The organism is Deinococcus hopiensis KR-140 (genome assembly GCF_900176165.1).
GTDB lineage: Bacteria > Deinococcota > Deinococci > Deinococcales > Deinococcaceae > Deinococcus > Deinococcus hopiensis.
The window spans coordinates 111,431-167,545 of record NZ_FWWU01000005.1; the positions used below are offsets into that span (position 1 = coordinate 111,431).

At 63.2% G+C, this 56,115-nt stretch carries 53 protein-coding genes, 2 tRNA genes, 5 pseudogenes and 1 riboswitch (2 of these 61 only partly in view); of the genes and pseudogenes, 28 read left to right on the top strand and 32 right to left on the bottom strand.

Going from position 1 to position 56,115, the window contains the following annotated elements; genetic code table 11:
- The 3 genes from B9A95_RS05435 to B9A95_RS05440 all read left to right on the top strand — a co-directional run.
- Positions 1 to 282: the 3' portion of a hypothetical protein gene (locus B9A95_RS05435; RefSeq protein ID WP_245808149.1), read on the top strand. 9 nt of this gene lie to the left of the window's left edge; only the last 282 of its 291 coding nucleotides appear in the window; its start codon lies beyond the left edge, outside the window; the stop codon is at positions 280 to 282.
- 288 nt (positions 283 to 570) lie between these two features.
- The gene (locus tag B9A95_RS33255; RefSeq protein ID WP_170928436.1) at positions 571 to 708 is read left to right on the top strand and encodes a hypothetical protein; all 138 of its coding nucleotides are present in this window, start codon (positions 571 to 573) and stop codon (positions 706 to 708) included.
- 31 nt (positions 709 to 739) lie between these two features.
- Positions 740 to 1,093 carry a hypothetical protein gene (locus tag B9A95_RS05440; RefSeq protein WP_084045936.1) on the top strand — a complete coding sequence of 118 codons (354 nt, stop codon included), beginning with the start codon at positions 740 to 742 and terminating at the stop codon, positions 1,091 to 1,093.
- A 60-nt stretch (positions 1,094 to 1,153) separates the two neighbouring features.
- Here the strand turns inward: B9A95_RS05440 and B9A95_RS05445 are convergent, their stop codons facing one another.
- The gene (locus B9A95_RS05445) at positions 1,154 to 1,879 is read right to left on the bottom strand and encodes an MBL fold metallo-hydrolase (protein WP_170928437.1); all 726 of its coding nucleotides are present in this window, start codon (positions 1,877 to 1,879) and stop codon (positions 1,154 to 1,156) included.
- A 108-nt stretch (positions 1,880 to 1,987) separates the two neighbouring features.
- On the opposite strand from B9A95_RS05445, the gene B9A95_RS35070 reads away from it, so the two are divergent.
- From B9A95_RS35070 to B9A95_RS35075, 4 genes and pseudogenes are all read left to right on the top strand, one after another.
- Positions 1,988 to 2,179 carry a hypothetical protein gene (locus B9A95_RS35070; protein ID WP_245808150.1) on the top strand — a complete coding sequence of 64 codons (192 nt, stop codon included), beginning with the start codon at positions 1,988 to 1,990 and terminating at the stop codon, positions 2,177 to 2,179.
- 25 nt (positions 2,180 to 2,204) lie between these two features.
- Positions 2,205 to 2,399, top strand: a complete 195-nt coding sequence (locus tag B9A95_RS36085) for a hypothetical protein (protein ID WP_281255817.1) — start codon at positions 2,205 to 2,207, stop codon at positions 2,397 to 2,399.
- Positions 2,400 to 2,407: 8 nt separating this feature from the next.
- Positions 2,408 to 2,494, top strand: a pseudogene (locus B9A95_RS36090) (hypothetical protein); the annotation flags it as partial.
- 37 nt (positions 2,495 to 2,531) lie between these two features.
- Positions 2,532 to 2,852: a transposase family protein gene (locus tag B9A95_RS35075; RefSeq protein ID WP_281255818.1), complete on the top strand. Its 321-nt coding sequence runs from the start codon at positions 2,532 to 2,534 to the stop codon at positions 2,850 to 2,852.
- Positions 2,853 to 3,114: 262 nt separating this feature from the next.
- Here the strand turns inward: B9A95_RS35075 and B9A95_RS31630 are convergent, their stop codons facing one another.
- The 4 genes from B9A95_RS31630 to B9A95_RS05475 form a co-directional block, all read right to left on the bottom strand.
- Entirely contained in the window at positions 3,115 to 3,771 is a 657-nt protein-coding gene (locus tag B9A95_RS31630; protein WP_139806491.1) for a hypothetical protein, read from the bottom strand.
- A gap of 250 nt (positions 3,772 to 4,021) precedes the next feature.
- Positions 4,022 to 5,206, bottom strand: a complete 1,185-nt coding sequence (locus B9A95_RS05465; RefSeq protein ID WP_084045939.1) for a sugar ABC transporter substrate-binding protein — start codon at positions 5,204 to 5,206, stop codon at positions 4,022 to 4,024.
- Positions 5,207 to 5,286: 80 nt separating this feature from the next.
- A complete protein-coding gene (locus tag B9A95_RS05470; RefSeq protein ID WP_084045940.1) occupies positions 5,287 to 6,471 on the bottom strand; it encodes a sugar ABC transporter substrate-binding protein in 1,185 nt (394 codons plus the stop codon).
- Positions 6,472 to 6,527: 56 nt separating this feature from the next.
- Positions 6,528 to 7,655: a glycoside hydrolase family 53 protein gene (locus B9A95_RS05475; protein ID WP_084045941.1), complete on the bottom strand. Its 1,128-nt coding sequence runs from the start codon at positions 7,653 to 7,655 to the stop codon at positions 6,528 to 6,530.
- A gap of 1,058 nt (positions 7,656 to 8,713) precedes the next feature.
- Between B9A95_RS05475 and B9A95_RS33265 the strand changes: the two genes are divergently transcribed.
- Entirely contained in the window at positions 8,714 to 8,875 is a 162-nt protein-coding gene (locus B9A95_RS33265) for a hypothetical protein (protein WP_170928438.1), read from the top strand.
- A 364-nt stretch (positions 8,876 to 9,239) separates the two neighbouring features.
- On the opposite strand, the gene B9A95_RS05480 is transcribed toward B9A95_RS33265, so the two are convergent.
- From B9A95_RS05480 to B9A95_RS05495, 5 genes are all read right to left on the bottom strand, one after another.
- Positions 9,240 to 9,638: a copper resistance CopC family protein gene (locus tag B9A95_RS05480; RefSeq protein ID WP_084045942.1), complete on the bottom strand. Its 399-nt coding sequence runs from the start codon at positions 9,636 to 9,638 to the stop codon at positions 9,240 to 9,242.
- Positions 9,639 to 9,691: 53 nt separating this feature from the next.
- Positions 9,692 to 10,144, bottom strand: coding sequence for a DUF1775 domain-containing protein (locus B9A95_RS05485; RefSeq protein WP_084045943.1), 453 nt, complete (start codon positions 10,142 to 10,144; stop codon positions 9,692 to 9,694).
- Positions 10,145 to 10,223: 79 nt separating this feature from the next.
- Positions 10,224 to 10,400: a hypothetical protein gene (locus B9A95_RS33270; protein ID WP_170928439.1), complete on the bottom strand. Its 177-nt coding sequence runs from the start codon at positions 10,398 to 10,400 to the stop codon at positions 10,224 to 10,226.
- Positions 10,397 to 10,585, bottom strand: a complete 189-nt coding sequence (locus B9A95_RS05490) for a hypothetical protein (protein WP_084045944.1) — start codon at positions 10,583 to 10,585, stop codon at positions 10,397 to 10,399. Before B9A95_RS05490 ends, B9A95_RS33270 begins: the two co-directional genes overlap by 4 nt.
- Before the next feature lie 14 nt (positions 10,586 to 10,599).
- The gene (locus B9A95_RS05495) at positions 10,600 to 11,079 is read right to left on the bottom strand and encodes a hypothetical protein (RefSeq protein WP_084045945.1); all 480 of its coding nucleotides are present in this window, start codon (positions 11,077 to 11,079) and stop codon (positions 10,600 to 10,602) included.
- Between the two features lie 158 nt (positions 11,080 to 11,237).
- On the opposite strand from B9A95_RS05495, the gene B9A95_RS36095 reads away from it, so the two are divergent.
- The 4 genes from B9A95_RS36095 (at position 11,238) to B9A95_RS05510 (ending at position 17,553) form a co-directional block, all read left to right on the top strand.
- Positions 11,238 to 11,504, top strand: a complete 267-nt coding sequence (locus B9A95_RS36095) for a TSUP family transporter (RefSeq protein WP_281255819.1) — start codon at positions 11,238 to 11,240, stop codon at positions 11,502 to 11,504.
- Positions 11,492 to 11,944 (top strand): sulfite exporter TauE/SafE family protein, encoded by a 453-nt coding sequence (locus B9A95_RS36100; RefSeq protein ID WP_281255820.1) that lies wholly within the window; start codon positions 11,492 to 11,494, stop codon positions 11,942 to 11,944. Before B9A95_RS36095 ends, B9A95_RS36100 begins: the two co-directional genes overlap by 13 nt.
- 464 nt (positions 11,945 to 12,408) lie before the next feature.
- A complete protein-coding gene (locus tag B9A95_RS05505; RefSeq protein ID WP_170928440.1) occupies positions 12,409 to 14,340 on the top strand; it encodes an Ig-like domain-containing protein in 1,932 nt (643 codons plus the stop codon).
- A 51-nt stretch (positions 14,341 to 14,391) separates the two neighbouring features.
- On the top strand, positions 14,392 to 17,553 hold the full coding sequence (locus tag B9A95_RS05510) for an ATP-binding protein (RefSeq protein ID WP_084045947.1): 3,162 nt from the start codon (positions 14,392 to 14,394) through the stop codon (positions 17,551 to 17,553).
- Between the two features lie 917 nt (positions 17,554 to 18,470).
- Here B9A95_RS05510 and B9A95_RS05515 read toward each other — a convergent pair.
- On the bottom strand, positions 18,471 to 19,568 hold the full coding sequence (locus tag B9A95_RS05515; RefSeq protein ID WP_084045948.1) for a LacI family DNA-binding transcriptional regulator: 1,098 nt from the start codon (positions 19,566 to 19,568) through the stop codon (positions 18,471 to 18,473).
- Positions 19,569 to 19,637: 69 nt separating this feature from the next.
- Positions 19,638 to 21,073 (bottom strand): annotated as a pseudogene (gene iscB / locus B9A95_RS05520) (RNA-guided endonuclease IscB).
- 592 nt (positions 21,074 to 21,665) lie between these two features.
- Here iscB and B9A95_RS05525 point away from each other — a divergent pair.
- The 6 genes from B9A95_RS05525 to galK all read left to right on the top strand — a co-directional run bounded on the left by B9A95_RS05525 (position 21,666) and on the right by galK (position 29,094).
- A complete protein-coding gene (locus B9A95_RS05525) occupies positions 21,666 to 22,943 on the top strand; it encodes an ABC transporter substrate-binding protein (protein WP_084045949.1) in 1,278 nt (425 codons plus the stop codon).
- A gap of 62 nt (positions 22,944 to 23,005) precedes the next feature.
- Complete coding sequence (locus B9A95_RS05530) at positions 23,006 to 23,902, top strand: carbohydrate ABC transporter permease (protein WP_084045950.1); 897 nt, start codon at positions 23,006 to 23,008, stop codon at positions 23,900 to 23,902.
- A complete protein-coding gene (locus B9A95_RS05535) occupies positions 23,899 to 24,780 on the top strand; it encodes a carbohydrate ABC transporter permease (RefSeq protein WP_245808151.1) in 882 nt (293 codons plus the stop codon). Before B9A95_RS05530 ends, B9A95_RS05535 begins: the two co-directional genes overlap by 4 nt.
- 92 nt (positions 24,781 to 24,872) lie before the next feature.
- Positions 24,873 to 26,846: a beta-galactosidase gene (locus B9A95_RS05540; RefSeq protein WP_084045951.1), complete on the top strand. Its 1,974-nt coding sequence runs from the start codon at positions 24,873 to 24,875 to the stop codon at positions 26,844 to 26,846.
- Between the two features lie 38 nt (positions 26,847 to 26,884).
- Positions 26,885 to 27,982, top strand: a complete 1,098-nt coding sequence (gene galT / locus B9A95_RS05545; RefSeq protein WP_084045952.1) for a galactose-1-phosphate uridylyltransferase — start codon at positions 26,885 to 26,887, stop codon at positions 27,980 to 27,982.
- A complete protein-coding gene (gene galK / locus B9A95_RS05550) occupies positions 27,979 to 29,094 on the top strand; it encodes a galactokinase (protein ID WP_084045953.1) in 1,116 nt (371 codons plus the stop codon). Before galT ends, galK begins: the two co-directional genes overlap by 4 nt.
- A gap of 140 nt (positions 29,095 to 29,234) precedes the next feature.
- On the opposite strand, the gene B9A95_RS05555 is transcribed toward galK, so the two are convergent.
- The 7 genes from B9A95_RS05555 to B9A95_RS31635 all read right to left on the bottom strand — a co-directional run bounded on the left by B9A95_RS05555 (position 29,235) and on the right by B9A95_RS31635 (position 34,497).
- Positions 29,235 to 29,738 (bottom strand): transposase, encoded by a 504-nt coding sequence (locus B9A95_RS05555; RefSeq protein WP_342744569.1) that lies wholly within the window; start codon positions 29,736 to 29,738, stop codon positions 29,235 to 29,237.
- 337 nt (positions 29,739 to 30,075) lie between these two features.
- Complete coding sequence (locus tag B9A95_RS36105) at positions 30,076 to 30,201, bottom strand: hypothetical protein (RefSeq protein ID WP_281255821.1); 126 nt, start codon at positions 30,199 to 30,201, stop codon at positions 30,076 to 30,078.
- A gap of 407 nt (positions 30,202 to 30,608) precedes the next feature.
- A complete protein-coding gene (ribH, locus tag B9A95_RS05565) occupies positions 30,609 to 31,070 on the bottom strand; it encodes a 6,7-dimethyl-8-ribityllumazine synthase (protein ID WP_084045955.1) in 462 nt (153 codons plus the stop codon).
- A gap of 47 nt (positions 31,071 to 31,117) precedes the next feature.
- Positions 31,118 to 32,305, bottom strand: a complete 1,188-nt coding sequence (locus tag B9A95_RS05570) for a bifunctional 3,4-dihydroxy-2-butanone-4-phosphate synthase/GTP cyclohydrolase II (RefSeq protein WP_084045956.1) — start codon at positions 32,303 to 32,305, stop codon at positions 31,118 to 31,120.
- Entirely contained in the window at positions 32,302 to 32,973 is a 672-nt protein-coding gene (locus B9A95_RS05575) for a riboflavin synthase (protein WP_084045957.1), read from the bottom strand. Before B9A95_RS05575 ends, B9A95_RS05570 begins: the two co-directional genes overlap by 4 nt.
- A gap of 10 nt (positions 32,974 to 32,983) precedes the next feature.
- Complete coding sequence (gene ribD, locus B9A95_RS05580) at positions 32,984 to 34,093, bottom strand: bifunctional diaminohydroxyphosphoribosylaminopyrimidine deaminase/5-amino-6-(5-phosphoribosylamino)uracil reductase RibD (RefSeq protein WP_084045958.1); 1,110 nt, start codon at positions 34,091 to 34,093, stop codon at positions 32,984 to 32,986.
- A 32-nt stretch (positions 34,094 to 34,125) separates the two neighbouring features.
- Positions 34,126 to 34,294: riboswitch (FMN riboswitch) on the bottom strand.
- A gap of 17 nt (positions 34,295 to 34,311) precedes the next feature.
- The gene (locus tag B9A95_RS31635) at positions 34,312 to 34,497 is read right to left on the bottom strand and encodes a hypothetical protein (RefSeq protein WP_170928441.1); all 186 of its coding nucleotides are present in this window, start codon (positions 34,495 to 34,497) and stop codon (positions 34,312 to 34,314) included.
- 297 nt (positions 34,498 to 34,794) lie between these two features.
- On the opposite strand from B9A95_RS31635, the gene B9A95_RS05590 reads away from it, so the two are divergent.
- Together B9A95_RS05590 and B9A95_RS05595 are read left to right on the top strand one after the other, a co-directional pair.
- Positions 34,795 to 36,330 carry a sensor domain-containing diguanylate cyclase gene (locus tag B9A95_RS05590; protein ID WP_084046182.1) on the top strand — a complete coding sequence of 512 codons (1,536 nt, stop codon included), beginning with the start codon at positions 34,795 to 34,797 and terminating at the stop codon, positions 36,328 to 36,330.
- A 420-nt stretch (positions 36,331 to 36,750) separates the two neighbouring features.
- Entirely contained in the window at positions 36,751 to 37,473 is a 723-nt protein-coding gene (locus B9A95_RS05595; RefSeq protein WP_139806494.1) for a hypothetical protein, read from the top strand.
- A gap of 518 nt (positions 37,474 to 37,991) precedes the next feature.
- Here the strand turns inward: B9A95_RS05595 and B9A95_RS05600 are convergent.
- The gene (locus B9A95_RS05600; RefSeq protein WP_084045961.1) at positions 37,992 to 39,251 is read right to left on the bottom strand and encodes a hypothetical protein; all 1,260 of its coding nucleotides are present in this window, start codon (positions 39,249 to 39,251) and stop codon (positions 37,992 to 37,994) included.
- Entirely contained in the window at positions 39,248 to 39,871 is a 624-nt protein-coding gene (locus B9A95_RS05605; RefSeq protein ID WP_084045962.1) for an RNA ligase family protein, read from the bottom strand. The genes B9A95_RS05600 and B9A95_RS05605 overlap by 4 nt, the downstream gene beginning before the upstream one ends.
- Before the next feature lie 616 nt (positions 39,872 to 40,487).
- Between B9A95_RS05605 and B9A95_RS05610 the strand changes: the two genes are divergently transcribed.
- Positions 40,488 to 41,813: a DUF7666 domain-containing protein gene (locus tag B9A95_RS05610; RefSeq protein WP_139806495.1), complete on the top strand. Its 1,326-nt coding sequence runs from the start codon at positions 40,488 to 40,490 to the stop codon at positions 41,811 to 41,813.
- Between the two features lie 951 nt (positions 41,814 to 42,764).
- Here B9A95_RS05610 and B9A95_RS05615 read toward each other — a convergent pair.
- Entirely contained in the window at positions 42,765 to 43,895 is a 1,131-nt protein-coding gene (locus B9A95_RS05615; RefSeq protein ID WP_084045964.1) for a winged helix DNA-binding domain-containing protein, read from the bottom strand.
- A 386-nt stretch (positions 43,896 to 44,281) separates the two neighbouring features.
- The gene (locus B9A95_RS05620) at positions 44,282 to 44,695 is read right to left on the bottom strand and encodes a winged helix-turn-helix transcriptional regulator (RefSeq protein WP_245808152.1); all 414 of its coding nucleotides are present in this window, start codon (positions 44,693 to 44,695) and stop codon (positions 44,282 to 44,284) included.
- 89 nt (positions 44,696 to 44,784) lie between these two features.
- Here B9A95_RS05620 and B9A95_RS05625 point away from each other — a divergent pair, with 89 nt between their 5' ends.
- The gene (locus B9A95_RS05625; protein WP_084045966.1) at positions 44,785 to 45,549 is read left to right on the top strand and encodes an SDR family oxidoreductase; all 765 of its coding nucleotides are present in this window, start codon (positions 44,785 to 44,787) and stop codon (positions 45,547 to 45,549) included.
- 2 nt (positions 45,550 to 45,551) lie between these two features.
- Here B9A95_RS05625 and B9A95_RS36780 read toward each other — a convergent pair.
- A pseudogene (locus tag B9A95_RS36780) lies at positions 45,552 to 45,675 on the bottom strand (IS4 family transposase); the annotation flags it as partial.
- 748 nt (positions 45,676 to 46,423) lie between these two features.
- Positions 46,424 to 46,873 (bottom strand): MarR family winged helix-turn-helix transcriptional regulator, encoded by a 450-nt coding sequence (locus B9A95_RS05635; protein ID WP_084045968.1) that lies wholly within the window; start codon positions 46,871 to 46,873, stop codon positions 46,424 to 46,426.
- 60 nt (positions 46,874 to 46,933) lie between these two features.
- On the opposite strand from B9A95_RS05635, the gene B9A95_RS05640 reads away from it, so the two are divergent.
- Positions 46,934 to 48,094, top strand: coding sequence for an FAD-dependent oxidoreductase (locus tag B9A95_RS05640; RefSeq protein ID WP_084045969.1), 1,161 nt, complete (start codon positions 46,934 to 46,936; stop codon positions 48,092 to 48,094).
- A gap of 225 nt (positions 48,095 to 48,319) precedes the next feature.
- Here B9A95_RS05640 and B9A95_RS05645 read toward each other — a convergent pair whose 3' ends face one another.
- From B9A95_RS05645 to B9A95_RS05660, 4 genes are all read right to left on the bottom strand, one after another.
- Positions 48,320 to 49,312, bottom strand: coding sequence for a leucine-rich repeat domain-containing protein (locus tag B9A95_RS05645; protein ID WP_170928442.1), 993 nt, complete (start codon positions 49,310 to 49,312; stop codon positions 48,320 to 48,322).
- Positions 49,313 to 49,434: 122 nt separating this feature from the next.
- Entirely contained in the window at positions 49,435 to 50,703 is a 1,269-nt protein-coding gene (locus B9A95_RS05650; protein ID WP_084045971.1) for an SDR family NAD(P)-dependent oxidoreductase, read from the bottom strand.
- A 56-nt stretch (positions 50,704 to 50,759) separates the two neighbouring features.
- Positions 50,760 to 50,832, bottom strand: a tRNA-Asp gene (locus B9A95_RS05655).
- An 83-nt stretch (positions 50,833 to 50,915) separates the two neighbouring features.
- Positions 50,916 to 50,987: transfer RNA gene (locus B9A95_RS05660), tRNA-Asp, on the bottom strand.
- Positions 50,988 to 51,088: 101 nt separating this feature from the next.
- On the opposite strand from B9A95_RS05660, the gene B9A95_RS33280 reads away from it, so the two are divergent.
- The 4 genes and pseudogenes from B9A95_RS33280 to B9A95_RS05675 all read left to right on the top strand — a co-directional run.
- Positions 51,089 to 51,241, top strand: a complete 153-nt coding sequence (locus tag B9A95_RS33280; RefSeq protein ID WP_170928443.1) for a hypothetical protein — start codon at positions 51,089 to 51,091, stop codon at positions 51,239 to 51,241.
- Positions 51,242 to 51,303: 62 nt separating this feature from the next.
- Positions 51,304 to 51,429 (top strand): hypothetical protein, encoded by a 126-nt coding sequence (locus B9A95_RS36785; protein WP_170928444.1) that lies wholly within the window; start codon positions 51,304 to 51,306, stop codon positions 51,427 to 51,429.
- A 59-nt stretch (positions 51,430 to 51,488) separates the two neighbouring features.
- Positions 51,489 to 51,758, top strand: a pseudogene (locus B9A95_RS05670) (zinc-binding dehydrogenase); the annotation flags it as partial.
- A gap of 284 nt (positions 51,759 to 52,042) precedes the next feature.
- Positions 52,043 to 52,243: pseudogene (locus B9A95_RS05675) on the top strand (DUF1398 family protein); the annotation flags it as partial.
- 627 nt (positions 52,244 to 52,870) lie between these two features.
- On the opposite strand, the gene B9A95_RS05680 reads toward B9A95_RS05675, so the two are convergent.
- A complete protein-coding gene (locus tag B9A95_RS05680; protein WP_084045975.1) occupies positions 52,871 to 53,431 on the bottom strand; it encodes a GAF domain-containing protein in 561 nt (186 codons plus the stop codon).
- Between the two features lie 1,128 nt (positions 53,432 to 54,559).
- Here B9A95_RS05680 and B9A95_RS05690 point away from each other — a divergent pair.
- Positions 54,560 to 55,078, top strand: coding sequence for a hypothetical protein (locus tag B9A95_RS05690; protein WP_139806496.1), 519 nt, complete (start codon positions 54,560 to 54,562; stop codon positions 55,076 to 55,078).
- A 269-nt stretch (positions 55,079 to 55,347) separates the two neighbouring features.
- Here the strand turns inward: B9A95_RS05690 and B9A95_RS05695 are convergent, their stop codons facing one another.
- Positions 55,348 to 55,914, bottom strand: a complete 567-nt coding sequence (locus B9A95_RS05695) for a type 1 glutamine amidotransferase domain-containing protein (RefSeq protein ID WP_084045978.1) — start codon at positions 55,912 to 55,914, stop codon at positions 55,348 to 55,350.
- Positions 55,915 to 56,081: 167 nt separating this feature from the next.
- Positions 56,082 to 56,115 carry the 3' portion of a hypothetical protein gene (locus tag B9A95_RS05700; protein WP_084045979.1) on the bottom strand. The gene runs 233 nt beyond the window's last position, so the window shows 34 of its 267 coding nt (coding positions 234-267); the start codon falls outside the window, past its right edge; the stop codon is at positions 56,082 to 56,084.

Genomic DNA, 56,115 nt, shown 5'->3' on the forward strand with positions numbered 1-56,115 from the left:
AAGAAGACCACGCCTGATCCCGAAGTGCTCGCTCCTCAACAGTTCAGCCTGATGGATGCGCTTGACAGCATGGCGCAAGACATGGCGGTGGAAGTTCCCGAAGCCATGCTCGCCGCCATGGAGTTCGAAAAGCACCTGCTCGATCTGGCGCACACGATCGCCAGAGAAGCCATTCGTGTAGGCGAGCCTGAGACCGAAGCCGAACGTGTGGCGGCCGCTGAGCGGCAGGTCCGCTTCCTCGGCAAACTCTTTCGCGAGCTCCATCAGGTCACGCAGAGCTGACGCTGGCTGCGCGCTGCCATCCTGTCGATCAGTGATGTTCGCGGGGCGGAACTTGACCCCCAGGAGGAGCCCAAGGGCATCCACGGTCAGATGGTGCTTTCATCCGTTGACCTTCTTGCTTCCGTCATGACCGCGGGCCCCCGCTTGGGAAAGGGACCTCCCTGAACTCCAGGGATTCCTGCGGTTGTTCCTCCTGGGGCGCATGGCGCTGAATCTCCCCATATATGTCGTATGGCTGCTCCAGCACCGGCCAGGAGCGGTCCTCCGCCGGTTTCCCCACGATGGGGCGTGCGGCTTGAGGTCCTGATCGCCGGAGTGGCCGCCCACGCGACGGCCTTCGAGGGAGACGGCCAGGCCCATCTGGTGGTCAGCGCTTTGCAGCCCCTTCCCAGCATCCTCGAACTGCCACCCCGAGCCCTTGCTTGACGCCCACTTCGGGGCCGTCACCCAACAGCGCATGACTGTCTCCAGCCATGACGCGGCCCAGGGCGACCGGGAAACCATGCGCCGACTCTTTCACGGGATCACCGATCCAGACCGGGCGCGACTCTTACAGCGTGAGTTCGACACCCTCAGCGAGCGGTACGGCCATCAGGGCCAGCAGGTCTACCTCAACGCCACCACTCCCGGTCAGAACTACGCAGGTCCTTTGCAGCGCAAAGACCGCCAGCACTTCATCGTGCATTCCACGGGAGCCTGGGTGGTGGGGCACCCGCGAGACTTGCCCGAAGGCAGCAGCGCCGGCGACATGGTGAGAGTCACCGTCACGCCCGCACCCACCTTGGCGCAGGAACGACAGATGCAGCGTTAGTGCGGCATGGACGACTGACCTGCTGCCCTCCTCCAATCGTTCACCTTAATCAGAAGAGCATCAACCAGATAGAGGTATACCGGCTGCTGCCAGTCTCTGCAGCTTCTCAGGAACGTCGTGCGTCAATACGCCTCCATGCTGAGCAATCAACACCCAGGGAGCCAAGGAGGCGAGGTGGCGAATCGATTCAAGAGCCATCCGGTTGTCAAGACTGAAGCGCGGGAAAATCAACTGCTCTCCATCTGCCATCACTGCGTCCCCACCGATGAGCGTCTTCGCTTCAGGGAAAAACAGGCTGACGTGTCCCGGTGTGTGGCCTGGCGTCGCGATGACTTGAGCATTCCGGGCAAAAGGCAAGCATGCGTCAGCGATGAGTTCATTTTCGATCTTCACTGGAGGTATACCTTCTCTCAACTGCTGCGCTACGTCAGGAGGCAGCTGGATCAGAAAATCTTCTGTTAGAGGCTTGTAAAAGGCCTTTTCCCCTGAAATATAGAGGGCTTCTACTGCAGAAGACCACAACTGCGCCCCTGTCTTTTCCTGCAGGACTCGGGCAGAGCCAGCATGATCCATATCTCCATGCGTTATCACAATATTGTTAATATCTTTCGGGCGGATATTTAAATCTTTAAGAGCATCAAGTATTTGTTGTTCGCTTCCAGGCAAGCCGGTGTCCACCAGGGTAATGCCATGCTGTTCATCCTGAATGAGAGTCAAGTAGTCTGTTCGAGCAAAACTACCGAGCTGCCGATGAATAGGAAGGGGGCGGATGAAATCTGGAAGCATTCTACTCATTATAGTGGACCTTTTCACAAAGTGCTTAATAGACCTCTTGCGAAAGTGATTGGCGAAGCTAGCAGGGTGGAGCGAGACCGTCTGACACGCACGCTAAAGATGAACCGCAAGCAGTTTCGTCGACGCACCGGGGTCTACCCGGAGACCTTTGCCGAGATGGAAGAGGTGCTGAGGCGACGCGAAGGACGGAAGAAGAAGTCTGGGCGCCCAGCCGCACTCGGCGTGGCGGAACAACTGCTCAGTCACGCTGGAATTCTGGCGCGAGTACCGGACCTTCGCGCACCTGGGTGACGACTGGGGCGTGCATGAGCATGGCGTGCACCGCACGGTGGAACGCGTGGAAGCGGCTCCGATCGCAAGTGCCCGGTTCCAGATGCGCAAAAAACACGTGTTTCAGGAAACGCAACTCGTGTACAGCACCGTCGCGGCCGATGCAGCTGAAGTGCCCTGTGAACGGCCCAAAAAAAGCAGCGCGCTTGGTACAGCGGGAAGAAAAAGCGACACACCCTGAAATTTCAGCTGCTCATCTGCACCGTGACGCAGCGCATCCTCAGCACCGCCACGAGCGCTGGAGCAGTTCATGACCTGAAGCTGTTCCGTTTGTCCGGCGTCCGTTTTCCTCACCAAACGGCGTTGATTGGAGATGCTGGGTACCAGGGCTTGTGGAGAAGCCATCAGCACGCCATCACCACCCATAAGGCGACGCGAGCGCCCACCTCTGTCCGCGGAGCAGCGCCAGGAGAACCGTGTGCTGGCCTATACCCAACAGGGGACCCTACATGTGATCCGGCACATCAAGATCTTCCGCGTGTTGAAGGGCGTGTACCGACATCGGCGGCGTCGGTTTGCACTCCGAGTTCAGCTCATCGCGGCCCTGTGCAACCTCACACATGCCTGCCGATCATGGCTTTTGCAAGAGGTCCAATATAAAAACCCAGCGCAGTTGTTAAAAACGAGAAAATAGGCATAGTAATATTCTTGCGTAAGACGCTTTTGAACCCAGCAAGGTCTTCTGCAGACGTGAGTGCCGCCACTCCACCCTCGGGTATGTGACGCCCCAGAACACCCGAATGCCAAACCACTGTTCTCTCAAGCAGACACGATCAACGCAAGCAACTACTCACCACGAGAACCGCCCTCATGGTGAGTAGTTACGGCAGAGTTTCTGAGGTGAGGGTTTTAATTTGTCCACATGGGCATGCCTGACTTGTCAAGAAAAGCCCACATTAAGCATCGAATTTGCTCTCGGCCGCTTCTAGGTAAATCACGGCGTTGCTCAGTAAAGTAGCCACCTCCTCGTTCGTAGTAGTAAAGAAAGCTTCCTCAAGCCAGCCAACCAACTCGGTGCGATCCCATTCAGGTGGTACCGTGTTATTGTATTGAGCAGCAAAAGCCAGTATCAGTGCCCGGTTTGGGTGGTTACGCCAAATATACAGCAATTCATCGCGCTGCACACCAAAAGGCCCTAATGTGCCCAAGGATAATATCATAAGGCCGTACATGGGCTCCTTATATAAAATATCATCCCAGTATGATTTAGCAAAATCCTTTAATGCTGTTTTTTGCGATTGGCTAAGCGGAAATCTCTTATCTTGGCCGTACTTGATTCTCTCGGCAATTGAAGACAAATCTATCTCCTCTATAGTAAATGTCTCAAGCAATCTTGGAAGGAAAAATCGAAAATCATCCCAAACTCCCACATTATATACAGCGTCAAAAAGATAAGAACAGAGTATAGGCGATCGAAGCTCACGCAGGGGATAAGTGAGGAGCTGTTTTAATTCACCTTCAGATAGCCCATAGGACTCACAGATAATTCTCTTGGGTCTGTTTACTGTAAAAAACGCCACATAGAGTTGTTCTATAGCATCATGTAATTTCAAACAATACCTCGGGCAGGCGTCTTCAGAGACGCCTCTACTCTACTTCCCTGCCCAGGTCCAGGCCCCCTGCTGAGTGGTTACCAACGCAAACCCCCGCAACCGACAGGTCCACATCTGCAACCCCTCTCGCATACGCCTGAAGCACTCTCCCTGGTTCGTTTCCGGAGTTTGTAGGCCCTGTCGAGATGACATTCTGGGGACAGCTCCCGGTTGGTGATCACAACCAACCGGACTTGAGGGCCACCAGCTTTTATTTGATGTTGCCCTTGATTTCCTTCACGGCAGCGGCGAGGATCGCGGCGTAGTTAGGGCCGGGCTTCTGTACGCTCTGCGCTACTGCGCTGCCCCACGGTCCCCACACCGCCCCCATCTGGGGGACGTTCGGCATGGGTGTACCGGCTGAGATGGCCTTGCCAAAGCCAGTCACCACGGGATCGGCCTTCAGGCGGGTGCGGGCAGCGAGGCTCACTGGAATGCGGCCACCCGCCTGATTGAAGGCGAGTTGCGCCGGGCTGGTGACCAGCCGCTTGGCAAATTGCGCCGCCAGGGCCTTGTTCTTGCCGTAGGCGTTCAAGATCACGCCCTGCACGCCGACGAAGGGCGACCACTTGCCTGTGGCTCCCGGCGGGGTCGGAACGGTCGTGATGCCGTAGTTGATGCCGGCCTTCTTGATGTCGCCGATGTCCCAGGGTCCAGTCACGATCATGGCGAGGCGGCCGTCCACGAACGCACTCTTGGCCACGTCGGCAGACACGCCCTCGGGCACGAGGTTGTACTTGTAACGCAGGTCGTTGAGGAGAGCCACGGCCTTGAGGGATCCGGCGTTACCGATGCCCACATCCTGCACATTCAGGGTGCCACTGTAGTTCTTGAAGATGTAGCCGCCGTAGGCGCTGAAAAAGCCGTAGTTGGCGTAGGCGTTCGTGAGGTCGAGGAGAAAGCCGAATTTGCCGTTACCGGTGTTCTTCTGGGCCACGCTGATGAATTCATTCCAGGTGGTCGGGGCTTTGGGCACCATGGCCTTGTTGTAGATCAGCGCCACCGACTCGGCGAACATGGGCAAGCCGAACAGGCGGCCACCGTAGGTCATGGCGTTCACGGCCGTCCGGTCAAGGTCGGTCTTGCTGACGACGTAGCGGTCCATCGGCTCGATGACGCCCGCTGACGCAAGCTGACCGAAGCGGTCCTGAGGCAGGGTCACGACCATGTCGGGCCCCTGGCCCTTGGGAGCAGACTGGATGAGCTTGTCTGGAATTTGATCGAGCGGCATGCTGACGATGCTGACCTTATGACCGGTTGCCTGAGTAAAAGCAGTGGCTTGCGCCTGGAGCCAGGCCACCTCTCCAGCGTCCGTGAAGTGGTTCCAGACGGTGAGGGTCGCGGCGCTGGCCTGGCCTGCGAACACCAGGGACGTGAGCATCAGAATCTTTTTCATGCGTTCTCCTTAAAAATGTCTTCCTGCAGAGCGTGGGTACAGTTCATCCGGGTGGAGTCCACCCACGAGCAGACCGCCGATTACTTGATGCTTTTCCGGATCTCGGTCACGGCCCCGCCCAGGGTGGCGGCGTAGTCGGGAGTCACCGCCGCCGTACTTTGGGTCACCGCATTGGTCCAGGGACCCCAGACTGCGCCCATCTCGGGCACATTGGGCATGGGCGTGCCCGCCGAGATCGCCTTGCCGAAGCCAGTGACGACCGGGTCCGTCTTTAGTTCCGTGCGCGCCTTGGAGCTGACGGGGATGCGCCCCCCCGCACGGTTAAAGGAAACCTGCGCCGTGCTGGTCACCAGGGCCTGCGCCAGTCGACCAGCAGCAGCCTTGTCTTTGCTATAGGCGTTCATCACGATGCCCTGTACGCCGACGAGGGGCGACCACTTGCCGCTGGCTCTGGGAGGCGCGGGGAGGGTCGTGATGCCGTAGTCGATGCCCGCCTTCTTGATGTCACCCATGTCCCAGGGACCCGTGACCAGCATGGCCAGGCGGCCATCCAGAAAAGCGCTCTTGGCCGCGTCGGGCGTGATGCCCTCGGGCACGAGGCCGTGCTTGAAACGCAGGTCATTGAGCAGAGACACCGCTTGCCTGGAGCCCGCGTTGGCGAGGCCTATGTTCTTCACGTCGAGCGTGCCACTGCTCTCCTTGAAGATGTAGCCGCCGTAGGCACTGAAAAAGCCGTAGTTGGCGTAAGCGTTCGAGAGGTCTGTCAGGAAGCCGAAGCGGCCATCGCGGGTATTTTGCCCTGCCACCCGCAGAAATTCGTTCCAGCTGGTGGGCGCCCTGGGCACCAGTTTCTTGTTGTAGACGAGCGCCACCGACTCGGCGAACATGGGCAGCGCCAGCAACTTGCCCCGGTAGGTCATGGCCTGCGTCACCGAGCGGTCGAGGTCGGACGGGCTCCAAACGTAACGCTCCATCGGCGCAATCACTCCGGCAGCGGCGAGCTGCCCCAGCCGGTCTTGCGGCAGAGACACGATCAGGTCCGGTCCCTGGCCCTTCGCGGCCGACTGAATGAGCCGGTCGGGAATCTGGTCGAGCGGTAGCCCGACGATATTGACCTGATGGCCCGCCGCTCTGGTGTAGGAGGCAGTTTGTGCGCGCAGCCAGGCGACTTCGTCGGCGTTGGTGAAATGGCTCCATACCGTCAGGGTGGTGGCGCTGGCGCTGCTCGCCAGGGCCAGAGACATCAGGACCAGCATTCTCTTCATGGCACGCTCCTTGAGTGGAAATGGCCCTTCCACGGACTTGACTGCGTGCGCAAGCGTCAATTCAAACCGTCAATACCGATCGTCGCTCGGCCACCATCGTCGAAGAGGCTCCGCCGCGAAGCGTCATCGTCAGACCAGGCCGGAGCGATCAGCCACCGGCTGCTTTGGGACCAGTACGCGCCCCAGTAGAAAATGCCGCTCCCACCAGCGTTTCGCACCACGGGGGTCAGCGCTTTGAGAAAGTCGTGCTGTCCCTGGGGTGTTTGGGGATAGGGCAGATTGGCGTAGCCCATCTGGTTGTGGTCCCAGTAGTACGCCGTTTCTGCAAGGTAGACCTTGGCCCAGCTGAAATTGCTCCGGAGTTGCCGGATGGTTTCGCTCAGGTTGTTGAAGTCACCGTGCCACATGGGATAGTAGGAAAGTCCGATCACGTCCACCCATCCGCCCGCGTTGATAAACGACCTGTACCAAGCGACGGTTTCGGCTGCATTTCCATTCTTGGCGATGTGGACCATGATGGGCGGCATGGTGCTGGTCCCGCCACTGGCGTCCCGCACCGCCGCGGCACCGGCGTTCGTGAGCTTGACGAAGTTGGCCATGTTCCCGATCCGTCCGAGATCCCAGAGCATGCCACCGTTGATCTCGTTTCCGATCTGCACCATGTCCGGAGCGGTGTTCTGCGCCCGCAGTTGGGTCATCACGTCTTTGGTGTAGGTGTAGACCGACTGACTGAGTTGCGTCACGTCCTGTCCCTTCCAGCGTTGCGGTGTCCACTGGTTGCCAGGGTCGGCCCACCAGTGCGAGTAGTGCAGGTCCAGCAGTACTTTGAATCCCCGCGACCTGGCGTCCCGGGCCACGGCCTTCACATAGTTGAGGTCCTGGTACAGGGCGTATTCGCCGTTGGGATCCACCATCAGCCGAACGCGGACCCAGTTGTAGTTGTGGTCCTTGGCAATCTGAAGAGCGGGTTTGGCGACGCCAGTGGTGTCTTTGAAGACGACGCCTTTACTCTCCGCAGCCTGCGCTTCAGAAACGTCGATGCCGCGAATCCACTCTGGGTGCGTAATGGCCGCCGCCTGCAGCCTCGGTTCCGGCACGCTTCGGGCCTGCTCTGAGGTGTTGCAAGAGGACAGTACAGCGGTCAGCGTGGTCAACGCCAGGCACAGCGTGGCTCTACGTTTCATATTCTTCCTCCCAGCGACGAATGTGCAGCGGCGAAGACCGCAGATGCTGCGAAAATGACCAAACCCATGAGCGGGAGCAGACCAGGTAAAAACACGGTATTTACAACACATTGACGTTGATCGAAGGGGAAAGGCAGCCCTCCTTAAGTGGCTGGGCGTGCAGGACAGCGCGTAGTGGCCTCATCCGCCTGCTTGCGTGAGGGTTGTCGTGACAGGTTGTTCACGGGGGTATTGTGATGTGCCCTTACGGTATGTTTTGTTAGGGCGAACAATTGTAATATTTACACTTTCAGGGAGAGCCTATTGCCCCTTTGGAAGGCTTGCGCAGAAAAAACCCCTTATTAAGGCATCCAGACCGCGCCTATAGGCCGTCCGCTCAACAGTATGAAGCCCACTTTCAAGTGGACTAGAGCTGTAGATTGTTCACGCTTTCAGTTGCGGATTCCTTCGCGCTTCACAGCTTTATTGATCGCGGCATAAATCGGTATGAATTCCAGAGGGACGTTCTGCGTGCTGGCCATTTTCCCCGTGACCCGGGGTGCGGAGGACCGGTGCGAACTTACGCCGGAATCAATAGTGGTACTCCGTTGACTGGCGGGAACCTGATGGATGGCGCCCGTGTTTCTGGGATCAGCGCGGTACGGAGAGAGTGGGAATCTCCCGTGTTCTTCGCCAGCACTTTCAGACTCAACGGAGTACCAATAGGTGTGAAACATCCCCGAGAACATGTCAATCGGGAAAGAGGCGTTTCCAGCAGCCCAGTGGACGGACCCTGCGGGCTGATCCTGACCTACGGCAGAAGGTCGAGAGAAGGCACGCATATCAGCAGGGGGAGGGATGAAGATGGGATTTTTGCGTGCCCCCATGGGAGGAGAAAAGCGTTTTGGAGAGACATGTCGAGCACGTCTGTCATCCCTGGCAGAACGTGACGTATCCCTGCGCACATGCTCCAGGATGCGCAGCTTTTGCCCTGGGAAAGTGCAGGACCTGGCCTCTAAGCGAAAGCCACGGGCACTCTGCCCATCGTCGGGGAGGGCGGGGCCGGGCCCATCACCGGCTTGTATTCCCTCCAAGAGGCGGACAGCCACCTTGATGGAGACCTCGCGCTCCCCAGTCCCTTTCTCCCCCATGAGGACGCCCCGCCCGGCTGGTTTGAAACCATGACGGACGACGCGAACTACGACCGCGCTCACGACGGCGTGCTGCCTATCACGGAATGAGGTGACCCGGCGGAGGTGGTCTTGATCGTGACTGGGCCTTACTCGGGACGGATCGTCTACGCCGACTGGCAACTCGACGATCCACCCTTCTCCGTATCCCAGCTTTCTGGCGTGGTACGAGGGTTAGCTGCGGGAAGCCCTTGCGGGCTACCAGATGCGCGGTGTCGGGTTTGGATTGCCGCTTAACCGGGGGCGGTCCCTGGCCGTCGCGGTGGACGTCGGTGAGGTGCGGGCGCGTGGCCGTTCTGGACAACTGGCCGAGATGAACTGGCGAGGGAGGCAGGGCCGTCAGAGGGCGAGGGCACTGCCGAGGGTGCTGAGGCCCAGCAGCCCCACCAGAAGGTGGAATATGGACTGTGCCCCGTCATTTGACGTGGAAGACGCTCTGGCCGGTGACGGGATGACCGTCCTCGGAGAGCATCTTCCAGGCGATCACGTAGGTCCCGGCCTTCAGGCCCGGCTTGAGGGGGAGCGTGAGTCGTGCGGCCATGCCCTGAGCTTTCAGCGCGGTATTGACCAGTTCTGAGGCATCTGCTTTGAGGGCGAGGGCCACGTGGGCCGCGTCCTCCAGCGTCTTTCCAGCCGGGACCGCCATGACCCGGAAGGTGGAAAAGCGCAGCTCAATAGGTTCACTGAAGCTAATCAGTACGTTCCTGGGCGCCGTCACGGGTGTTTTCGGACCAGGAGTGATGGAGGTCACAGCGGTGTGTGCGGAAGAAAGGCTGAGGGTGCTGAAGAGAACGAGGGAAAACAGTTTACGCATGCAAAAACCTCATGGGAGGCCCGAGTCGGGCCTCCCCAGGCGAGAGGGCGTCGTTACTTGACGGCGGTCTTGCTCGCAGGCGTCTGCTCAGGATTTGTATCGTCCCAGGCCACGACCGAGCCGTCACTGTAGGTCTGGTAGACCTTCCAACTGAGGGTGCCTGCCTGCTCTGGATTGCGCGCCTGGAAGAAGAAGCGGGCGTATTCCTGCGGGGCGATGCGGCCTTTCCAGGTCACTTCCGTGATCAGTCCAGCTTCGTTCGTCCTGATCGTCCGGATGAAGCCGGGCAGGACCTGAAAGCGGGTGACGGTCACGCCTGCTGGGATGACCAGGCGGACCTGGGTGGTGGAGACCCCTTTTTCCGTGGGCACGTTGAGACGGTAGGTCTCGGACGCTCCAGCCTGACTCTCCGCCAGGCCTGTTTCTGTGCGGACGGTGGCGTGGGCGGCAGCAACGGAAAGCAGCAGGGCAGCCGCCAGGGACAGGACAGGTTTCAGGACATTCATGGTGGGTCTCCAGGTAGGGGAAAGAGCGGGAGATTGCGCAGAGGAGCGAAGCGCCCCTCCCGCGACATTGAGGTCTGGGCTACTGGCCCGCAGGCATGGTCACGCTCGCCGCCCCAGTGACGCTGAATGCTCCCGCCAGGTTCGGGGAGAGCTGATCCGCGGCCACCCCGCCGTGGACCTGCACATCCTTCGCGTCACCGAGGTCAAGCTTGCCGCCTCCCACGCCCGCCGCCATTTCCGCGGCGCCGAACTTCACAGGAAGGTGGACTTCCCGGATTGAACGTTGAAGGCCGTCTCAGGTGGAACGAGGTTCCCCAGGCTGACGGTCACGCGCCGGGAATCGCCCCCAATGTGCAGGGCCAAGTCGAGCGTCTGGTTCCCGAGGCTGGCCTTGTCCTCGTCGCGGCTGAAGATGGAGCCAGGATTCCAGGTGCAGCACATGCCTTCTGGGAAGGTCAGCCCTGGGGTGGAGCGCGCGGGTCCGCGTGCCGGACCTGCGCGAGGTGGAGCGGGGCCAGCTTCAGGGCCAACCAGGGGGACCGCAGAGAGCCGGGAAGAGCCAAAGAAACCCCGGCCGCTTCCAGGGCGAAGGCCGAGGTAAAGCAGAAGGGGCAATGGGCAGCGTGCTGTTGATCGTGCCCGGCGGGTGGGGCGTTCGGAGCCGCGTTGGTGAGCTCTGGAGCCGCAGGAGCGGGATGATGCACCCGCCCCGACATGTCCATGCCTGCCACCGCGGGCAGCGTGGAGGCGGGAAGCTCCGCCCTCACCTGCTGGGTCTTTGCGGTCACGCTCTTCAGGGATGCCCCCAGGAAGGCGGAAGGTGGGAAGAGTCCAGGGGCTTCAGGGGCGCGGGTGAGGTAGGCCAGAGAGGCGAGGAGACACAAGAAGGCCAGCAGCCACCGCTGCCCGGCTCCCAAGGTCTGATGCCTCTGCACGCGCCAACAATAGAGCAGAGAAAAGGGGCGTGTCCTGACGAGCTCCGTCCCCGCTTTTCGCCACCTGTAGACAGAAGGGGCCAACTGCTGCGTGCGCCCTCTCCACTGGCCATGAGTGTCCCTGCTCGATCTGCCTGATCTCCTTCGGCACGAGCGTGATGAGCGTCGTCACCGGAGCCACTTCCCTCATCACTGTCCCCGCCCTGCTGGCCTTCGGCGTACCGGCCCCGACCGCCCTCGGGACCAACGCGCTCGCCCTCACCACCATGAGCGTTGGCGCGTCGGTGCCCTTCTGGCATGGAAACGTACTGGATCGCCCACGGCTTCCCTTGCTCCTGGTGTTGACCGTCTTCGGCGCCCTGGCGGGAGCATTGCTGGTGTTTCCTGGCTCCCCCTCATTATCGCGGCAGCCATGCTGGTGGTGACGCTGCGCCCTCAACGTCCGCGAGATGTGGTGAACGTGCCGCCACGCCGTCGGCAGCTTGTCGCAGGCTACGCCTTGACCCCGTTCCTCGCGGTCTACGGAGGGTTTTTCAGCGGAGGGTACGTTACGCTTCTCACTGCCGCCTTTCTGACCGCCTTCCGAATGCCTTTTCCGCGGGCAGTGGCGACCACCAAAGTGATCAACGTCGCTTCTTCACTGGTGGCGACCCTGATCTTTGCGCGCAAGGGTGCGGTGGACTGGCAGTTGGGACTGGTGCTGAGTGGAGTCATGCATGTGGGCGTAACGCTGAGGGCAAAGTGGACCATGCGTTTGGACGAGCGGTGGGTCCATCGGCTGTTCGCGACCACAGTGCTGCTGGCCTTCAAAACGTTGGCGCTTGGCGTGCCGTGGAGCCGCTTGCTGAATGGCCAGGTCTTGTAAAGCGGGGAGAGGTCCCCTCTGGCGCGAGGAAGGTCAATCCTTTGAGAGCGCAGACCAGCCAGAGCAAGGCGGGAGCGCTCCTCAGGAGGGCCAGGCTGGAAGACCAGGGAAGCCGCTCTTACGGGCCGGGACTTTCTGAGGAGCGCCCAGTCGTCCCCTGTTGTTCCGTCCGCTGAAGGAGGAAAATTCCTGGAGACATCTACAAAAGGCATGACTTGACGCACCCCTGGCCTAGACGCCGTAGCCGTAACTGCCCAGCCATGGCAGATCAACCCCTCTGGCCTATCCAGGTTTCTGCAGGAACTGTGGACCGACGGGTACCCGTGGTCTGCTGAACCTGAGGAACGAAGACTTCAGCCGTCTCTGAACCGTCTCACGGGCGTCTCAGAACAAGAAGACGCCCGTGAGACGCCTTCGTGGGCACACTTTCCTCGTCATTCCAATCGATGACACAGGAGGAAGGTATGAGCGTGAAGAATCGGTCCCTGGGTCTCCTTGCCCTGCTGTTCGGCCTCGCCGCTTGCGGCGGCTCGCCCATGCCCGCGCCCGGCCCTGGTCCGGGACCGGGGCCGGGGCCCTCGCCGACCGTCTCGCGCATCGTTCTCGCGCAAGACGACGTGTTGCTCGAGAACGTCGGTGTGAGCGAGCGCCTTTCGGCGCGCCTGCTCGACGCGCAAGGCCGTGAGGTGACGGGCGCCGTGACATGGCAAGTCGAGAAGGGGGCCGTGGCGAGCGTCGCGGCGGACGGTACGGTCACCGGCCGCTCGGTCGGCAGCACGATCGTGAGGGCGACCGCGAATGGCCTGACCTCCGCGCCGATCGTCGTGGCCGTCGCGGACCTGAAAGACAGCGTCACGCGGGTGCCGAACGAGCGCGTCGTGTCGCCGCCCGTGTTCGCTTCCGGAGCGGCGCCGTTCCAGCTCGGCTCGCGCTACACGGTCGTGATGCGCGACGTCTCGCCGACGGCCGGCCGGCTGTGGTTCAGCAAGGCCGCCGACGGCACTCCCATTCAGGGTCAGGTCGTGTCGAGCCGTCCCGTCGCGAACGGTGTGGAAGTGACGCTCGAGGTGGTGCCGCTCGGCGACGTCTTCGACAAGCTCGTGGTGAACGAGAGCTTCGAACTTTCGAGCGAGGACGTTACCATTCCCGAAGCGACGGCCGCCCACTTTGGCGTGCAGCGACAGTCGAATGGAGACCTGGTGCTCACGCCGAACAAGGCGCCGAGCGGCGACAAGGTCGGGGCGCTCGCGTTCAACGCCGGACCGTTTCGCTGCACCGGTTCGGACATTGAGGGCAAGATCTTGCTCGGATCGCCCTCGTTCCGGTTCAACTTCGGCCGTCCGAAGGTCGAGGTGGAAGTCGTGATCGACTCGAACTTCATCGACGGACAGAACACGAGCAAAGCGCGCTTTTTGTTCACCGCCAATCCCAGCCTGCGCATGAGCAGCGGCAACCATACCCTCGTCGCCGACCTCAACAACGTGGAAGTCAAGTGCAAGCTGCGCGAAGGCTTCGAGCAGGCCGTTCCAACCGGGATTCCTTTGGTGAACCTCGAAGCCAACCTCATTCCGGGCATCGAACTCGGCGGTTCGTACGGGGCGGGTCGCCGCTCGTTCGAGGCGCGCCTCTACGCCTCCGCGAACGTCCGTTTCGGCTTCGACTGCCGGGCGTCCACGGGGTCGTGCCAGAACCTCTCCACGGGTGTCAATGGCACAGTCCAGGGCAACGTCATCCTGGGCGAGACGGGCACGCTCGGTGAGAACATCCGCGACCTCAAGATCGGCGTGTTCGGTGACGTCAAGATCACCGGCACCGCTCCCCTCGTCGGTGACATCGACCTCGGCTCGATGCGTGAGGGCTACCTCATGGAGTACGACCTCGCCCCGCTCGCCAACCAAATTGCCGACAATAACCCGGCAGGATACACGTTGCGCCACTATCAGGTCATCGATCCGTTCACCTCCATGCGCAACCTTGTGTCCTTCCTGCTGGGGTCGGGGGTGACGCTCCCGTTGCCGACAATTGACCGAGAAATTCGCGCGATCGAATCGCCAGTCATCACCTCAGCCACGCGAACGGGCAACACCGTGCGCGTCTCACTCGATCCGGACCGCAACAGCTTTTTCAGCACCGTGATTCCGAATCTTGAGCTCTTGCCCGCGTTTCCGCTGCTGTACAACGTCAAGGAAGTGCGCCTCTTGAGCGTGCGCGAGCTCAACATCGGGGGCCGAACGACCCAATCGGTGACCCAGCTCGCCAGCATGAACGTGCCCCTTGGCGCGACGGGCGTCAACGTCAATGTGCCTGCCGACGCGCCGACGCTCGGTCGCCTCTACGTCACGGTCGTCCCGGTCGTGATGGACACCCTGCCCCTCGGCGGACGCTTCGTTCCGTAGCGTTTCGGAGGCCCCTCACGAAATAGGGGGTTTTTTCTCATATTCTGAGGCGTGGCCCTGCTGCGCCTCCTTGACGTGCCGCACCTCGAAACGGGGTCGGGGCGCGCCGAGTTGCCGCCGCACAAGCCCGTGTGGCTGCTGATTCGGCTTGCGTACGAGCAGACCTGGATGACGAGACAGGAACTCGCCACCTTATTTTGGCCTGATGACGACGAGGCGGGCGCGCGGCATAACTTGCGCCTCCTCATCGCCCGCGCCAAAAAGCTGCCGTGGGCGGGGGCGCTCGAAGTCGAGGGGACCCGACTGCGGTTCTCGGTGGACACCGACGTGCGGCGTTTTCGCGCGGCGCACGCGGGCGAGTGCTGGGAAGAAGCCATCGCCTTGTACCGCCGCGACTTTCTGAGCGGCGTGACGTGGCGAGACGCGCCCGAAGTCGAGGGGTGGGCCGCGTTCGAGCGCGCCGCCCTCGCTGACGCGTGGCGACACGCGGTGCGCGTGCACGCCGCCGCGCTGTCGGCGAGCGGCGATCCAGTGCGGGCCGCCTCGCTCCTGCTCGAGCTGTGGCGCGCCGATCCGCTCGCCGAGGACGTGTTGCAAGCTTATCTGCGCGCCGCCCTCGCGTGCGGAGCGCGCGACGCGGCCCTTCGCGCGGGCGCGACATTTCGCGAATTGCTCGCGCGCGAGCTGAACCTCGCCCCGATGCGCGAGACGCTCGAACTCGAACAGCTGCTGCGGGACGCGGGGCCAGTGCCGGTCGCGGCGCCCCCACACGTGGAGCGCCCGGCGCTTCGGGGCGACCTCATCGGCCGCGAGGACGAACGCTTCACGCTTCAGCGTGCCTCGCTCGCCCTCATCGGCGGAGAGCCGGGCGTCGGCAAAACCCGGCTTTTGCAAGAACTCGTTCCCGACACGCGGCTCGGTGCCTCACCCTCGGCGGTGTGGTGGCGGTGCTCGGAAGGCCTCGGTGGCATTCCCTATCATCCGGTCCTGACCGCCCTGCGAGACCGCCCGGAAGCGCTGCAACCCGGCGGCGAACTCGGACCGTACCGCGACGACCTCGCCCACCTGCTGCCGGATCTCCTGGGCCGTCCGCCCGCCGCCGATCCCGTGACGCTGCGTCCCCGCCTGCTCGAGGCCCTGTCGCGGGCGACCGAGGTAGGCACCCACACCCTGGTGATCGACGATGCCCAGTGGGCCGATTCCGCGACGCTTGAACTCGCGACGGTCCTGGCGTGCCGCGGGCGCCTGCGCGTGTTTGTCGCGTACCGCGCGTCGGAGGTGAGCGCCGACCTCGCGCCGACGTTGCGGGCCCTACGCGAACAGGGCGCGCTGGACTTGCGCCTCGGTCCCTTGTCGCGCGAGGAAGTGCGCGGACTCGTCGGCGCGCTCATCGGGACGCCGGACGGGCCGCCGTTGTTCAGCGCGTGGTTGCACCGCAAGTCAGGCGGCAACGCCTTGTTCGCGCTCGAAACCTTGCGCGCGCTCTTCGAGGCGGGCACCCTGCGCGCCGACGCCGACGGTTGGCACACCTCCCTCGACGACGTTACGAGCGATTACTCCGAACTCGACGTGCCGCCGCGCATCGCTGCCCTCGTCGAGCGCCGCCTCTCTCGCCTCTCGGAAGCCGCCCGGCGCGCGCTTGACACGCTGAGCGTGGCGCAAGACGACTTCACGCCGCGCCTCGCCTCGCGCGTGTGTGGTCTGTCCGAGTGGGGAATCGTGGCCGCGCTCGAAGAGGCGCGGCGCGCGCACCTGCTGACCGAGACGAGGTTTTCGCACGATCTCGTGCGCCAGAGCGTGTACGAGGCCCTCTCGCCCGAGCGGCGCGCGTTGCTGCACAAGTCCCTCGCGCAAGGCGGCGAGCGGCTCGCACCCGCCGTGCTCGCTCGGCACCTTCTCGCGGCAGGCGAGCCGGAAGCCGCGTTGCCTCACCTGCTGGAGGCTGCCGACGCGGCGACCGCGCGGGCGGACCTCACTGGTGCGGCCCGCTGGCTGCGCGAGGCGAGGCGCCACGCCGCGCCCGGCAGCCTCGCCGCCTTGCGCGTGAGCGTGATGCTCGGCGACCTCTTGTTATGGCAAGGCAGCGCCGAGGGCCGCGCCGAACTCAACGCGGCCCTCGGCGAACTTCGCGCTCACCCTGACCCGGCGGCGAGAGAGCTCACCGCCCACGCCCTCGCCGCCCTGTCCGAAATCGAGTTGTACGGCGGCGACTTCGAGCGCGCCAGTGCCTACGCCGACGCTGCCCTGCGCCTCGGCGCCGGGTCGGGCGTGGTGAGCACGCCGATCGTGCGGCGCGCGCTCGAGAGCGCCGTGACCGTCGCAATGCGCCGCGGCGACGTCGAGGCGGCGCGCCGTCACCTCGATGAGGGCGCGCGCCTGGTGTCGAACGATCCTGACCTGGACGCGACCGCCGCCGAACTCGCGTTTTACGTGGGCGATCTGCGGCGCTCGCGCGCGATGTTCGAGGAGCTGCTCACACGCGTGCCCGGTCACGCGCGCGTGCGCACGCTTGAAAATGATCTCGGCTTTGTGTGTCTCAACCTCGGCGATTTGGTGGCTGCCGAGCGCTGGCTTCGGCGCTCGCTCGAAACTTACGCGGGCGTGCCGCATCCCGAGGCCTTGTCGCGGTCGAACCTCGGGCTCGTCTTCTTGATGATGGGCCGCCTTGATGAGGCTTGGGCGGAACTGCAACTCGCCGAGAACCTCGCACGAGGCGGCGAGTTCGGCACGTTTCTCGCCGACGTGCGCCACCGACAAGCGGGGGTTCGTCTCGCGCGCAGGGAATTCGAGGCGGCGCGCGCATTGTGCCGCGAAGCCGCCTCGCTCATGCGCGGCGTCGGCGATCCCGTGCGACTCACGTGGATCCTCGCGGGATCGTGTGGCGTCGAGATTTTCGCGGGTGATAACGCGGCGGCCCGGCGATTCGCGGCCGAGGCGCGCGCCGCCTTCGAGGCTCGGCCCCACCCGGTCGGCGAGGCCCTCGTGCGTCTCGCCGAACTCGAACTCGCTGCCGCGGCCGGTCAAGACGTTGAGCGTCCGGCCCGCGAACTGCTGGAGTTCGCGGGCCGGACGGGCCTCGAAGAGTACGTCATCCGGGCTTTGCTGCGACTCGGCCGCCTCGACGAGGCTCACGAGCGCGCCGACCGCCTGGGCTTTTGGCCGCTCGCCCGGCTCAGCAAGGAACTTTCGACATGCTCGCCCGCCATGCCTTGAAGACGCTGCCCCGCTCAACGTCACACGGAGTTGAAGGGAACGTCGCTGTCCGTGCTGTAGGAGACGCTCATCATCCTGGGCCTGCCTGACCTCCGGACCGGAAGCATTCAGGGCGGGGTTCACGCCGGGTGATACGAAAGAATAATGATTCTCACTCATATTTTTATGAGAGTCATATCTATTTAATTCCTCCCAGGCGTGATCTATATCCTCACCGTACATCTAGCCATATACAGGAATCACTTTGGTTCCGTATGAGGCGTAATGGAGGCGGCTGGCGTCCTCTGGGTGGACGCCAGCAGGTCAGCGTGAGGCGGGTCCGAATCACGCCCAGGCGTGGGACCTCGAAGAGCTGGAGGAGACTGTGAGGGAAGCGGTGACACTGGCCTTCGACCTCTATGGGGATGACGGACAGGGGGTGTACATCCAGGAGGTGTACCGACGTGGTGGTGCGGAAGACCTGGCCGTGTGGTCCGGTCTCCCACGAGCGAAAATCACTGGGTGCCTCGGAGGACGGTCTCTCAAGACCGGAGCGCGTGGAACGCCCACTTCACGCCAACCCTGCTCCTCTGAGGCGCGAGCATCGCGATCTCGTGTTGGGAAAGACGCTCGCTGATCGGCACCTCCATTCGCCGGTTCCAGTTCGCGGGGCGAGAGGGTCTGGAGGTCCTGCAGGGCCGGGGCGCGCGCCTTCCCCGCCTTCGTTCGCCCGACGGTCACAGCGATCAACGCCACCAGCAAGAGGACGAGCAAGGCCACCCACAACTCGGTGTTGGTGGCCTACCCCACAGGCCACCCACTTGAGTTCACTCCACCGTGGAGTAAAGGGGCCGCCCAAGAGCAGGAGCGGGAAGGCCCGCTCCACGACAACTGGAGTCGGTCCGGGTGATTCCTCACCCGCCTCTGGTCTCCACGCCCTACGTTTTGGGGGAAGGCGAGGTCCTCAACTGCTCGCTGAGCTGGCGAACGGCGTTCATCAGGTCCTGGAACTGGACCATCTGGCTGTACGGCGGCGCCGTGCTACTGCGCTCGATCAGCTCGGGCGTCGTCATGGTCGGCTGGGGAGGAGCTTTGCCTTCCAGCAGCTGCACGAGGTGGTGAAAGGCGCGCTGCCCGAGGTTGGGGAAGTCCTGCCGGATGGTGGTCAGCGGTGGAATCAGCATCGCGCTCTCGGCGGTGTCGTCGAAACCGACCACGGACACGTCGCGCGGCACGTTCAGGCCCCGCTCCCATAGGGCGCGCAGGACCCCCACGGCCATCTGGTCGTTGGCGATCAGGAGGCCGGTAAATTCCGTGCCCGACCCCAACAGGGTGGTGGCTGCCTCATAGCCACTGCGGGCGCTCCAGTCGCCATGGGCGGTGGCGACGGGCTTCAGACCCCGCGCCGCGAGGGCGTCGAGCCAGCCCTGACTGCGCGAGTGCTCGGCCTCAGCCGGCTGCGGCTCGCAGACCAGGGCGATGCGCGTGTGCCCCAGGTTCAGGAGGTGCTCCGCACCCAGCTGCGCCCCCGCGTACTGGTCAAGCAGGGCGGCGTGAACCTCCACGCCTGCCGGAGCGTCCAGAAAGACGCAGGGCACATCGCCGCAGCCCTCCAGCAGGCTCAGCATGTCACGGCTGTTGAGGGAGGCGTTGACCAGGACGCCGTCCACGTGCCGCTCCCTCAGCGCCCGGACCGCGCCCTCCACGGCGGGCAGGCCGTAATCATGAACGATGGAGACGATCAGGCTGTAGCCGTGCTCGCGCGCCGCCCGCTCGATACCTGAGGCGAGCTGCGACGGCGCGTGCAGCGAGATGTCGTTGGTGGCAAAGCCGATGGTGTGCGTGCGGTGACGGGCCAGCCCCTGCGCCAAACGGTTCGGCACGTAGCCGAGCTCCCGAATGGCCGCCTCCACCTTCTCGCGGGTCTTGAGGGAAATATGCGCGTAGTTGTTGACCACCCGCGACACGGTGATGTGCGACACGCCCGCCAGGCGGGCCACGTCTTCCAGGGTGGCAGGTTTGCGCGTACTGCTCATAGAGACCTCCAGGAGACCACGTGCTTCAGCGGGGGGAGGAATGGAGACGGCGCCGCAGGCGGGGACGCCTTACGCATAGCTGTAGCCGTCCTGACGTTGGATCGTCGAGAAGAAGCGGTGGTTGATGCCATCTTTCTTCCCGTCCTTTGTGGCGAGAGCGAACGACCCCTTGGCGCGGACAGAGACGCGCCCCGTGTGGTGCCCTGCGTTCTTGCCGCTCGGTACATCAGCGCGCACCATGTCGCCCGTCTGGAAGCCGAAAAAAACCTTCTGCCTTGTGCGCCATTTGTTCGGGAAGCCGTGTTCGTCGGTCTTGCACGCCTGCCGGTTGCCACGCCCCATGCACTTGATCTGGAATGGCTTGAGGATGGGTAGGCGGAGTCTTTCGCCTGATTCGCCGACACAGGCGGCGTCAATCCAGTGGTTCTTGGAGAAACCTTGGTGAGTGCGGTTGAACTTGGTTCGTCCACCCGTGCCGACTTCGACGGGGAAGCCGGAAACCTTGAGGGTTTCGTAGAGCTTCCAACGCGTCGCGTTCACGGCAGCCGCATCCCGTAGAGGCGCTTTGGCCTGTCCGAGAATGCGCTTCAGCAAATCTGGCTTTTTCGCCAGGAACTGCTCGACAGGCTTTGAGCCTTTCTTCTGGTTGCACGGCACGCAGGCCAACGTCAGGTTGCTGACCCGGTCAGAGCCACCCTTGCTGCGGGGCTGAATACGTTCGACTTCAAGCGGCACGTCCTTCTCTCTGCAGTAAGCGCACTGATGGCCCCACTTGTGGAGCAGATAGCCCTTGACTTCGTAGCCATGCAGGGTGCCCTGTTGGTACTCGGTGCCCTGAATCTCGGGGTTCTCCATCGTCTGCATGTCAAATCGGACCCGTTCTATGCTGATCTGGTCAGCCGGGGTCCATTTGGCGAGCCGCGTGACCCAGGGATCAACCGTGAAGACCCGGTGCATCAAGGACGGGGCCAGCCAACCTTTGGGCTTGGTTCTGTTCAGGAAGCGGGCCTTCCGGTAGCGGGTTTTGCGGCTCCGGCGGGAGGACCGTAAGCTCCGACGCGCTTCCGGCTTCATCTTGATGGCGAGCCCCCGGTGGGTGAGGTTCGCACCCCACAGCACCTTCTTGCCCCTCTTGAAGTCGCCCACCAGCGCGATCCCCGTGGTCTTACTGCCGGGGTCAATCTTGATCTGGATGGGGGCTGCGTCTCGCCTCCTTCGCGCGCCTTGAGAATGATCGTGAACGGATACCGCCTGAACACGGCGGCCTTCTTTTCGTGCAGCAACTCCCTGGCGCGTGCCGGGTGGCACGGCATCAGGGGTTGCCGGTTGGTGTTGAGCACCAGAACGCGTTGTGAATCGGGCATGACTTTCCTCGTACTTCTCTCCGCTTGCGCGGGTAACGTTCGCCTGGAAGGGAATTGAAGTGTCGGTTCGTCACAAAACGGAGGCTGCTTCCCAACAACTTTGTTCGTCTTGCACCACAGAGCGACAAACTGGCGAGGCATTCGTAGGTGTGCAACTTCAAATCGGCTGCCCGATTGGGGCCTTCGGGTAACTCAGGCACGAGCCTCGCGGTCAATGCCTCAGTCTTTCGACCGGGGATGAGTTACAGAAACCTCAGAGGTGGTGAGAGGAACGAACCCGGAACGTATTCTCTCCTTTTTTGACAGCGAGAACAATCCACGCCCTTCCGGGGTGCATCCAGCAGAGACAGGCCTGCATCAATGTTAGCGCCAACAGCAGAGCCGTCATGCTTGGGGACCCACGAGGGAAAGCTCACGATGTCCCCCGTGCTGCCCGCAGGTGAAGTTTAATTCCCTGCCAGAGGAAGGAAGTTGCAGGGCATCCCCCTCCGGTACTCCTGCCCGGTCCAGTCCTCCTCGCCCTCTATTGTTTAAAAGTCACAATTGTTAGCCCTAACAAGAAATACCTTTTGAACACATCCGAATGCCTCCGAGAAGCCCGCTTCTCCCCGCTTGCCCATCACCGTTCAGGCCACCCGTGGTCCTGAAGGTCCGCCTCCTCCTGCCTGGGAATCCCCTTCCCCGGCGGCCTGCGTCCGCTTCCGCCCACGTCCCCCTTCCGAGGAGAACCCTGATGAAACCCACCCTGCTCGCGCTTGCCCTCGCCCTGACCGCCAGCGCATCCGCTCAAAACGCCTCCCTCAAAGGCGAAGTGACCGTCTGGAGCTGGAATGTCGCCGCCAAGGCCCTCCAGTCCGTCGTTCCAGCCTTCAACAAGCAGTACCCGGGCGTGAAGGTGAACGTCGTGGACCTCGGTCACGACGCCGTGTTCGAGCGTGGCCTCTCCGGATGCGCCGCCGGGGGGGCGGACCTGCCCGACATCTACACCCTGGAAAACCAGGTGGCGGAGATGTTCTGGTCACGCTTTCCGGGCTGCTTTACCGATCTGAACACGTTGGGGGCCGACCGGCTGGCGAAGAACTTCGCGGCCTTCAAGTGGACCGAGTTGATGGCGGACGGCAAGCGCTACGCGATGCCCTGGGACACCGGCCCCGTGGTCGTGTTCTACCGCCGGGACCTGTACAAACAGGCTGGAATCGACCCCGCGAAAATTCAGACCTGGGACGACTTCATCTCGGCGGGCAAGCAGATGAACACCAGGCTCGGCGGCAAGGTCAAGCTCGCGACGACGGGCGCGGGCGTCGACGACGACTGGTTCCGCAGCCTCGCCATCCAGAACGGCTGTAACTTCTTCAGCGCGTCGGGACCGGTCAAGGTCACGGTCAATCAGCCCGGATGTGTGCAGGCGCTGGACGTGATCAAGCGGATGTACGACTCTGGCATCGCCACCCAGGCCGACTGGAACGCCGCCATCACGCAGTTCAAGGCGGGCAAGGTCGCCAGCTTCCTGTACGGCGGCTGGTACGAGGGAATCGTCCGGACCAACGCGCCGGACCAGAAGGGCCTGTGGGGCGTCTACACCATGCCGGCCTTCAAGAAGGGCGGCGCGCGGGCGTCGAACAGTGGCGGCAGCGCGCTCGCCATTCCGGCGGGCAGCAAGAACAAGGCGGCGGCCTTCGCCTTCATGCAGTTCGCCCTCGCGCGTCCCAGCAGTCAAGTGACCATGATGAAGTCGGCGGGGCTGCTGCCCAGCTCCCCGGCCGCCGCGCGTGACCCGTATGTCAACCAAAAGCAGGAATTCTGGGGCAACCAGGCGATCTGGAAGACCGTGCTCGGCACCCTGCCGGGCATCCCCGCCTACCGCAGCACGCCCTACTGGTCCGACGCGCACAACATCATGATCGTGGTCATGAGCGACTACGTGAAGGGCAAGTACAAGACCGCCCAGGCCGCGCTCGACGACGCCGCGAAAAAGATCTCGGCGGCCACAGGCGTACCCACCGCCCAGTAATTCAGCCGCAAGATGGGGGCGCGCCTTGCCCGGCCCCCATCTTGCGTTCCCCCGGAGGTGCCATGACCACCACGCCGCTGCCCCCACCTGCGCGCCGCCGCAGGCCCCTCAACCCCTCGCCCTACCTCTTCCTGCTTCCGTACCTCCTCATCTTCGCGGTGTTCTGGGCCTGGCCCATCATCTCTTCGTTCCTGATGTCGTTCCGCGACAACCGTCTGGGGGCGGGCACCGGCCTGAGTGCGTCGAACTGGCAGCGCGTGTTCGGGGACGAATTTTTCTACACCGCGCTCAAGAACACCGTGCTGATCCTGGTGGTGCAGGTGCCACTGATGCTCGCAGCGGCCACGGGCCTCGCGGTGGCGCTGAACAGCAGGATGCTGCGGGCAAAGGGGCTGTTCCGCTTCGCCTTTTTCGCGCCGCTGGTGGTGGGCACGGTGCCCTACTCGGCCATCTTCAAGCTGCTGTTCAACAGTGACTTTGGCGCCGTGAACCACGGGCTGAGTGCCGTCGGGCTGCCGCGTGTGGACTGGTTCAACCAGCCCGCCTCGGCGATGGCCGTGATCGTGCTGGCGCTGCTGTGGCGCTGGACGGGCTACAACGCGATCATCCTGCTGGCCGGACTTCAGAGCATCCGTGAGGACGTGTACGAGGCCGCTTCCATCGAGGGGGCGACCGCGTGGCAGCAGTTCCGGTACATCACGCTGCCGCTCCTCCGGCCCACACTGCTGTTCACCATGATCCTGTCGGTGATCGGTACGCTGACCCTCTTTACCGAGCCGCAGCTCATCACCGCCGGGGGACCCGGCAACGCCACCATGACGCTGGGCACCTACCTGTACCAGCAGGGCTTCCGGTCCTTCAACTTCGGGTACGCCAGCGCCCTCGCTTACACCGTCGCCGTGCTCGCCGCCGCCTTCAGCTTCCTGCAACTGCGCCTGTTCGGCCGGGAGAACACGTGATCCGTGCGGCCCCCGAGAAGAGCTACCACGCCCCGGGCATCCGTCTTCAAGGCCTCGGAAAGCCGCTGCGCCGCGTGCTCCTTCACGCCCTGCTCGTGCCCCTGGCGCTGCTGTTCCTCGCGCCGCTGTACCTGATGCTGGTGTTCAGCACGCATGACCAGAGCGTCCTCTTTGGGCCCACCTCGCCGCTGACTTTCGGGCGGCACTTCCTCGACAACTTCCGGGAACTCCAGGCACAGACCAACTACCTGCGCAACCTCTGGAACAGCGTGGCGATCAGCGTGCTGTACACCGCCTTTTCGATGCTCATCACGAGCATGGGCGGCTACGCCTTCGCCAAGTACCGTTTTCGTGGGAGCAAGTGGCTGTTCGGCCTGATTTTCGCCACGCTGACCATCCCCACCTTCGTGACCATCATTCCGCAATTCGTGATGGTGGCCCGCGAGATGCACCTCACCAACACCTACTGGGCGGTGATCCTGCCCTCACTGGCGAACACGCTGGGGCTGTTCTACATGCGCCAGGCGTTCCAGGCGGTGCCGGACGATCTGCTGAACGCCGCACGCATCGACGGGGCGGGCGACTTCCGCACCTTCTGGCAGATCGCGCTGCCCGTGGTCCGGCCCTCACTGGCGGCGCTCGGCATCGTGCTGTTCCTGTCGAGCTGGAACGACTACCTGTGGCCGCTGATCGTGCTGGGCAGCAAGGACGCGCAGACCATGCCGGTGGCGCTCGGCTCGCTCGTCGGCCTGACGAGTACCGCCTGGGGAGCCATCATGGTGGGAACCGTCATCGCCACCGTGCCCTTCCTGATCGTTTTTATGCTGCTGCAGCGCCACTTTATCGCTGGCATCGCGGGCGGCTCCATCAAGGACTGAATGCCGCAAAGTGGGGTGTGGGAGAAGCGGCCCCACGCCCCACTGTTTCTGACCGCTGCGTTATCGCCCACCCATCACGCTACGAGGTTTCCATGATCCAGAATGCCCACTTGGCCCTTGGGGTCTGCGACTATCCTGAACACGTCCCCCGCAACCGGTGGGCCTCCTACGCGGCGCAGCAGCGCGCCCTGGGCCTCTCTTACGTCCGCATCGCCGAATTCGCCTGGAGCCGCATGGAACCGCGCCCCGGGGAGTACGACTGGGCCTGGCTGGACGAGGCCATCGAGGTCTACGCCGCCGCCGGGCTGAACGTGGTGCTGTGTACCCCCACCGCCGCGCCCCCAGCGTGGCTGGTGCAGCAGCACCCCGACATCCTGCCCCACAGTGCAGGCGGTTGCCCCAAACAGTTCGGCGCGCGGCGACACTACGACTTTTGCAGCCCGGTCTTCCGCGAGCACTCCGCGCGTATCACGCGGGTGATGGCCGAGCGGTACGGACAACACCCGGCCGTGGTGGGCTGGCAGACCGACAACGAGTTCGGCTGGGGCGACACCACGCACAGTTACAGCCCGGCGGCGGCAGCCGGATTCCGGGCGTGGCTCCAGGCCCGCTACGGCACCCCAGAAGCGCTGAACGAGGCGTGGGGCAACGTGTTCTGGAGCATGGAGTACACCGACTGGGCACAGATCGGGCTGCCGAACGGCGTGGTGGCCTCGGACCCCAGTCCGTCGCACCTGCTGGACTTCTTCCGCTTTTCCAGCGACATGGTCGTGGAATTTCAGGAAGCGCAGGTGGCGACCTTGCGCGAGTGCTCGCCGGGCCGCTGGGTCACGCACAACTACATGGGCTTTTTCAGCGCCTTTGACCATTACAAAGCCAGCGCGTGTCTGGACTTCGCCAGCTGGGACAGCTACCCCACCGGCACCCTGGAGGCGCTGCACGAGTGGGGCCTGGGAAGCGAAGACCTGGCGGTGAGGTACGCCCGCACCGGGCACCCGGACGTGACGGGCTTCAACCATGATCTGTACCGGGGGGTCACCGGCAGGCCGCTGTGGGTGATGGAGCAGCAGTGCGGGCAGGTGAACTGGGCGCCGTACAACCCGCTGCCCGCAGACGGCGCGGTGCAGCTCTGGACCGCCCAGGCGTGGGCGCACGGAGCGGACGTGGTGAGCTATTTCCGCTGGCGCGCCGCCACCATGGCCCAGGAAGTCATGCACTCCGGCCTGTTGCGCCACGACGAAACCCCCGACCGGGGCCACACCGAAGTTCAGGGCCTGGACCTCAGCCAGTTTCCCGCCGGGGACGTGAACGCCAGGGTCGCCCTCCTCCACGACTACGAGAGCCTCTGGATCTACAACGCGCAGAAGCAGTCGGCCGAAATCAACTATTGGGCGCAGACCTTCCTGTACTACCGCACCCTGCGTTCCTTGGGCGTGGACGTGGACATCGTTCACCCGGACGGGGACCTGTCGGGGTACGCGCTCGTGGTGGCCCCGGCCCTCACGCTCGTCACGCCCGAGCGGGCCGCACATCTCGGGGAAGTCGCCCAGCGCGTCCCTGTGGTGTTCGGGCCCCGCACCGCCTTCCGCACCCCGTCCGGACGAGCGCACGAGGACGGGCAGTTCGGGCCACTGTCCGGGCTGGTGGGCGCGCGGCTGCTCAATTACGACAGTCTGCGGCCTGGAATGGCGCAGCGCCTCACCGGGCTGGACGGCAGCCCCCATGAGGCCGCGCGCTGGGCCGAGGGTTACAGGGTGCAGGACGGCGCGGTCCTCTCCCAGTACATCGGCGGTCCGCTGGACGGCCAGGCAGCGGCGGTGCGGCGCGGCAACGTGACCGTGATCGGCGCGCACAGCGAGGGCCTGGTGCGCGAGGTGCTGACCGCGCTGCTGGAAGGGGTGGGCCTGTCGCCCGTGTTCCTGCCGGAAGGCGTTCGCCTCTCGAAGCGCGGCGACGTGACGCTCGTTCAGAACTGGACTGCCTCACCCATACGGTGGAATGGCCTGGACCTTCCGCCCGTGGGCTTCCAGGTCCTGACGCCCGTGGCCGAGCCGCTGCCCGCCTGACCTGCTTCCCGAATCCTTTCCACGCCAGGAACCCCCACATGACCAACGTTCTGAGCTTTCACCGGCAGCACTGCATCAAGCCTGATGGACGCAGCCTCTGGCTGTATGGCCGCCAGGCGGTGGCCCTACACGGCCCCGTGCCCTCTCCCAGTCCCGATCCCGTTCACGCCACGCCGCAGCTGCGCTGGCACCCGCTGCGGCGGGAGTGGGTGATCTACGCCGCGCACCGGCAAAACCGCACGTTCCTGCCTCCGGACGGCCACAACCCGCTTGCGCCCAGCGTGGACCCCGAGCATCCCACCGAGTTGCCCCAGGGCGAGTACGACGTCGCCGTCTTTCAGAACCGCTTTCCCAGCCTGAGCCTCTCGGCCCCCGGGCCCGCCCCGCTGCCCGGCGCGAATCCCAGCGCCGGAACGGGCGCGTGCGAGGTGGTGGTCTTTACCCAGGACCCCACCCTCAGCCTGCACGGGCTGCCAGCGGAGCACGTCAAGCTCCTCATCGACGTGTGGGCAGACCGCACCTCCGAGCTGGGCGCGCAGGACCGCATTCAGTACGTGCTGCCCTTCGAGAACAGGGGCGTGGAGGTGGGCGTGACCCTGCATCACCCCCACGGGCAGATCTACGCCTATGACCACGTGCCGCCTCTCCAGGCCCGGACGCTGGAAGCGGCCCATGAACATCTTTCCACCCACGGTGAGCCCTGGGCCACCACCTTCCTGCGCGAGGAACTGGAAAGCGGCCTGCGCGTGGTGTCGCAAAACGGGGGCGCGGTGGCGGTCGTTCCGCCCTTCGCGCGTTACACCTACGAGACGTGGCTGCTTCCGAAGCGGTCCGCTGCACGTCTCTCGGACCTCGATGATGACGAGCGCCTGCACCTCGCGGCGCTGCTGAAAGAAACGCTCGCCCGCATGGACGCCCTCTTCGGCGTACGGATGCCGTACCTCATGACGGTCCATCAGGCCCCCACCGACGGCCTGCCCCACGGGGAATGGCCGCTGCACATTGAGCTCTACCCAGCCCTCCGCGCGCCCGGCAAGCTGAAGTACCTGGCCGGAACCGAACTGGGCGCGGGCGTGTTCGCCAACGACGCCCTGCCCGAAATCAAGGCCCAGGAACTGCGCGGGGTGACGCTGTGACGTCCTTCCGTGACGTGTTCGGCAGCGAGGTGGAGGTAACGGCTTCCGCCCCGGGCCGTGTCAACCTGATCGGGGAACACACCGATTACAATGGCGGCTTCGTACTGCCCACCGTGATTCCGCAGCGCACCACCGTGCGCCTGGCCCGCCGGGAGGACGGGCAGGTCCGCGCCCACGCCGCGGACCTGGCGCAGGAGGCGGGGTATCTCCTCGGGCAGGAGGCGCAGACCGGTTCGTGGGTGGATTACCTTGCGGGGATCACGCAGGAGCTGACGCGCGCCGGGATAGCCCTAAGCGGCTTCGACGTGCAGGTGACCTCAAACGTGCCCCGGGGCTCGGGGCTGTCAAGCTCGGCGGCGCTGCTGGTGGCGGCCCTCCGCGGGCTGCGCGAGCTGTTCGCCTTCTCGCTGAACGACGTGGAGTTGGCGCGGCTGGCCCAGCGGGCCGAGAACGGGCTGGTGGGCGCGAACGTGGGCATCATGGACCAGATGGCCTGCTCATTGGCCGCCGAGGGCGAGGCTTTGTTCTTGGACTGCCGCGACCTCACGTTCGGGCGCCTGAAGCTGCCGGAGGACATGGACCTCGCGGTGCTGCATTCGGGTGTGGAACACAACCACGCGGGGGGGGACTACAACACCCGGCGCGCCGAGTGTGAGCGCGCCTGCGCAGCGCTGGGTGTGGCGAGTCTACGCGAGTTGAGCGCGGAGGACCTGCCCCGGATCCATGCCCTACCCGAGCCGCTCGACCGCCGGGCCCGGCATGTGGTCACGGAGAACGCGCGCGTGCTGGAGACGGTGGCTGCGCTGCGGACAGGCGAGCTGGAGCGGGCGGGCGAACTCTTCTCTGCCTCGCACGCCTCCATGCGGGACGACTACGAAGTTTCCATCCCCGAGGTGGACCTCCTCGTGGAATTGGCACAGGGCCGGCCTGACGTGTACGGCGCACGCCTGACGGGAGGCGGCTTTGGTGGCAGCGTCGTGCTGCTGGCCCAACTGGGGCAGGGCGGGGTGGTGGGGGAGGCCATCCGATCGGAGTACGTCCGCCGCACCGGGCAGCCCGCTGTCCTGCTGACGCCGCTGCCTGCCCTGGAGGGGGCCACAGCGCCACAGTAAACAGGGCACAACAAGACGGGAGCACCTTGGGGAGAACCCCAAGGTGCTCCCGTACTTTTGGTGGTTCACGCCCCCGGACGGGCAGACCACCCCCTGCCCATGGCGTTCGTTCTGCCCTGAATCCCCTAGAGCATTTGACATCAGAAGATCTCGGGGAAGGCGTGCGTGAACCAGCCAAAAACGTCTCGTAGCGAAACGGCGTTCAGAGCGTCCCATACCCCCTGAAGCAGAGCGGTCCGGTCTCGCCACTCACGGGCACGGACGAGGGCTTTGACCTTAGAGAACATGCCTTGGGTCGGGTTGAAGTCGGGGCTGTAGGGAGGCAGGAACAGGACCATACAGCCGCGGGCTTCGATGTGCGTCCGAATGGGGGCACGGTGATGTGCCGAGAGATTGTCAAGTACGACGACCTGTCCTGGGGTCAAAGCTGGGAACAGGCTTTCTCGGACGTACCACTCGAAACTCACGCCGTTGACAGCACCGTCCAGGATCAGGGGCGCAAAGGGACCACTCGCCTGCAGCGCGCATACGAGGGTTTGGTTCCGTCCCCAGTTGCGGGGGACGGAAGCGACCGCACGCCGTGTGTGGTGCGCGCGACCATAGCCTCGGGTCATGGCCGTGTGGAAGCCGCTCTCGTAAATCAGCTACTCCAAGACTATGGTCTACCTGGCTGAAACTGCGTCCTACTGGGCTCAAATCAGGGAGGGTACGCGAATTTGCCCTTTCCGCAGACGTCCCAGGGACAGTACGACTTCAAGGCCCTGACACCCGTGGTCCGCGATGCGGGTGGCAGCGGGATCTTCTACTGGGGAGCGTTCTGGTCCCAGAGCCCCAAATGGTTGGTGGCCCCAGACGGGAAGGATGACGACGCTTCTCGGCGTTCCCCCTTTGACGACGGAGGACAGGCCACCAAAGGCCTTGGCGGGCTGAACTGGAACAAGAGGGGAACAAACTGGAGAACACCGTCCGGCTGCACCCTGCTCACGCCGTGTGCCGGCGGCCATCTCCGGACGCTGAGCGGATGACGTCGCCGGAAAGGCGTGTCAGGAAGCGGTGCGCGGTGTCCGGGTCAAGGTGCGGTCCGGCCATCCGCTCCAGTTCGGTCATCGCCTCTTCCCTCGTCCAGGCCGCCTTGTATGGCCGCTGACTTGTCAACGCGTCCTACACGTCCACTCCCGCAAATCCCCTGGCCAGCAGCGGCACCCCACCCATGTGCCGCTCCCTTGCTGCGGCTGGGTGGCGCGCTGCCCACCAGCACTGCCGTCCCGCCGAGGATCGCTCAGCTCAGCGGACAGCGCCGCCAATTGCTCCACACTGACGCCTGGTACGGAGAACGTTTCCGTGACCAGCACGACAACGGAAGAGGTGCTGGAAGTGGCGCTCGCGGACCTGAGCGGCAAGCGCCGCCTCGCTGTGAGCGGCACTCCCGCGGTGGTGACCCCAACGCGGGCCACGGGCGAACACCATCGATGGGGACGCCGGAACCACCCTGGGGCGTGCAGGGCACTGTTCCGTCACAGCTTCTTGAGCAGGTTGGCCGTCTCGACCACGGCCAGTACAGCTTCCGCTCCTTTATTGCCCGCCTTGGTTCCCGCGCGCTCGATGGCCTGCTCGAGGGTGTCAGTCGTGAGTACCCCGAAGGCGACGGGCACGCCCGTTTCCAGGCTCACGCGCGCCATGCCGGAGGCTGCATTCCCCGCCACGAAATCGTAATGGTCGGTCGAGCCCTTGATGACCGCGCCCAGGCAGACCACCGCGTCGTAACGGCCACTCTCCGCGAGCTTCTTGGCGACCAAAGGCACCTCGAAGGCACCGGGAACCGTCACCAGGGTCAAGTTCTCGCTTGTCCCTCCATGCTGTACGAAGGCCGTCTCGGCTCCTTCGACCAGGCGGTCCACGATAAAGTGATTCCACCGCGTGTTGACGATGGCAATCCTGAGGTCAGTGGCCATCAGGTGCGCTTCAATGCGTTGCATAGGTTTCTCCTGCGGCGGGGCCGCTTGCCGGCCCCGCCGTCTCCCGCTCAGGTGAGGTGACCGAGTTTGCTGTGTTTGGTGGCGAGGTAGTGCGCGTTGTGGTGGCTGTGTCCGGCGTGGAGGGGGACACGCCCGACCACTTTGAGACCGAAGCCGCCGAGACTGTGGAGCTTGCGGGGGTTGTTGGTCAGGACCCGCAACTGGCGGGCACCCAGCAGGTGCAGCATCTGCGCGCCTATCCCAAAGTCACGGGCGTCTGCGGGGAAGCCGAGCTGTACGTTGGCTTCTACCGTATCCGCGCCCCCGTCCTGCAGGGCGTACGCGCGAATCTTGTTCAGCAGGCCAATGCCGCGCCCTTCCTGCCGCAGGTAGATCAGGATGCCGCGGCCTTCCTCCGCGATCGCCCGCATGGCCGCGTCGCGTTGCGGGCCGCAGTCGCAGCGCAGGGAGTGAAATCCGTCTCCCGTGAGGCATTCGGAGTGAACGCGCACCAGCAGTGGATCCTCCGTGACGTTCCCCATGACGAGCGCGACGTGCTCTGCACCCGAGACGCTGTCCTCGAAGCCCACGATGCGGAAGTCGCCGTGCTCGGTGGGCAGATCCGCTTCGGCGACCCGCACCATGAAGGGGTCGTGCTGCATGCGGTAGGCGATCAGGTCCTCGATGGAACCCACCAGCAACCCGTGGGTGTTTCCAAAAGTCAGCAGATCCGGCAGGCGACTCATCTCGCCGTCGTCTCCCATGATCTCGCAGATCACTCCAGCCGGCGCAAATCCCGCGAGTCTGGCGAGGTCGCACGCGGCCTCGGTGTGTCCAGCGCGGCGCAACACCCCACCGGGCCGCGCCACAAGCGGGAAGATGTGACCAGGACGCCGGAAGTCGCTGGCTTGAGCGGCGGGGTCAATCAAAGCGGCGATGGTGGCTGACCGGTCATACGCACTGATGCCCGTGGAGTTGCTGACGTGATCCACGCTCACGGTAAAGGCGGTGGCGTTGGGATCGGTGCTGCGCCCCACCATCGGCGCCAGATCGAGTTCCTGGGCACGTTCGGGGGTCAGGGTCACGCAGATCAGGCCACGCCCTTCTCGCGCCATGAAGTTGATCCACCCGGGCGTGGCTGTGGCGGCGGGCATCAGGAGATCTCCCTCGTTTTCGCGTCCTTCGTCGTCCACCAGGATCACGGGCCGCCCCGCGCGGAGCGCGGCGAGCAGCTCCGAAACGGGAGAGAGGCTCACTGGATCACCTCCTGCGGGCGCGGCTCGGGAGCAGTGCGCGGCGCTCCCGAGCCGCGCATCAAGATCAACCGTTCGACGTACTTGGCCATCTGATCGGCTTCGAGGTTGATCCGAGTGCCAACTTGCCAGGTGTGCAGGGTCGTGACTTCCAGCGTGTGCGGAACCAGCCAGAGCGTAAATTCGTCAGGAGCCAGGTCGGGCCGGCTGCCACCCGGGCCGCCCACATCCACCACAGTGAGGCTCACCCCATCGGCCGTCACACTGCCCTTGGGCACGAGGAACTTGGCGAGATGCTGAGGTGCGCGTACCCGCATGGTGTACGCCCCGGGTTCCTCCCGGACCTCGAGCACCTCAGCCACGCCGTCGACATGCCCGCTGACCACATGACCTCCAAAGCGGGACGAGGCCGACATGGCCCGTTCCAGATTCACGGCCGACCCCTGGGTCCAGCGCGGGGCGGTCTTGGCGAGCGTCTCGCGCGACAGGTCCACGGTGAAGCTCTCCCTGTCCCAGCCTGTCACCGTCAGGCAGGTGCCGCTCACCGCGACGCTCTCCCCAGGGTCGAGGTCGGGCCACAGGCGCTCCGGGGTGATGCTCAGGGTCAAATGGCCGTTTTGTTCCACGGCGCGCGTCACGCGGCCGGTCTGTTCAATGATGCCTGTAAACATTCCTGCTCCTTCAAGCGAATTGAGCGGTCGCCGGCAGCGCTTCCAGCTCCGGAACCGCATGCAGGTACCCTTGGATCAACACGTCCTGACCCACCGGCGTGACGTTCACGTCCGTCAGGTCGCGCGCCTGACCCATCGTTGTGGGGTGAGGCGCAGCGAGCGAACTTTGCCCCAGGCCCAGCAGCTTGGGCGCCACGAAGACGCGGACTTCGTCAATCAGGTCTGCAGCCAGGAACGCACCAGCCAGGGTGGCACCACCCTCGAGCAGCAGGGTGGTGATGCCGAGCGCTCCCAGGCCGGTCATGGCGCCAGGCAGGTCATGGGCGCGCACGATGTGCACACCTGCCGCCTCCAGATGGCTGGTCTCCGTCTCCGGCGCGGTGACGAGGACCGCGCCGGGACGCACCGCCCGAGCGGCGAGCGGCGTGCGGCCCCGGCGATCAAAGATGACGGGCCTCGGATCCCGCCCGCCAGGCACCTCCCGCGCCGTGAGCAGGGGGTCGTCGGTGATCAGCGTTCCGCTTCCCACCGCGATGGCGTCCAGGTGGTCCCGCCACCCGTGAACGAGTGCCCGGGCCGCCTCACCGCTGACCCAGCGGCTGTCGCCGGAGACGGCCGCGGTCCGCCCATCGAGGGTCATGGCGTACTTGTAGACCACCCAGGGCTGCCCCCGAACGGTGAGGCTGCGAAACCCTGCCTGCTGCTTGACCGCTTCGTCCGTCATGACGCCCAACGTGACCGGAATGCCAGCGGCGCGCAGGCGCTCTGCGCCGCGGCCACTGACCTGCGGGTTTGGGTCGAGCGCGGCGATGACCACCCGTGACACGCCCGCCGCGACCAGGGCACTTGCGCAAGGGGGGGTACGGCCAGAATGACTGCAAGGTTCGAGCGTGACGTACGCTGTGGCGCCCTTTGCACGATCGCCCGCTTGCCGTAGGGCGAACACCTCCGCGTGAGGTTGACCCGCCTGCGGATGAAAGCCTTCGCCGACCACCTGCTCGCCCTGCACGATCACGCATCCAACCGGGGGATTGGGCGCAGTGCGGCCCAGCCCGTGCGCGGCAAGCCCGAGGGCCCGGTGCATAAACACTTCGTCTGGGGGGTAAATACCAGTATGCATGTGAAACGCCAATTCGCGGGGTGCGAATTGACTTCCTCCTTCTCTCATCCGGACTGTGACCGTCGGCTCTGGAATTTCACCAGGTCGGGCCAGGCCTGCACTGCATCTAGGCGCGGCTTCGCGGGCTGACACGCGGGCCTTGTGGGTGGCCGGAGCGTGATCACCGCCGGTGGGGAATTTCGCCCCGCCCCGAAGGATGGCTTGCGCCAGAGTCGACTTTAACAAATAAAGCAGGAGGGTGTGCCGCATGTTTGACCACCGGCCTGGAACAGCCCGCAAGTTTCTTTGTGGGCCCGAGCAGGGCACGCCGCGCGCAGGACAGTCACGGGCACCGCCGACTCCTCACGGAAGCGCTCCACAACACCGAAGCCGTCGAGCTTCAGCATCATGAGGTCCAGCAGCACGATGTCTGGCCGAGTGTGCCGCGGTAAAGAGCGCGATCTGCCCATTGTCGACTGCCACCGTCCGGTACCCCGCGCCGCTCAGGTACGGATGCGCCCACCCTTATCACCCTTGCCCCAGGTCAAGGTGAGGCGAGGCCCACCCAGCTCCCAGGAAGACCGGTCCTGGCCGTCAAACCGGAGAGGCCGAACGGTGGCCCTGCCTGCTGGCAGCCACAGACCGGCCAGCGGTCTGTTCGGAAGCCGTCATAGGAGATGCCTGACAGAGCGTTCTGCCCAGCCGCTCCTATGCTGGAGGCAATGAGCAGCGCGCCCCTCCCCAGTGACGAGTACGCCCGACTGATGGACCTGGCCCACTACGAGGTGCTGGACACCCCGCGTGAGGAAGCCTTTGACCGCATCACCCGTCTCGCCGCCCGGCTGCTGAACACCCCCGTCGCCGTCATCAACTTCGTGGACCAGTTCCGCCAATGGGGCAAGTCGGCCACCGGCCTGGGCGACACCACCGCCCCCCGCACAGACTCCTTCTGCGCCTGGACCATCCTGCAAGACGTCCCGCTGGTCATCGAGGACACGGGGGCCGATTCCCGCTTCCGTCATAACCCGATGGTGACGGGCGCGCCCCACATCCACATGTACGCGGGCGCACCGCTCAAGACACCTGCCGGACACAACATCGGCACCCTCTGCGTCACGGATGACCGGCCGCACCCCTTGAGCGAGGAGGACCAGCGTGCCTTGCAGGACCTGGCCGATCTGGTGGTGAGCGAACTGGAATTACGCGCCCAGAACCTGCGCCTGAGCCGGGAACTGGAAGCCGAGACCCGCCGCCGTCAGGACATGCAGCACACGCTCGATCAGGCCCGGACGCTGGAAGGCGTCAGCAGCCTCATGGACCTGGACCTCGAACCGGAGGAGGTGACCCTGGCCGCTTCAGCGCTGCTGGGGGAGGCGCTCCCCGTTGACTATATGGGTCTGCTGTTGTTTGAGGAGGACGATCTGGAAATCAAAGTCGCCTACCTTCACCCGCGCCTCCCTCCTTCAGCGCTGGCTTTATCCGATCGGACGCAGGCGCCGCTCTGGCCTGCCAGTGTGACGCGCACCCTCCGTTCCATCACCGCACCCGTGTACCTGGACGACTACGCCACGCATCCGGGCGCGCTCCCCGCTTTCGTTGCGGGCGGCGTGAAGCAGATCGCGTGGTTGCCTCTGGGCCTGCGCGGAGGCGTGACCACCCTGCTTATGGCGGTCCGGCTGCAAGATCATCCAGTTGCGCAGTGGCGGGGCAGCGACCGCTCTCTGCTCGAAGCAGCCGGACGAAGCGTGCGCAGTTCGCTGGATCGCCACAGCGTCGTGCAAACCGCTCAGCAAGAAGCGCGGCGAGACGTCCTCACTGGCCTGCTCAATCGCCGTGCATTCGAGGAAGACCTCGCGCGGTGGGAGGGAGGGGTCAAGCGCTTTACGTTGGCCCTGATGGACCTCGACGGACTCAAGACGGTCAACGACCTGGAAGGCCACGAACAGGGCGACAAGATGCTGCGGGTGTTCGCCTCAGCGCTCGGCGCTGCATTGGGGAGTGGGGCTTCCGCCTACCGGTTAGGTGGAGACGAGTTCGTGGTGCTGGGAGAGCTCGAAGAAGAGACCCTGCTGGAGGCAGTGGATACGGCGGTGCTGGCTGGACAGCAGGTGGCGCAGCTCCGCGGAGCGAGTGTGGGCTTCGTGCAGGGCGGAGAAGCCCAGGGACAGGCTCTGGTCGCGTTGGCCGATAAGCGGATGTACGGGGTCAAACGTCGTCGCAAAGCCCTTCGCGCTGAACCCGAGGATGTGAGGCGGTGAAGGGGGATCACGAATGACGCTGCGAAGATGTACTGGGGCGTGGCCCTGCTCTATGCCGGGCGAACGGTCCGGGTGACTTCAGGCGCGCCGCTTCCGCAAGAGGAGCAGGGGTCCCGATCACCGAGGTTCTGGTGGATCGCGAGGCGGTGGAACTGGACGCCCCTGATGGCCCCGCTGCGCTGGGGCAGGTGAAACAGAGGATTGATGCGGGGCAACTTGAGCGGCGTCGGCTGAGCAGGGTGCAGGCGCATCGGCCCTGGTGGTGCGCGTCAGCAGGGTCCCGTGGGTTCGCTGCGGCCACGTTCTGCCGCGTGAGGCGGCGCAGCGGCTGCGCGGGGGGGGGGTCGTTCAGGGGCAGGAGACGCAAATTAGAGCGCAGCGTCATCCCCGAATCATCGGGTGGGGCGTAACCTCTTTCCCATGAACGCGGCGCTGCTTCCCACCCTGCTCCTCCTGACCGCCTCCACGCCTTCCTTGCCCAAGGTGACCTTCGACGCCCACCTCCTTGGGGTGACGGCCGCCGTCCGCAACGTGGAGGCGCAGAAACGGGAGGACGTGCCCGACTTCTTTCCTCCCCGGCACGTGCGGGTGACTCTGGGGCAGCCGGGAGACAATGCGCGTGAGCTGAATGTCTACCCCGTTGCGGGTCTGCTCGCGCAGTATCCGGGGCTACGCGAGGGCGTACGGACGGAAATCGGCAGCCTGAAGGCCCTGCTCGCGGAGCGGCCCGCACCCAAGGCAATTCGGGGAGAACTGCCCTTCCTGCCCCTGCCCTTTGCCGGGCAGGTGCTCAACGCCGCCGTGAAATACCTCGATTTCCCCGGTGGACGCGGTGTGCGCTACCTCGTCGCCTACAGCCAGGACGCGTCACCCCTGTCGCGCGAACGCGTCTTCTATACCTTTCAGGGTCTGACGAACGACGGTAAGCACTACGTCTCTCTTCAGTACCCCGTTTCCCTGAAGGAGTTGCCGACCGATCCCTTCGCGGGGCCGAACCGGGCGGTCATGGACGCGCTGAATTCCGGCGACACGACCATATGGAAGGTGTACGTCGCGCGCACCAAGGGGCAACTCGACGCGCTAACGGGCGACGCCCGACTGACGAAGATCGACGCTTTCGTCAAGTCGCTGCGGCTGCGCTGACCTCGGTCAACCACCGCAACATCAAGCCGTCGCCATGAAGGGGAGGGAGGCAGTCGCCGAGTTGGTCGGGATTCACGCCTTTGCTCCTTGCACTCAAATTGGACCGTACGGGGAACGTGACGTGCCACCGGTCCAGACGGCTTGAGCGTTCACCTCAGAAACCCCCGTGGACGCCCCAGGGCCCTGACTGGAACGGACGATCGGGGTCGCCGCAGCACGCTTGCCCACACGGGCACAGCGCGCGCCGCCTCACGGCTTTCCGTGAATTGCACGGCATGTCCACCCTGCCTCATCCCGAGCTGTCCTCAGTCCGTCCAGAAGGAGAAAATCCACGTCACTCCTTCAAGGGTCTGGGCTGTCCCGCCCGCCAGGGCGGCGGACTGAGGCAAATGAATGGACACCGAAGCTTTTTATTCGTTCAAAGACATATCGGATATTTTCCTCGTGTGACGGTCACGCCGACCGCCAGGCTGAAGTTGCGGCATACCCCGGAGCAGAAGGGGGAACCAGAACGCCGCTCATGCGCCGCCCTCCAGGCGCCAGGGTGATTCTGAGCGTGCGCAGGATTTGGGGAAGACCGGCGTCAGAACAGGGTGCATGGGGTGTGCGGACCACTGCCAGCAGGCGGCCACGGCCGCTCCTGGCGGCGGGGAGCTCTGACGGGGCCACAGGTGCACGGGCCAGTCCGGGTGCCCCCGGGCACCCGTCGGCACGTGCAGGGCAGTCAACTCCCGGTGATGGTGGCCGGCGCGGCACAGCACGGCCTGTCCAGCGCCCGGCTGCATGGTCTGCGTGCGCCAGTTGCTTTCGATATGGCTGGTGCGCGCGCCTGAGGTGCCAGGCGGGTTGCCCATCAGCTTCACGGCCTTCTCAAGCTCCCCGGTCTCCAGGTCTGGCGCCAGGCGCTGCAACTGGGCGCGCAGTTCTTCCGGCGTGGGAGGAGAGATCCGCAGGCCGCCCCGGCGCCAGTCAAGCAGGTGCGCGGCCGTCCAGTCGGCTGCGGCCGCGGCCGGAGTGGGCAGGCTGGCGGTGAGGGGCCCCAGGGCCCTCCAGGCGGCGGCGAGAGGCCACAGCCCTTCAGGGAGGTGCAGCAGGTCGAGGCGAAGGGCCGTAATCTGGCCGCGCCCCTCGGCGCGGTTGAACGGCAGGTGGGCCGCCCGCGACCAGAGTTCCTGGGCGCTCCTGGAGCGTAGGGGCGTAACCTGCTGGGCGCTTCGCCAGCGTGTATCACGAACAGTGAGCCGGTCCACGACCATCAGCGCCAGCACCGCGGCGAGGTCGGCCTCGTCAGGGCTCTGAACCCCCAGTCGGCCGACCAGCCGCTTTTGAGCCGCGTCGTCGGTGTTGGCGATCACGGCGCGCACGGTCCCGACCCGCTCGTGAAGCGGCAGCAGGTCTTCCGGAGTGTTCAGGTGCTCGAGGATGATCAGCGCTTCTCCAGGTTGAAAGTGGGGCGGCGCGGCGAGCGCCAGCAGGGACCAGCCCGGGTGCTCGCCTTCGAGCAGGACCGTGTCTTCCAGAGAGGGGAGCCCGCGGAGATCTCTGAACTCGACGCGCGCCGGAAGGCCGCTGCTGCCGCGGCCGTGGTTCCACCTTTCCAGAATGGCCCAGGCCGCCTGCGAAAGGGTGGTTGCCGTCTGCAGCAATCGCTCGGCGCAGGTCCGGCCCGCCACGCCCAGTTGGCACGCAGCGTTCCGCGTGAGCGGCACCCCGCGCCCCAGGGGCAGTCCGAGCTCGTGTTGGTGCAGACCACCGCTGGGGCGCGCCTGCGCCGTCATTGCCGCCGCAGGCCGTTGGGGACCACGGCCTGGTGCATCCAGTGCTGGTCGGTCTGCACGTGCCCGGGGCGCACCCATTTGGCGAGGTGCTGGTCAAAGTCGGCGAACGCAAAGCCGCTTGTGGTGCGCACCACGTAGCCTTCCATGACGTCTGGATCCACCTGGATGGCGCGAATGGCGGCTGGGTCCCAGGGACCGCGGTAGAGCACCTGGGGGGTCGGAACGCCGAGTTCCTCAGCCCACATCACGGTCTCGTCCCAGGAGAGCGCCGCGTTGCGTTCATTCCAGACGCTGAACAGGTAGAAGTACGATTCGAGGTCGTTGTAGGCAATCGAGTGCTGCGCGTACATGTTCTCCCCGCACACGCGCCAGCCTTCGGGGATAAGGTAGCCCACCCGCCCGGCGAGGGCTTTGACCCAGTCGCGCGAGGGGTGGGGGCGCGGGTCAAGCGAGCGCGGATGGCTGCCGAGGCGGTCAATCGTGCAATTCTCACCATCGAGCTTTTCCAGGACCACGACCTCCTGGCCACGGAAATGCGCCATGTCGGTGAGGCTCACGTCGCCGCTCGTAACGCCCGGCGACCAGGGCAGATGGGGCGTGGAAGGGTACTTGTAGCGCATACAGGGCCTCCTCAGGGGGCAAAAGGGGGAGGCTTCTGGGCCTCAGGGCTTCGGTGCGCTGGCCTGCCGGGTCTGACCAGGGCTGGGGCGCACGGCCCCACGTGGCAGGATCAGTCAGGAGCTGGGCGACATCTGGCGCTGTCCCCGGGCAAAGTCGTGGGTGAAATGGGCATGGCAGGCCTCCTGAAGGCAGTCTGGGAAGGAGTCTAGAGCGGTGAGCGTGCCCCAGGAAATGCGCGTCTCGGCCTACCTGCAGCAGGCTGGGTGGCTGTGGTAGGCGCGCCCAGGCGCGTGGCACGTTGCAAGCATGGACCTCGCACGCCTTCTCAGCGACGCTCAGTCGCGCCCCGCGCGAAGCGTTTGGCTCCCTGACCTGGAAAGCCGGTCGCTCAACTGCTGGGACTGGGGACGTCAGAGGACGTCGGGCTCCTGGTTCCCCTGCGCTCGCGCTCTGGGAAGCTGACCGGCCTCAAGGGCCGGCACCGCGGCGCCGTGAAGCGCAAGTACTTCGAGCTGCCCGCGGACAACGGCAATCCCCCCTGGTACCCGCCGAATTTCGGTGACTTCGAGCCCCGCGACCCTCTGGACCCGGTCGCGTACGGCGCATGATGACGTTATGGCTCCAGCACCTGTCAGCGCGGCTTCCCACATCCGAACTCAGGGTGAGCTCGACGTCGCCTTGAGGGACACGACCGTCACGCGAATCGTCGTCGAGGGTGATCCGGGCCTCCCCTTACGCTTGGGCCGCGCTCCGTGGCGACCGGTGAGCATTGAGGTCCGTGGCGAAAGCAACGTCATCGTGGAGGGCTGGGGCGACCTCGCCGTCTCCCTCCACGATGCCAGCCAGGCCGTGGCGAAGCGAACGAGCCGCGTGTCCGCCTACGGGGAGAGCCGGGTGGACGCCCGGGACCGCAGCCGCATCACCGCGCAGGATCGGAGTACGGTCACAGCGCGCGACGACAGCCACGTGACAGCGCGTGACGACAGCCGCGTGACGGCGCGTGATCACGCGCGGGTGCTTGCCACGGGGAAGAGCGTGGTCAACGCCTATGACAGCAGCGATGTGGAGGCCTCCGGTCACAGCCAGGTCGCAGCTCACCAACAGACCCAGGTGAGGAGCAGCGGTCACAGCTTCATTCGGGTCACCGATCAAAGTCAGGTCAAAGCCACGGGGTTCAGTGGCGTGCTCGCGTGCGGAGAGAGCGTGGTCGTCACGTGGGCCGCTCCGGGGCCGGTTCCTCTCCAGGCACAGCGCGCGTCCAGCGGCGTGCGGACCAGCGTGATCGCGCAGGAACACAGCACTGTCCTCGCCTTGGACACCAGCCACATCGTGGCGGAGGATCACAGCCGGGTACACGCCTGGGACCGGGTGACCGTCCTGGCCCGGGGGCACAGCCACGTCCATGCCGGGGGACACAGCCTCGTGGAAGCCCAGGGCAACTGCAGAGTGACGGCGCGGCAGTTGTCAAGGGTCCACCTGTCCGATGAGGCCTTTGTGGACGCCACTGCACTGGTCTTCCTCCAGGGGCCAGGCCCAGAGGTGCAGGCAAGTGAGAGGACCGCGCTTCCAATCCCCATCCTGACTGATGTGACCGCCTGGGCTGATTTTCATGGGCTGGCCCTTGCCCTGGACCGCACCTTGATCGTCTACAAAGCGGTGGACGGGGACTTCTGCAGCAGCCGTGGATTCCGCTACGCTCCTGGCACGGCGGTGAACGCGGAGCGCTGGAACAACCGGCCGGCCCTGGAGGACGGGTTGCATTTCGCGCCCACACCGCACGACGCCCACATGCATATGGATGGAGCGAAACGGTATCTCGCCTGCCGGGTTCGGCTGGAGGAGTCGGTCGTGTTGGGCGGGAGTTGCCCCACACGCTCTACACTGAAAAGCCGCCGATGTAGCGTGCTGTACGAAGTCAATTTACTGGGCCACCGCGTTTAGAGCGAACCGCTCACAACCTGGGCATCAACGCCTCACTGCTGCGAAAGCGGGTGAGCGCCGAGCAGGAGAAGGGGGAGCCGGTGTACCGGGCGCGAGGCCGGTCAAGGTTCTGACTGCACGGACCATGCCGTTCGGTCCGACCCTGGGCAGGGCGGCATCGGGCTTGCGCCAGCCATGACCTGGCAACCAGACGCGGGTGTCGCGCGGCAGGCTGAGGGGATTGAACACGGGAGCAAGCTGGACGAGCAGCAGGCTGTCCGTGTTGCCGCGAAAGTTTTCGGGCGCACGGCCCCTGGCGCACGGTGGTCAGGCGCGACACCCGCAATGAGACGGTTGACCGCTTCGGTTGGTGGACGTGGCCTCAGTCCGAAGCGCTGGGCGTGAAGGGGAGTGGTCTGGCCTGCACCGGTGGCGGGTCGCGTCACTGCCCTCACGCCCGGGCACAGGGGAGTGACAGCAAGGAACACGGCGAGGGCGAACACCACAGAACGCTGGACGAGAAGGGGGAGGGGCACCTTCATCCTTTCAGCGGGCGTTGTTGCAGGACGCAGGGGAGAGACCTGTGAACCCAGTGGATCACGGCTGACGGCACGGCGCTGGTCCTGTGAATCGCCTGTTTTCTAAAGGCTTAGAGCATTTGTCCGAATTACGCTGTGAGGGGTGCCCTTTCCCTCACGGCTCCTTTCTCCTGTATCCTCCTTCAAGCTCGCTCACGCCGCTCGGTTAAGAAGAAGTCCTCTTTTTGACAAACGCTCTAAAGCCTATTCGAAGCCAGACTGCGGCCCTGATCACCAGAGCTGGCCTGATGCCCGCACCGCTTTGGATATGGAGCGGAGACGTCCTGTACGTTCGGCTTCTCCTTTTTCAGGCCTGTCAGCCTGCATACGACGTGGCGAGGGCTGGAAAACGTGGATGAACAGAACAGTCGGGAAGGCCGGCAGCCCGACCGATCTAGCCGGGGAGGCGTTTTACCTCAGCGCTGGGAAGGCTGGTCCACCAATGGGCATAGCGGCGGTAAACGTCCGGGTCACGCTTGGCCAGAAACGCCACGAGCGCTTCTGCCTCCGAGGCCAATCCTGCCCACGTGGCCTCGGACAACGGATGGAACGCCGTGGCTTCGATCCCTCCGCTGACCGGACGCCACACGCCCGCCACGTACCCATCCACCAGCAGGGTGGGGAGAACATCACCGTTCTGCCGGATGACCAAACGCCGGTAGGCTGGGGGGATGATGCGGCTGCGGTCCTGGTAAGCCAGCAGGGTGCTGTCCCACATGGGGAGCAGTCTTGGTGAGGCGGGCGTGTCCTCATCCGGCAACCACCCGTCAGGCAAATCATACAACTCCGACCCATCCGGCCCCTGGCGCTTGCGCAGCTCATCCCCCAGCAGGTCCAGGGCCTTCCGAACCACCGTCCGGGTAAGCCGGGTGAACTGCGCGACGTCCTGAACAGAGGCTGGGCCGAACGCTTCCAGATAACGCCGCACCAGATGCTGTACGGCCTCAGCGTAACGTTCAGCCTGAAGCGTCGGGCGAGCCGTGACGAATGAGGGCCGGAAACCAAACGACCAGGGCCAGGCGGTCGGGGCATGCCATAAGGGGGCAAAAGTCCGCAGGGCCCACCACACCCCAGGATGTTGGAACCCCAAGTGGGCCGCGAGCATTCCCTCAATCTCCACTTTTGTGCGGGGTTGGGCCGTGAATTCCACCAGGTGAGGCAGAAGGGCGTCGAGGTCGGCGGTGGTCAGGCCGCTCTCGGTGAAGCGTGGGTCTCCCAGGCGTGAGGCACGCAGGCTCGCCAACATGGCCCCGTGCACTGCCGGGTAGTCGTCGGCGTGCACCACGTGCAAGGTGATGCGCATCAGTGACGCTTTCACCACCGCCGACGCAGCAAAGCTGGCATCCAGATCCGCTGCCTGGAAGTGGGCCAGGCGGTTCCACAGCGCCACGTAGGGTGAGGCCGCCTCCTGTGCCTGTAGAGCCATAACGCGGTAAACGCCTTCCGTCACTTCCAGCGCTTCACGCTGCAAGAGAAGCTGTCGTCCAAGCGTGGCACGGTTGAGTTGCTTCGCGGAGAGAATCATGTGGAGACCGCACCCTCACTTCCACCATATTGAAAGCCGGACAAAATTCATAGGGACCAAGAAGCTTGTCTATGAGGGGTTTTTCCCATGTCTGTTGCAGCGGTTGGCGCGTGGTCTGCCAGGTGAGGTCTGCAGCGCACAAGCGCTGTACGCCCAGCAAGATGGTCTTCTTCCCCGGTGGTCGATTTTTATGGGGGATAGCGCCTCCCAGATGAGCGAGCATCCGGCATCCTTTGCTTTCACCGTGACGGGGACTGGGGAAACCCCTTCCTCGAATTCCCAGCTCTCTACACCCTGCGCGAACGCGCCCGCCGTGCGGCAAGGGGCATGGCGAGGTCGACCTGGACGTGAGCTCCTTCCGTGACGTTCCGCGGAAATCCACAGGTTTATCTCGCCTGGTAGGCTTGCCGCGCCAGCCTGATTCTCTCGCGGTGTTGCGCAGCCCACACCCATACCCCGCAGAACGCTTCTCCCAGACTCAGCCCCATATCCGTCAGCTCGTATTCGACGTGCGGTGGGATCACGGGATATACGGTACGCACCACCAGGCCGTCCGCTTCCATCTGGCGAAGCGTCTTGGTCAACATCTTCTGGCTGACGCCATCCATGAGCTCTCTCACCCGGGTAAATCGGAGGGGGCCGTGCTCACCGAGGACATCCAGTGCCAGCATGGTCCACTTGTCGGCAACTCGCCCAATGATTTCTTGAACCAGATCTTCCAGTTCAGCGTCGCTCTGCGAGGCAGGTGAGGTCTGAACGTAGGGTGTGGGTTCTTGAAGCTCTGAAATCTCGCTGCTCACCTTACTCTCCTTCAGGTACCTATAGCTCCTTTGGGTGCCTACTTCCCATTGGTTTGTGTCAAGCATACACTCACTCGCAGGAGGGAACCATGAAATTAACGCAAAAAACCATCCTGATCACGGGAGGGAGCAGTGGTATCGGCCTGGAGTTGGCGAGGCAACTTCAGGCCCGTGGGAATACCATCATCATCACGGGCCGAGATCAGCACAAGCTCGATGCTGCCCAACGGGAACTTCCAGGCTTACACATGATTCGCAGCGACGTGAGTGAGCCCAACTCCATCACAGCGCTCCATGCCCACGTGACCGCCCAGTTTCCAGCACTCGACACCCTGATCAACAATGCCGGGATCATGCGCAACTTGAATCTGCACGACGACCACGGCCTGATCGAAGTGACCCGGGAGGTTGAGGTCAATCTGATGGGGCCTGTACGCATGATCCAGCAATTTTTGCCGCACTTGAAAACTCGCCCCGAAGCGCTCATCGTCAACGTTTCCTCCGGACTGGCGTTCGTGCCCTATCCCATCTCACCTATCTACTCGGCCACAAAAGCAGCTCTTCATTCCTATACACAGTCGCTGCGCATCCAGCTCGAGGGTACGGGCGTACGGGTGGTCGAACTTGCGCCCCCCGCGACAGAGACGCCACTGTTGCGAGGTGAGTTCGACAGGGAGATGCAAGGGCAAAGGGTCATGGACGTGAAGGTGTTGGTCAAGCAGACCTTGGCTGGGATTGAAGGAGGCAGGGTAGATATCCGTCCGGGGTTGAGCAACGTAATGAGCGCGATGGGCCGTATTGCTCCTGGATTTATGCTGCGACAACTGGCGAACTCCACGAGACCCAAAAATTGAATGTACCTCGTCTGATCAAGAATCAGATCGAGTTCGCTCTCCGGGAGGAAGGACACGGCAAAGCGTGCAAACAGAGCCTCGGGAAATGAAAATTGCATGTTCTCCTTGAAGACGCTGGTACCGTGTAAATCATCCAGATGGCAATGTGCCGCGGTGACTCGCGGCGCAGTAGGACGCGACAGGGAACGGGCATTCATGGGTATGGACAGACAGGACGTCCCTGGAGACGGAAGCCCCGGTTGCGCGTGATGGAATTACTCGTCGATGAATCTTAGCCAGGCCAATGCCGGCTTCCTGATCCCAAGGCTGGCAGGTGGCTTGATCGTGGCATTGCTCGTCATCGTCTTCACTCATAACATGCCTCTGCCCTGGAAAGTCATCTACCGGGATTTTAGGAGTTTAATGCCTTTAAAAAAATTTTGGCCTAAAAATGACCTCGACAACCTTAAATCGTGCAGGATTGTTCTATGTCAGTCAAGTGAAGGCATTAGATATTACAGGCTCCTGGAGTATAGCAAGAAAATTTTGAATGACGGAAACCAAAATTTTTACTGAGAATGTACCAAATGATCTACTTCAGTCCAGAAATATAGGAAGGATTGCGCAGCACATAAGATTAGAGGCAACTACTTGCCACGAGGGCGGCCCTCGTGGTAAGTAGGGATCATCCGGAAATAGGTCACTGTTTTAGCTGGGAGTCGTGCGGCACGCTAAAAAGGTGCGACTGACAGATAAGCAATGGTCCATCCTCTAGTTACAAAGCATCTTGCTTTTACCACTACTTCTTGGTGGACCAGGATTGATTCTCTATGGATTTAAGCCCTTAATCTCCCACTCACTTCTGGCTTGATCACCCTTATAGCTCTGCTCACGATCAATGCACGGACTGGTTTGCGTCCAAGCTGAGTTGCTGAGCGACCTGATTGAGCACGCTGAGTTGCTCGGGGGTGAGTTTTGAAATGAAGTAGCGGTGTACGGCCTCGTCGTGGACGGGTTGGCCTTGCCGTTGCAGTGCGCGTCCTTGCTCGGTGGTGGTGACCAGGACGCCCTTGTTGGGGGCGGGTTGGCGCTCGAGCAGGCCCCGTTCCTCCATACGGGTGAGCAGATGCGAGAGACGGCTTTTATGCCAGCCGGTCATTTCGCTGAGTTCGCTTTGACGTAAGGTGCCTTTGCCAATGTCTTGCAGGCGAGTGAGGACGCCGTACTCGGCACCGCTGAGGGTGGTGGCCTGGGTGAGGTCGCGGTGAACAAGGGTGCTGATTTCGTCGCCCATTTTGCGGAAGGCACGCCAGGTGCGGAGTTGTTCGGGGGTGAGGGGGGTCATGGAAGGATGGTAGCGAAACAGAGGTTGACATATCAACCTCAGGTGCTTACTGTGGTTGTCATGACAACCAACCGTGACCACACCCCGAAGCGAATTGCCATCATCGGTGCCGGCCCTGGCGGCCTCGTCCTCGCCCGCATCCTGCAAAACCACGGCCTCAACCCCACCGTCTACGAGCAAGAACCCCACCCGCACCACCGCCCCCAGGGCGGCACCCTCGACCTCCACCCTGACAGCGGCCAGATCGCCATTCAAACTGCTCGCCTCGAAACCGAATTCCGCGCCCTCGCCCGTTACGAAGACCAGGACACCCGCCTCCTCGACCGACATGCCAATGTCCTCTTCGAGGAACATCCTCAGGACGGCGAAGGCCCTTGCCCCGAGATCGACCGCACCGACCTCCGAAACCTGCTCCTCGATGCTCTCAAGCCCAACACCGTCTGCTGGAACCACAAAGTGCAGCACATCCAACCCGTCGGGACTGGTCTCCACACCATTACCTTCGAAAACGGGCACCGTGAAACCTTCGATCTGGTCGTTGGTGCCGATGGGGCCTGGTCCCGCGTGCGCCCCTTGCTGTCCGGCGCCCAGCCGGAATACAGCGGCGTCACCTTCATCGAAATCGGGATCGATGACGCTGACCGGAAGCACCCGGATATCGCCAAGTTGGTCGGACACGGCAGCATGTTCGCTCTGGGAGACAACAAAGGCCTCATCGCCCAACGCAACGCCCACGCGCACATCCGCGTCTACGTCGCTCTCCGCGTTCCCTTCAACTGGTGCGAACAGGAACACCTCGATCCCAGTGACCCCATCAAAATGCGCGAACGTCTCCTCAAGGAATTCGGTGACTGGGACCCGCAGTTGCTGGCCCTGATCGAGCACTGCGAGGACTCCTTCGTCCTGCGCCGCATTAACGCGCTCCCCATTGGCCACCGCTGGGACTTTACGTCTGGGGTGACACTGCTTGGGGACGCCGCGCACCTGATGTCTCCTTTCGCGGGTCAGGGGGCGAACCTGGCCATGCTCGATGCGACGGACCTGGCGCTCGCTATCATTGAATCAAGCACACTTGAGGAAGCCCTGCAGCGGTACGAACCATTGATCCTGGCACGTGCCGAAGAAGCGGCATTACAGTCAGCGGGAGGGCTGAAAAACGCCATCAGCAGCGACGCGCCCACAGGCACCCTGCAGCACATGACCCAGCGAGCGAATAGCTGATACGGCGTCCGTGGGTCGTTGCCTTCGTGCGTGTTCTGTCTGTTCGGCGTGCATCCGTTGCGCATGCGAAAGCCGCTATGGAATGCCGTACAGGTTAAATGCGTGCTGGACAGACAAAAATCACCTGCCTTGGATCCGGCTGCATAATTTGACAACACGTGAATACCGGCCTATATTAGAGAAATCAAGGCGGCCTCCGGGTCGCCTTCTCCTTTTGGACCGATCTCAACGGTACACACTGCGGATGTCTGCCGCGTCCACATGCATGGGTGGCAGACGTTGCCCCTCCAGCCCCTGCTTTGCTCCTGTGATTCTCAAGATCAGCTGGGTCGGCACTCTTTCCAGAAGACGAGCAGAGTCCGTCATGCGGGGCAAGTTCAGGGCACGAAGCGGGCCCGGAGTCTGCAGGAGATGGAGAGCCGCGGCGGCGGTTCTGCTTCCCGCCTGGTTAGGAGACGCACCCAATGTGCGCGCACTCGGTGCGTCACCCAAATCCAACGAGACCAACCGCGGGTGCGAGGAAGTCGCCTCAAGCAGCAATGCGAGGCCATCATCCCCGATCCCACAACTCGCCAGGCCCAAAAATTCCAAGGTCATATTGCGCTTCAGAGCAGCGGCAATGCCCTGACCCCCCGCAGGACCCAGATGATTCACGCTCAAGTACAAGCCTTTTAAGCTTGGGTGATCTTCCAGCACCGCAACCAGCTCGGGCAGAATGCTGGAAGTCAACGCATTGCCACTCAGGTACAAATACTCTAAAGATCGATTACCGACCGCCAGCGCTTGCAGAATCGCTCGAGCGCCTTCGTCACCGATTGCGGTGTGCACCAGATCCAGGGTGCGTAGCGTGGACGTCTCTGTGAGGAGCTGGGCCAGGATCTGAGCGCCTTCTCGCCCAAGAGGGTTGCGCTTGAGCCACAGTGCTCTCACCTCAGGCTGCACCCGAATAGCGTCCGCCAGGGCCTGAGCTCCAGCTGCGCGGATAAGGTTACAGCCGAGGTACACCGTTCGAAGCGGCCGCACCTTGACCAGATCTGCGACGTGCGCTGCCCCTTCATCTCCAATGCCATTGGTCCCGAGCAACAAACTCTGTACGGCATTGTTGTTCCGCAACGCCTCCGTCACGGCTTGGCATCCCAGGACGCCCGCATCCTGCTTGCACAGGTCCAGCCGGCCATCTGCTCGCAGGGTGCCGCGCGGAAAGACCTCGTCGTCCACAACAGGGGTATTGGCCTGCAGACGCTCCAGAAGAGGGCCGAATGCCTGCAGGTCAGGAAGCGGGACCTCATGAACGGGACACTGAACTTGCGGAAGGACCTCTGACATGGGCGTTCCTCTCTTCACCAGGGGTAGGGGCGGTAGTCCTTCAGGAAAACACCGTAAAAAGGCGTCCTGGCCTGCGTCAGGCCTTCCACGATGGGATCATAGATGCGGGAAGCACCGTCGATGACGTCCAGAGGCGTCCGGAACCCCAGGCCTGCCATGGCCGCTGCCCTGGGGTACGGGTTCTCGTTGGTGACCCAGCCCGTGTCTACGCTGGTCATGTAAATTTCTTCCGCCGCCAGATCCGGACCACTGGTGCGCGTCAGCATGTTCAGGGCCGCTTTGGCCATGTTCGTGTGTGGATGCCGTTCCGTCTTGCTCCGACGCGTGAATTGCCCCTCCATCGCACTGACATTCACGATGAATCGGCGCGCGAACGGTGAGCGCCGGAGCAGTGGCAACAGACCTGTGCAGAGCGTGAACGGGGCAGAGGCGTTCACCAGCTGCACTTCCAACATCTCGCGCAACCCCACGTCCTCCAGGCGAGCACGCCAACTGTTTTCTGGGCGCAGATCGAGCTGTTGTCCATCTCCGTCCAGCTCTCCTGGAGGAAAGTACTTTGACAGCGCCTCAGCAGAGCCGCCCCCTTCCGCCATCAAGGAGGCAGGGCGGAGAATCTGAAGACCTGGGCCACCAGCGGTCAGTGCGTGTTGCTCGCCTTGCAACAGGTGGTCATAGAACTGGAGGGGTCTGGAGATGGTCTGCGCCGCATTGTTCAGCAGGAGATCGATATGGGGCTCTGTCCTCAGCAGGTACTGGATGAATTCCTGTACGCCATAAAGGTCTCGGAGATCGAGCCCATAGAAGGCCAAACGCCCGCTCCATTCCTGCACGTCCGGTTCCCGGGCGTACCGCCTTGCGGCGTCCTGGGGAAACCGTGTCGTCACAATGACCCGCGCACCATCACGGAGCAGCTTGAGGCAAGTGGCATACCCGATCTTGACGCGCCCGCCTGTGAGCACGGCCGTCCGTCCCGTGAGATCTACGCGGGCAAACCGCTTCCCAGCATTGAACTCTCCACACCCGGGGCACAAGGCAGGATTGGAGGGGTGGTGCAGGGCGTACCGTTCCTTACAGATATAGCAGCGGGGCAGGTGCTTCTCACGCTGTGCGGGTGGGATCTTCTGCTGTTCCTGCTGCCGGGCGTGCTTACGTCCCAACCGGTTGACACCAGCCACGAGCGTTCGGAATTCAGGTCGATCGTCCGCCAGGGTTGGATCGTGGAGGACGGCGCGTAAGACGCGCAGCGTGGTCTCCCACTCGGAGGCAGTCAGATCATCAGGCATAGGGGCTCTTGTCAAAGGAGGAGGAGCAGCAACGTTGTGGAGACGCCGCTGCTCCTCGCGTCTGGGACGGAATTGAACCGCCGACCTGAACCCTGATGAGGTACCGCTCTTCCACTGAGCTACCAGACCCCTCAAGCATACAGAAGTCAACGTGCAGCACGACTTAATGAGGAGCAGGAGGCCACCTTAGCGAGGTGATCACTGCTCCTCGTTCGTCTGGGACGGAATTGAACCGCCGACCTGAACCCTGATGAGGTACCGCTCTTCCACTGAGCTACCAGACCTCTGAAGAGTATCAGGAGCAGCGGCAGTTCAGCCTCAACGTCATTCGGCGGATGCTTGAGGGTGCCAAACCGACTTCCAGCCGGGCGATGACGTGTACGGCATGATCCGCTTTCCCGATGAAGGCCGCGCTTACGCCGAGTACGTGACGGGTCCGGCCACTCACCTGGCATATAAACCTGCGTCCCTCAGTCATGTGGAAGCGGCCACAACCACTCTGGCCCCTCTGACGGCCCTGCAGGTCTTCGAGAAGTGAACTTGCAGGCGGGCCAGACGGTCTTGATTCACGCTGGGTCAGGGGGTAGGGGGCATTTCGCCGTGCAGCTCGCCAAGGCTCGGGGCGCGAGGGTAACTGCCACAGCGTCTGAGAAGAACCGGAACTTCGTGCTGGGTTTGGGCGCTGATGAAATGATCGATTACCGGACGCGTCCCTTCGAGGAGTAGGTCTCGGGTGTGGACGCGGTGTTTGACACCATAGGTGACGACGCCTCACCCGCTCGTTCGGAGTGGTGAAGCCGGGCGGTTGGGTCGTGGGCATCGTGACCCGGTTGACGGACGAATTGAGCGAGCAGGCCAGGCAGGCGGGGGTCAAGGTCGCCTGGGTCTGGGTTGTACCCTCGCAGGCGCAACTGAATGAGATTTCGGCGCTTATCTCGGCGGACCACCTGAAGCCGCACGTTAGCCAGGCCTTTGCCCTCGAACAGGTGGCCGATGCGCACCATGCTCAGGAAACTGGGCGCACCGTAGGTAAGATTGTCCTGACGGTGACTTAAAGACCAGTACGACCCTTTCACATCTATGGATCTTATGTAACCACTCTGCACAAGATCAGATCTTGTGCAGAGTGGTTGCGAATCGAATCCATTTTCACCATGTTCAGCATAGAGCAGATTAATGATACTTATGCCCCTTTCAATAAAGCGGCAACATTCTTTGAGTATGTACGCGCACTTGGCTCTATTGATGTCAAAAAGTATGATTCGTACTTGACAGTCAGACGCTTAGAATATTTCGGCGAACACGATTATAAGGCCATCTCTCCTCTGCACACGAGAGTCTTCCAATATCCGATGTTTCCAATAAGGAGGAATTTCTGAACTGCTTGAAACTTTATGAGCAAGGCAAGATGACCTATATTGAAATGTCCAGAGGATTAGCAAAGATTGGCGTTGAAAAATGGATATTCGACACGGGCAAAATGACCATGATCTACCGCGATAAGACGGGCAGAGAGATTCTTGCTGAGCAGCTCGAATAAAGATTGCGACCACTTAGCACAAGAGCCACCCTCGTGGTGAGTAGTTACGGTCGTATAAAAGTGAGTTGCCTACAGCAAGCGTTTTTCCTAAAGCGTAATGGAGTTGGTCAATCCCTTCATAGCCTCCTGCGGTCGCAACCTCATTCCAGCAGACTCTGCGCGAATGCAACGCCAGCTAGGGCAACTCCTTTAATTTTGCGTGGTGGACATTTCAACGGGCGGCTCAAGCGGTACACGCACCCAATTATGTCCTCCCAGCATTCCATGTATTCCACCTGCTGTCCCCCATCATGCACGAACTGGTGGTTATGGCGCTGGACGCAGTGAATGAGACGAATGGTTTTCCCGTGGCTGTACACGACAACCACATTCCCATAATGCCTCTACTCCTTTGCCTTGAGTGACTTCGGGTGGGGGTACCACCTGGTCTGTACCCACGCTACGCCTCACCGAATAACAAGCGTGTCACCCGCGCTCCTTCACCTCTGCCCGGTACAGCGCCTCCAGGCCGGTCCCGCAAAAGCTCCCTCCCCGCCGCCAGCCAAAGCCAGGGCAGGGAGGGAGCCAAGTTTGGCGCAGATTATTGATGCTTGGACGTAGCGCAAGACAAAGCCGAACAGGGTGGACTTACGACAAGGCGTTTTGGCGGGCCGCTCGCCACTGCTCAAAGGTGAGACGCCGAAATGGCTGCGTGCAAGTGGGCTGCTGATATTCAAAAATACCCGCAGCGAAGTAAGCGCGGTAAGCCAGGTTCTCCGCTTGCCTCGCCGTCAGGGTCCGGGGACGTGTATCGAGAAGGCACAGGCTCCCGACCCGCAAGCCCTCGTGGAGAATCGGTGCTCCCGCGTAGAAACGCAGATGGGGCTCGCCTGTCACAAAGGGATTGTCCTGAAAGCGCGGATCCAACTGCGTATCAGGGATAACCAGCACTTCGTTCGATTGGATCGTGTGACGGCAGAACGAAACTTCAACAGGCACTGGTTCAGGGGTGACGCCCACGGCGGCTTTGAAGTATTGATGTGTTTTCCCGATGAGGGTCAGGAGTGCGATGGGAACTTCGTACTCCATCGCAGTGAACTGGGTGATGGCATCGAGGGAGATACCGTAATCTTTTTGAGCGTTCAAGCGCTCTGCAACGTGACTGCGGATCTCCTCAGCGTAAGCCTTAAACCGAGTTGTAGCCGTCATGCCTTTTTTTACGTGAGGACAGACGAAGCTCGCAGTAAAAAAAGTATCATTTCTTCCTGTCCCCCTTGGATGAACCTGCTGGAGCGCCTGCCCAGAGAGTCAGGAGCATGGAACGGAAGCATAGCGGGGTCCCTTCTCGATGGCGTACTTGAGTGTCCGCCGGCTTCAAGTCAGCTGCTACAGCCGAAGCCAGCGCAGGGAGGAGGCCAGAGTTTGGTGCCAGCGGATGCCGAATCCTGTCATACACGCGCTCGCAAGCGTGAAGGCCTGATGGGACTCCTTGGGGCCGTCCTGCATCTCCAGCATGAATGCGTACTTCGGGAGCGCGTCGGGAAGGGGTCTCGAAGAATGCTCGAGGGGTAAGGGATAGGGCTTTTTGCTCCTTGGTCCAGCTTGTTCATTTCCCCAAACCTTTTGAAGAGGAGTCAGAGCGATGGCCTCTCCCACCCCGTTCTCTCTGAGGTGGTGACCTCCCTCACCCCAGCCCTTCCAGAAAACGCATGACCTCCACCCACTAGCGATCTGCCGGGTCCGGTCCCGGGTCCAACATACAAGCACCCTCTGAGAGATCGGGCGGAATAGGGGGTAGGGTGGAGCTATCTCAGGCGTGACCTGCCCGAACTGTGAACGTCTTCAAGCGCGCATCCGCGAGTTGGAAGCGTAGTTTGGTCATCGGAGCCGCTATGAGGGAGAAGGGTCCACATCAGCGGCAGACTGAAGCCGTTCCATACGGCGGGCAGCAGGAGGATGTTGACGTCACGCTGTCCGAGGCAACTCCTCTGCACGTAGTGGAGCGGAGTCCCGTACGTTGACGTGTGCCTCTCTCGTTGCGGTCTGCGCTCCTCATACTCTTATGTCTGGCCTCCGCCGCTAACGCCACCGGCGTCCTCGGAACATCTAAACTTTTGGAAGACACCGACTTCTGCAAAACTTACCACTGCAGTGTCGAGGGCCGGGAAGACGCCGGGAAGGGGGTACACCCGCACCCACCTCTCCCTCCGGCCTTTAAGCAGCAATGCGGGCTACGACCGCTGGACCGTCTACGAGCTCACCCACCAAGGCCGCGTGGTCGGGGTGCGCCGGAAAGCACGCTTCCAAGACGATTTCTTCTTCGCTCCTGAGGCAAATATGATCACCGCCCTCAGCCGAACCGTACTTGGCGTCGTGCTCCCTGCGAATGCCACGCAGACCTCGGTCAACAGCGCCATGCGTGGGTCAATTGATCCTGCCAAAACCACCTACTTTGCCAGCTCATTGCTCGTGGAGGCATTCACGCGCGGCGTCGGGAACACTGGTCAATTCAACCTTATCTTGACCAATCAGGCCGAACGAACTGGGCTCCGAGCGATTGATCCTCCCAGAGTCACGTTCACCCCACAACAGAAGCAGGCCGTGATATCGAAGCTGACGACGACGCTGGCCGCGTTCTACCGAGCAGCACCAGATTGTCCGGCGGACGTGTTCCGCAGTAAGGGCGCCGTGGCTTTCCCTCTTGGGAACGGCATGTCTGAAGACCGCGTCCGTCAGGCAGTAGAGAGCTTGGGCTTCGTGTACATGTTGGGGACACACTGGAAGGAGAATTTTCCTGGCAACTTCCTTTACGTGGCGCTACATCCAAATGGACGGAAGGTTTGCGTCGGTTTCTAATGATCGTCATCCCCTGAGTTAGGGCGTTCCCGTACTCGCCGCTTATGCACCATGACCAGGGTTCCTACGAGTCCCCTCGCTTCATCCAGCGGGATCAGGACCTGCCTCGCCATCGGATGGACACACCTCTACGGGGACCGGAACGTTGTGTGCTCGTGCCCACCCATTGAGGAATACGCGGAGTTCGAGTTCAGCGATGAAAGCCCTTATAAAAGAGAGGCCACCTTATGAGGGAGGCCTCTCTTTTTATATGTTCAGGTACAAAACGCTCAGCGCTTGCTGCTGTGGTCCCCCTCAGCGAACTCCTCGATCATCTTGCGGTTGAAGGCCGGAATGTCGTCGGGCTTGCGGCTGGTCACCACGCCCCGGTCCGTCACCACTTCCTGATCCACCCACTCGGCCCCACTCAGCTTCAGTTCGTGCTGCAAGCTGGGCCAGCTCGTGAGCTTCAGGCCCTGGCTGATGCCGCTCTCGCTGAGCAGCCACGGGGCGTGACAGATGGCCGCGATGGGTTTGCCGCCGTCGTAAAAGGCCCGGACAAGCTGCACCGCACCGGGGTCCATCCGCAGGGTATCGGGGTTCACCGCACCGCCGGGCAGGAGCAGGGCGTCATAGTCGCTGGCCTGCACCTCCTGCACTGTCCGGTCGACCTGCACGGTCCCACCCTTGTCGATGTGGTTCATCCCCTGAATCTGGCCAGGCTTGAGGCTGACCACTTCCGTGATCGCCCCCGCAGCGTGAAGGGCCTGACGTGGTTCCAGAAGTTCCACCTGCTCGAAGCCGTCCGAGGCCAGAATTGCCACCCTCTTGCCCTGAAGCTGTTGTCCCTGTGTCATACGCTCAGGCTCCTGCACCCAGATGGCCTGAGGGTGATGGGGAAGCCAAAGGAGATTCACCTTGCTGGTGGAAGTCACCAAGGAAGTCGAGATCGCTCGTGCGCGGCGCCGGCCAGGAGGCGCGCCACCAGTTCCCGGATCTCGGCGTTCCGCTCCTCATTGCGTCGTCAGTACTCACGCAGGTTCGTCCACTGGCCGTAC

Coding starts and splice junctions, on each gene's coding strand:
- B9A95_RS36095 (WP_281255819.1), top strand. CDS start 11,238: ATGAGCGTCGTCACCGGAGCCACTTCCCTCATCACTGTCCCCGCCCTG.
- B9A95_RS05485 (WP_084045943.1), bottom strand. CDS start 10,144: ATGAATGTCCTGAAACCTGTCCTGTCCCTGGCGGCTGCCCTGCTGCTT.
- B9A95_RS05680 (WP_084045975.1), bottom strand. CDS start 53,431: ATGACGGCTACAACTCGGTTTAAGGCTTACGCTGAGGAGATCCGCAGT.
- B9A95_RS36100 (WP_281255820.1), top strand. CDS start 11,492: ATGCTGGTGGTGACGCTGCGCCCTCAACGTCCGCGAGATGTGGTGAAC.
- B9A95_RS36105 (WP_281255821.1), bottom strand. CDS start 30,201: ATGACCGAACTGGAGCGGATGGCCGGACCGCACCTTGACCCGGACACC.
- B9A95_RS05615 (WP_084045964.1), bottom strand. CDS start 43,895: ATGATTCTCTCCGCGAAGCAACTCAACCGTGCCACGCTTGGACGACAG.
- B9A95_RS05465 (WP_084045939.1), bottom strand. CDS start 5,206: ATGAAAAAGATTCTGATGCTCACGTCCCTGGTGTTCGCAGGCCAGGCC.
- B9A95_RS05640 (WP_084045969.1), top strand. CDS start 46,934: ATGACAACCAACCGTGACCACACCCCGAAGCGAATTGCCATCATCGGT.
- B9A95_RS05470 (WP_084045940.1), bottom strand. CDS start 6,471: ATGAAGAGAATGCTGGTCCTGATGTCTCTGGCCCTGGCGAGCAGCGCC.
- B9A95_RS05480 (WP_084045942.1), bottom strand. CDS start 9,638: ATGCGTAAACTGTTTTCCCTCGTTCTCTTCAGCACCCTCAGCCTTTCT.
- B9A95_RS35070 (WP_245808150.1), top strand. CDS start 1,988: ATGAACCGCAAGCAGTTTCGTCGACGCACCGGGGTCTACCCGGAGACC.
- B9A95_RS05635 (WP_084045968.1), bottom strand. CDS start 46,873: ATGACCCCCCTCACCCCCGAACAACTCCGCACCTGGCGTGCCTTCCGC.
- B9A95_RS05590 (WP_084046182.1), top strand. CDS start 34,795: ATGAGCAGCGCGCCCCTCCCCAGTGACGAGTACGCCCGACTGATGGAC.
- B9A95_RS05625 (WP_084045966.1), top strand. CDS start 44,785: ATGAAATTAACGCAAAAAACCATCCTGATCACGGGAGGGAGCAGTGGT.
- B9A95_RS05440 (WP_084045936.1), top strand. CDS start 740: ATGACTGTCTCCAGCCATGACGCGGCCCAGGGCGACCGGGAAACCATG.
- B9A95_RS05600 (WP_084045961.1), bottom strand. CDS start 39,251: ATGACGGCGCAGGCGCGCCCCAGCGGTGGTCTGCACCAACACGAGCTC.
- B9A95_RS05515 (WP_084045948.1), bottom strand. CDS start 19,568: ATGAGCAGTACGCGCAAACCTGCCACCCTGGAAGACGTGGCCCGCCTG.
- B9A95_RS05650 (WP_084045971.1), bottom strand. CDS start 50,703: ATGCCTGATGATCTGACTGCCTCCGAGTGGGAGACCACGCTGCGCGTC.
- B9A95_RS05690 (WP_139806496.1), top strand. CDS start 54,560: ATGATCACCGCCCTCAGCCGAACCGTACTTGGCGTCGTGCTCCCTGCG.
- B9A95_RS05575 (WP_084045957.1), bottom strand. CDS start 32,973: ATGTTTACAGGCATCATTGAACAGACCGGCCGCGTGACGCGCGCCGTG.
- galT (WP_084045952.1), top strand. CDS start 26,885: ATGACCAACGTTCTGAGCTTTCACCGGCAGCACTGCATCAAGCCTGAT.
- B9A95_RS05525 (WP_084045949.1), top strand. CDS start 21,666: ATGAAACCCACCCTGCTCGCGCTTGCCCTCGCCCTGACCGCCAGCGCA.
- B9A95_RS05475 (WP_084045941.1), bottom strand. CDS start 7,655: ATGAAACGTAGAGCCACGCTGTGCCTGGCGTTGACCACGCTGACCGCT.
- B9A95_RS05605 (WP_084045962.1), bottom strand. CDS start 39,871: ATGCGCTACAAGTACCCTTCCACGCCCCATCTGCCCTGGTCGCCGGGC.
- B9A95_RS05610 (WP_139806495.1), top strand. CDS start 40,488: ATGGCTCCAGCACCTGTCAGCGCGGCTTCCCACATCCGAACTCAGGGT.
- B9A95_RS05530 (WP_084045950.1), top strand. CDS start 23,006: ATGACCACCACGCCGCTGCCCCCACCTGCGCGCCGCCGCAGGCCCCTC.
- B9A95_RS05695 (WP_084045978.1), bottom strand. CDS start 55,914: ATGACACAGGGACAACAGCTTCAGGGCAAGAGGGTGGCAATTCTGGCC.
- B9A95_RS35075 (WP_281255818.1), top strand. CDS start 2,532: ATGCTGGGTACCAGGGCTTGTGGAGAAGCCATCAGCACGCCATCACCA.
- B9A95_RS05505 (WP_170928440.1), top strand. CDS start 12,409: ATGAGCGTGAAGAATCGGTCCCTGGGTCTCCTTGCCCTGCTGTTCGGC.
- ribH (WP_084045955.1), bottom strand. CDS start 31,070: ATGCAACGCATTGAAGCGCACCTGATGGCCACTGACCTCAGGATTGCC.
- B9A95_RS05490 (WP_084045944.1), bottom strand. CDS start 10,585: ATGTGCTGCACCTGGAATCCTGGCTCCATCTTCAGCCGCGACGAGGAC.
- B9A95_RS05445 (WP_170928437.1), bottom strand. CDS start 1,879: ATGCTTCCAGATTTCATCCGCCCCCTTCCTATTCATCGGCAGCTCGGT.
- B9A95_RS05540 (WP_084045951.1), top strand. CDS start 24,873: ATGATCCAGAATGCCCACTTGGCCCTTGGGGTCTGCGACTATCCTGAA.
- B9A95_RS05595 (WP_139806494.1), top strand. CDS start 36,751: ATGAACGCGGCGCTGCTTCCCACCCTGCTCCTCCTGACCGCCTCCACG.
- ribD (WP_084045958.1), bottom strand. CDS start 34,093: ATGCATACTGGTATTTACCCCCCAGACGAAGTGTTTATGCACCGGGCC.
- B9A95_RS33280 (WP_170928443.1), top strand. CDS start 51,089: ATGATCCGCTTTCCCGATGAAGGCCGCGCTTACGCCGAGTACGTGACG.